This is a genomic window from Citrobacter sp. wls711, assembly GCF_005281055.1.
In the GTDB taxonomy this organism is placed as follows: Bacteria; Pseudomonadota; Gammaproteobacteria; order Enterobacterales; family Enterobacteriaceae; genus Citrobacter; species Citrobacter gillenii.
Genome location: NZ_SZXC01000058.1, coordinates 1 through 57,671 on the forward strand (window position 1 = coordinate 1; position 57,671 = coordinate 57,671).

The following is a 57,671-nucleotide window of genomic DNA, read 5'->3' on the forward strand; positions in this document are numbered from 1 at the left end:
GAGAGTAGGGAACTGCCAGGCATCAAATTGCAGTAAACCGGGATGAAAAATCCGGGTAGTGACAAAGAAATTCGGTGGAGCGGTAGTTCAGTTGGTTAGAATACCTGCCTGTCACGCAGGGGGTCGCGGGTTCGAGTCCCGTCCGTTCCGCCACTTATTAGAAAATTAAGCCTGCTACCTTAGCAGGCTTAATGATAAGAAATATAGGGGCGTAGCTCAGTTGGTAGAGCACCGGTCTCCAAAACCGGGTGTCGCGAGTTCGAGTCTCTCCGCCCCTGCCAGAAACAATCCTTAGCATTTTTGCTAAGGATTTTTTTTACCTGAAAATCACGCCACCTTCATACTGTTTATTTCCTGTTTCCGGCATCCTTGCCAGCGTCCATTTTAATCATCCAGAATATTCGTTTTCAGCAGATCGCAGATAAGCGTATGTTTATCGCTATTTTGCAGCCAGACCGCATATAACGGACGTGAAAGTGTCGTGCTGTCAGAAACTATATGGAGATCGCTTTTTGTTTTCGCCCAACACACGGGAAGCCAACTAAAACCCTTCAGTACAGGAAGTTGCTGTCTTGCTAGCTCAGCAGAACTGGTGGTTAGCACTGGTACTTCGTCGCCGGCAACTAATCCCGCTTCGTGTTGTTGAAAATCAGGTCCCCACTCCAGACGCAGATAATTCAGTTCATCTTTTGTTTGTGATGGAGCGCTGCAATAGAGCGCCAACGTGAAATACCCCAGTAGTTGACTGCTAAATTCGTCCATTTTTGGGGATTCAGTAGTAATCAGCAGATCAAGCTGTCGTTCATGGAGTTGCTTTACTAGCGACTGGCGCTGCGCGATCCTGGCTTCAAACTGCAGGCTGGTTTGCGGCACCTGCGACTGATATAAACGACCCAGCCAGCCATTGAGCATGCATTCCCAAAGGGAAGCGCTGGCACCGATAGAGAACTCATTATGGCGTGAGGTATTTGCGACCTCCTTACGTGCTGCTTGCCACGTATTCATCAGCGTTTCAGCATATGGCAATAATTTTTCACCCGCAGCGGTTAAACGGATATTGTTTCTGTGTCGGGTGAAGAGGTTCACACCCAGTTGATTTTCCAGTTGTCTGATGCGAAAACTGACCGCCGATTGGGTCAAATAGAGCGCTTCAGCTGCCCGGCCAAAGTGGCGCGTTCGGCTAACTTCCAGGAAAGTCTTTAACAATTCCGTATCCACAACTCACTCCATAAAATTATTTGTCGTTATGATTTAAATCTTTTGTTTGACGCTCTGTCAAGCGTAACTAATACTCCGCGCCATAAATAGCTCGGCCAAAGAATTAGGAGCGTGCAGGATGGCGGAAAGCTTTACGACGACTAATCGATATTTCGACAATAAATATTATCCCCGCGGATTCTCCCGTCATGGTGATTTCACCATTAAAGAGGCACAGCTGCTTGAGCGTCACGGTTATGCCTTTAATGAGCTGGATCTGGGCAAGCGTGAGCCGGTAACTGAAGAAGAGAAGTTGTTTGTGGCGGTATGCCGTGGTGAACGTGAGCCGGTTACCGAAGCGGAACGTGTGTGGTCTAAATACATGACGCGTATTAAGCGCCCAAAACGTTTCCACACGCTGTCTGGCGGCAAACCTCAGGTGGAAGGTGCAGAAGATTACACCGAGTCAGAGGATTAATAAAAAAAGGGCGAAAGCCCTTTTTTTATGCCAGTAGTTTCTGTAAATGGATTAACAACCTGTCTATTGCCCGATAGCCAACGGCTTCCTGTAAATGTTGACGGGTGATCTGGTCACATTGCTCAATATCCGCAATTGTGCGAGCGACCTTTATCAAGCGCAGCCATGCGCGGATGGACAATCCAAGATGTGCTAACGTTTCCTCCAGCCAGCGTGCGTCATCCCTGTGTAAGACGCAGAATTGATGTATATCCTGGCTGCCCAGATGCGCATTTAACTTATTTTGCCGCTGATACTGGCGCTCACGCGCGGCCATAACCCGTTTCTTCACCGTCTCACTGTCTTCTCCCTTTGCTGCTCGCTGACTGAGTATACCGGGCGGTGGAAGGGGTATTTCGAGGGACAAATCGAAGCGGTCGAGAAAAGGGCCAGATAAGCGATTGAGGTAACGTAGCGTTTGCTCTGGGGTACAACGGTTGTGGTTTCCCTGATAGTGCCCTGTTGGGCTTGGATTCATTGCTGCTATCAATTGAAAGCGTGCCGGGTAGGTTATTTTTGCCCGGGTGCGTGATAAATGAATCTGTCCGGATTCAATAGGCTCACGCAGGGCATCCAGCGTACGGCGTTCAAACTCGGGCAATTCATCCAGAAATAATATGCCGTTATGTGCCAGAGAAATCTCACCCGGTGCCGGTATCGATCCTCCTCCTACCATTGCGGTTAAGGACGCGCTGTGATGGGGTGAGCGAAAGGGACGTTGCTTCCACTGTTTTTGTATGGTGTCGGAATTGACCAGGCTGAGAATTGCCGCGCTTTCCAGAGCCTCATCATTACTTAACGGTGGTAACAATCCGCGAAGGCGACTGGCAAGCATCGTTTTTCCCGTACCCGGCGGGCCGATGAGCAAGAGATTGTGGCCGCCTGCAGCGGTAATCTCCAGCCCTCGCTTGCCCTGTTCCTGGCCGATGACGTCGCTGAGGTCATCAGATGAGCCTGCAGGTGGCATCTCTACGCAAACAGGCCTTTCTAATTCATGCTTACCTTCGAGAAATGCGCACACGGCTTGCAGGTGATCGGCAATCAGGCAGCCCTCGCCGTGTATTAGCCCCACTTCTGCAGCGTTCTCTTTTGCGACAATAATTCGCCTACCTGCGCGAATTGCTTCAGTTGCGCTGGATATTGCTCCGGGAACGCCACGTAGAGCGCCTGTAAGCGCTAGTTCACCGACTAACTCATAAGTATCGAGATTATGTGTTGTAAGCTGCTCTGATGCAGCCAGAAGCGCAATGGCGATAGGTAAATCATATCTCCCTCCTTCTTTAGGCAGATCTGCCGGGGCAAGGTTGATGGTTATCTTCTTGGCCGGAAATTCATACCCGCTATTAATAATCGCACTGCGAACTCGATCTCGAGCCTCTTTCACGGTGGTTTCGGGTAGTCCAACCATGGTTAAACCGGGCAAGCCATTACTAATATGGACTTCAATAGTAATGGGTGGTGCATTGACGCCTAATGCGGCGCGCGTGTGGACTATCGACAGTGACATAACCCCTCCTGATGCAGGTATTATGTCTTAATAGATGGCGACGATATCTTGCTTGATTGATACTTTTAGATGCTGATTCATGTATTTTTATGCAAGGGCTAATGTTTTACGTAACCTCTGGAACAATGCTCACAAGCGCCGCTCAAAGTGCCGCCTGCAGAGGGAACACATGATCGTGTTTACTGAATAACGTGAAATATTTTCATTTTCTATTTTTTGTATAAAAAACAACGCGATTTATAGAAACCGTTAACCGTGTCAGAAAAATGAATGCAGAAATATCTTGTGCCATAGTGAAACTCTATGGTAACTCTTTAGGTATTCCTTCGAACAAGATGCAAGAAAATACAAAAATGACAGCCCTTCTACGAGTGATTAGCCTGGTCGTGATTAGCGTGGTGGTGATTATTATCCCACCGTGCGGGGCTGCACTTGGACGAGGAAAGGCTTAAAAAACAAGCCTTAACGAACTAAGACCCCCGCACCGAAAGGTTCGGGGGTTTTTTTTGACCTTAAAAACTTAAACGAGGAGCAGAAAGTGAATACTAGCATAAAACTCTGTTTCTCAAGATTTACGGCGGGGATGTAACTATGAATGGGGCACAGTGGGTGGTACATGCGTTGCGTGCACAAGGGGTGAAAACCGTCTTTGGCTATCCCGGTGGCGCAATTATGCCGGTTTACGATGCGTTGTATGACGGCGGCGTAGAACATCTGTTGTGTCGACACGAGCAGGGGGCGGCGATGGCGGCGATTGGCTATGCCCGCTCAACCGGTAAAACCGGTGTCTGTATCGCGACTTCCGGTCCTGGTGCAACCAACCTGATCACCGGCCTGGCAGATGCGCTGTTAGATTCCGTTCCCGTTGTGGCGATCACTGGTCAAGTCTCTTCCCCGTTTATCGGCACCGATGCGTTCCAGGAAGTGGATGTACTCGGCATGTCGCTGTCATGTACCAAACATAGTTTCCTGGTGCAGTCGCTGGAAGAGCTGCCGCGTATCATGGCCGAGGCCTTCGACGTGGCGAACTCTGGTCGTCCGGGTCCGGTTCTGGTTGATATCCCGAAAGACATTCAGTTAGCCAGCGGTACGCTGGAACCCTATTTCACCACCGTCGAAAACGCTGTTGCTTTCCCTCATGCTGAGGTTGAACAAGCCCGCAAGATGTTGGCGAAGGCACAGAAACCCGTACTGTACGTAGGTGGTGGCGTAGGGATGGCGCAGGCAGTTCCAGCGCTGCGTGAGTTTATTGCCGCAACGCATGTGCCGGTGGTTTGTACGTTGAAAGGCCTTGGCACTGTGGATGCAGATTACCCGTACTATCTGGGTATGCTGGGCATGCATGGCACCAAAGCGGCAAACTTTGCGGTGCAGGAGTGCGATTTGCTGATCGCCGTCGGTGCGCGTTTTGATGACCGGGTGACTGGCAAGCTGAACACTTTCGCCCCTAATGCCAGCGTGATCCACATGGATATCGATCCGGCCGAGATGAACAAACTGCGCCTGGCACACGTTGCGCTGCAAGGCGATTTAAATACGCTGTTACCCGCATTACAACAACCGCTGGCCATCAATGAATGGTGCCAGTATGCCGCCGAAATGCGTGCAGAACATGCCTGGCGCTATGATCATCCGGGGGAGGCTATTTACGCTCCGCTGTTGTTAAAACAGCTGTCCGAAAGGAAACATAAGGATAGCGTGGTGACGACGGATGTTGGTCAGCATCAGATGTGGTCAGCACAACACATGACCTACACTCGCCCGGAGAACTTCATCACCTCCAGCGGCCTGGGGACGATGGGCTTTGGCTTACCTGCAGCAGTGGGGGCGCAGGTGGCCCGTCCGAATGATACGGTCATCTGTATCTCCGGTGACGGCTCCTTCATGATGAATGTGCAGGAGCTGGGCACCGTGAAACGCAAGCAGTTGCCGCTGAAAATCGTCTTACTCGACAACCAGCGGTTAGGCATGGTGCGACAATGGCAGCAGCTGTTTTTCCAGGAACGCTATAGCGAAACTACCCTGACCGATAATCCCGATTTCCTTATGTTGGCCGGCGCCTTCGGCATCCCAGGCCAACACATCACCCGTAAAGACCAGGTTGAAGCGGCTCTCGACACCATGCTGAACAGTAATGGGCCATACCTGCTTCATGTCTCAATCGACGAACTTGAGAATGTCTGGCCTCTGGTACCTCCTGGTGCCAGTAACTCAGAAATGCTGGAGAAATCATCATGATGCAACATCAGGTCGCCGTTGAGGCTCGTTTCAATCCGGAAACGTTAGAACGTGTTTTGCGCGTGGTACGCCATCGTGGTTTTCAGGTGTGCTCCATGAATATGAATGCTGCCAGCGATGCGCAGAATATAAATATTGAATTGACCGTTGCCAGCCCACGGTCGGTCGACTTACTGTTTAGTCAGTTAAGTAAACTGGTCGATGTTGCACATGTTGCTATCTGCCAGAGCACAACCACATCACAACAAATTCGCGCCTGAGCGCAAAAGGAAGAGAAATGACGACGAAAAAAGCTGATTTCATTTGGTCTAATGGCGAGATGATTCGTTGGGAAGACGCGAAGGTTCACGTGATGTCCCATGCGCTGCACTACGGTACATCAGTATTTGAAGGTATCCGTTGCTATGATTCTCACAAAGGGCCGGTGGTGTTCCGTCATCGCGAGCACATGCAGCGTCTGCGTGATTCAGCCAAAATTTATCGTTTTCCGGTTTCTCAGAGCGTTGATGAGTTGATGGAAGCTTGCCGTGCGGTGATCCGTAAAAATAACCTGACCAGTGCGTACATCCGCCCGCTGGTGTTTGTTGGCGATGTCGGCATGGGCGTTAACCCACCGGCGGGATACACCACGGATGTGATCATTGCTGCGTTCCCGTGGGGGGCTTACCTGGGTGCTGATGCCCTGGATCAGGGGATCGACGCGATGGTTTCTTCCTGGAACCGTGTCGCACCCAACACCATTCCTACCGCCGCCAAGGCGGGTGGTAACTACCTGTCTTCACTGCTGGTGGGTAGCGAAGCGCGTCGTCATGGTTATCAGGAAGGTATTGCGCTGGATGTGAACGGCTACATCTCCGAAGGCGCGGGTGAAAACCTGTTTGAAGTTAAAGACGGCATTCTGTTTACTCCACCGTTTACCTCTTCCGCGCTGCCGGGCATCACACGTGATGCGATTATCAAACTGGCGAAAGACCTCGATATCGAAGTGCGTGAACAGGTGCTGTCTCGTGAGTCGCTGTACCTGGCCGATGAAGTGTTCATGTCCGGTACGGCGGCAGAAATTACCCCGGTGCGCAGCGTTGACGGTATCCAGGTGGGTGAAGGCCGTTGTGGCCCGGTCACCAAGCGCATTCAGCAGGCCTTCTTTGGCCTCTTCACCGGTGAAACGGAAGATAAATACGGCTGGTTGGATCAGGTTAATCACTAAGTATAAATTTGGGACGGCACGCACCGTCCCATTTAAATAGTCAGACGGGAGTAAATAAAGCATGCCTAAGTATCGTTCCGCCACAACAACACATGGCCGCAATATGGCGGGAGCCCGCGCGCTGTGGCGCGCCACCGGGATGACTGACGATGACTTCGGTAAGCCGATTATCGCCGTCGTAAACTCGTTTACCCAGTTTGTGCCGGGCCACGTGCATCTGCGCGATCTCGGTAAGCTGGTTGCCGAACAGATCGAAGCCTCCGGCGGCGTAGCCAAAGAGTTTAATACTATCGCCGTGGATGACGGTATCGCCATGGGCCACGGGGGCATGCTGTATTCCCTGCCGTCACGTGAGCTGATCGCCGATTCGGTGGAGTACATGGTGAACGCCCACTGCGCCGATGCGATGGTCTGTATCTCTAACTGCGACAAAATTACCCCGGGGATGTTAATGGCTTCCCTGCGCCTGAACATCCCGGTGATCTTTGTGTCCGGCGGCCCGATGGAAGCCGGTAAAACCAAACTCTCAGATCAGATAATCAAACTCGATCTGGTGGATGCGATGATTCAGGGTGCGGACCCGAAAGTCTCTGATTCGCAAAGCGATCAGATTGAGCGCTCCGCCTGTCCGACCTGTGGTTCCTGTTCGGGGATGTTCACCGCTAACTCGATGAACTGTCTGACCGAAGCGCTGGGCCTGTCGCAGCCGGGTAACGGTTCGCTGTTGGCCACCCACGCCGATCGTAAACAGCTGTTCCTCAATGCGGGTTCACGTATCGTTGAGCTGACCAAACGCTATTACGAACAGAATGATGATTCTGCGCTGCCGCGCAATATTGCCAACAAGGCGGCGTTTGAAAATGCCATGACCCTGGATATCGCCATGGGGGGGTCCACGAACACCGTTCTGCACCTGCTGGCGGCTGCACAGGAAGCTGAAATCGACTTCACCATGAGTGATATCGACAAGCTGTCCCGCAAAGTGCCGCAGCTGTGTAAAGTCGCGCCGAGCACCCAGAAATACCATATGGAAGATGTTCACCGCGCGGGCGGTGTGCTGGGGATTTTAGGCGAGTTGGATCGTGCCGAGTTATTGAATCGCGATGTGAAAAACGTGCTGGGGTTGACCCTGCCGCAAACCCTGGATCGCTATGATGTCATGCTGACCCAGGATGAGGCGGTGAAAAACATGTTCCGCGCCGGCCCGGCGGGCGTTCGTACCACCCAGGCGTTCTCGCAGGATTGTCGCTGGGACACGCTGGATGACGATCGCGCTGAAGGCTGTATCCGCTCGCTGGAACACGCTTACAGCAAAGACGGCGGTCTGGCGGTACTGTACGGTAACTTTGCGGAAAACGGCTGTATCGTGAAAACTGCAGGCGTGGATGACAGCATCCTGAAATTCACCGGCCCGGCGAAAGTCTACGAAAGTCAGGATGATGCCGTTGAAGCTATCCTCGGTGGCAAAGTGGTGGCGGGTGATGTGGTGGTGATTCGCTACGAAGGGCCGAAAGGCGGGCCGGGCATGCAGGAAATGCTCTACCCAACCACCTTCCTGAAATCCATGGGGCTGGGTAAAGCCTGTGCCTTGATCACCGACGGTCGTTTCTCCGGTGGGACGTCAGGTCTGTCTATCGGTCACGTGTCTCCGGAAGCGGCGAGCGGCGGTAACATCGCGATTATTGAAGATGGCGACAGGATTGCGATTGATATCCCGAATCGTGGCATTCAGCTGTTGTTGAGCGATGCGGAGATCGCGGCCCGTCGTGAAGCGCAGGATGCTCGCGGTGACAAAGCCTGGACGCCAAAAGATCGCCAGCGTCAGGTCTCCTTCGCGCTGCGTGCCTATGCCAGCCTGGCAACCAGCGCTGACAAAGGCGCGGTGCGCGATAAATCGAAGCTGGGGGGCTAATACTATGGCTGATTCACAACCCCTGTCCGGCTCCCCTGAGGGGGCAGAATATCTCAGGGCGGTGCTGCGTGCGCCGGTCTATGAAGCGGTGCAGGTTACGCCGCTGCAAAAAATGGAAAAACTCTCTTCGCGCCTCGATAACGTGGTCCTGGTGAAGCGCGAAGACCGACAGCCGGTACACAGTTTCAAGCTGCGCGGGGCCTACGCGATGATGGCGGGCCTGACTGAAGCGCAAAAAGCGCAGGGCGTGATCACCGCGTCGGCAGGAAACCATGCTCAGGGCGTGGCCTTCTCCTCTGCGCGCCTTGGGGTGAAGGCGCTGATCGTCATGCCAACGGCTACCGCGGATATCAAAGTCGATGCCGTTCGCAGTTTCGGTGGCGAAGTGCTGCTGCACGGTGCCAATTTTGATGAAGCGAAAGCCAAAGCGATTGAACTGGCACAGCAACAAGGTTTCACCTGGGTTCCGCCATTCGATCACCCGATGGTGATTGCCGGGCAGGGCACACTGGCGCTTGAGCTGCTGCAGCAGGATGCGCATCTCGATCGGATATTTGTTCCGGTTGGCGGCGGCGGTCTGGCGGCGGGTGTGGCGGTGCTGATTAAACAGCTGATGCCACAAATCAAAGTTATTGCCGTGGAAGCCGAAGACTCAGCCTGCCTGAAGGCGGCACTGGATGCGGGCCACCCGGTCGATCTGCCGCGCGTAGGCCTGTTTGCTGAAGGCGTGGCGGTGAAACGCATCGGTGATGAAACCTTCCGCCTGTGTCAGGAATACCTCGACGACATTATCACCGTTGATAGCGATGCAATCTGCGCGGCGATGAAAGACTTGTTCGAAGACGTGCGTGCGGTGGCGGAGCCGTCTGGCGCACTGGCGCTGGCGGGGATGAAAAAATACATCGCCCAGCACAATATTCGTGGTGAACGTCTGGCGCACGTGCTGTCCGGTGCCAACGTCAATTTCCACGGCCTGCGCTATGTGTCTGAACGCTGCGAGCTGGGTGAACAACGTGAAGCGCTGCTGGCGGTGACCATCCCGGAAGAAAAGGGGAGTTTCCTGAAATTCTGCCAGCTGTTGGGTGGACGTTCGGTGACCGAATTTAACTACCGGTTTGCCGATGCGAAAGATGCCTGCATTTTTGTCGGCGTACGCCTGAGCCGCGGTCTGGAAGAGCGCAAAGAAATCCTCCAGTTGCTTAGCGACGGCGGTTACAGCGTGGTGGATCTGTCCGATGATGAAATGGCCAAGCTACACGTGCGCTATATGGTCGGTGGACGCCCCTCGAAACCGCTACAGGAACGCCTTTACAGCTTTGAGTTCCCCGAGTCACCAGGGGCGCTGCTGAAATTCCTGCATACCTTAGGGACCCACTGGAATATCTCGTTGTTCCATTATCGCAGTCACGGCACCGACTATGGTCGCGTGCTGGCGGCGTTTGAATTGGGCGATCATGAGCCGGATTTTGAAACGCGGATCAACGAACTGGGCTACGACTGCCATGATGAGAGTCATAACCCGGCGTTCAGGTTCTTTCTGGCAGGGTAGGCCGGATAAGGCGCTTGTGCCGCCATCCGGCATTAGTGGCCAGGCAGCAAGCTCCAGAATGCCTCAATCAGCGGCTCATGCAGCCGCTTTTTTTGTACGCAAACGCCCAGCTCAAACGGCGTTTTCTCGTCGCTACGTTCTAAAATCATCACGCGGTTACGCACCGGCTCCGGACTGTTTTCCAGCACCACTTCCGGCAGCAGCGCCACGCCGCAGCCCAGCGCCACCATCGAGACCATCGCCTCGTGACCGCCGACCGTGGCGTAAATTGATGGATTACTGATTTTATGACGGCGGAACCACAGCTCAATGCGGCGGCGTACCGGGCCCTGGTCGGCCATGATAAACGGCACAGTGGACCAGTCGGGATCATCGATGGACACCTGATTGCGTACCGGGCACGGCAATGCCGGAGCAATTAACACCACCGCCAGATTTTCCAGCATAGAGAATGCCACCGCACCAGGCAGGGTTTCCGGTTTCCCGGCTATTGCCAGATCCGCTTCTCCGGTGACCACTTTTTCCATCGCATCGGCGGCATCGCCGGTGGTGAGCTTAATCTCGACCGACGGGTGTTCTGCGCGAAAGCGATCAAGGATTGGCGGCAGATGGCTGTAGGCGGCGGTGACCGAACAGAAGATATGCAGCTCGCCCGACAGAGAGGGTCCCTGCTGATCGAGGGTGTGGCGCAGTTGCTGATACTGCAATAACGTCTGCTGGGCAAAAATGCGCAGCTCTTCGCCCGCTTCGGTCAGGGTAACCGTGCGATTATCTCGCACGAACAGCGCCTGGCCAAGATCCTCTTCGAGTCGCTGAATCTGCCGGGAAAGCGTGGAGGGGCTGACGTGCATCGCCCGCGCGCTGCGGCCAAAGTGGCGGCTTTCCGCCAGGTGCAGGAAGGTTTTTAGATCGCGTAAATCCACGGCTCGCACTCCACTATTTTACATTGCATAAATTGCAACGTGACGTTGTGAATATATCAATTTCCGCAATAAATTTCCTGTTGTAATGTGGGTTCATTCTCGCTGAAACGCGAACCGAACAATAAGACACACAACATCACGGAGTACACCATCATGGCTAACTACTTTAATACACTGAACCTGCGCCAGCAGCTGGCACAGCTGGGTAAATGTCGCTTTATGGGCCGCGACGAATTCGCCGATGGCGCGAGCTACCTTCAGGGTAAAAAAGTGGTCATCATCGGCTGTGGCGCTCAGGGTCTGAACCAGGGCCTGAACATGCGTGACTCCGGTCTGGATATCGCCTACGCACTGCGTAAAGAGGCGATTGCTGAGAAGCGCGCTTCATGGCGTAAAGCGACCGAAAACGGCTTTAAAGTCGGTACCTACGAAGAGCTGGTTCCGCAGGCTGACCTGGTGGTTAACCTGACGCCAGACAAACAGCACTCCGACGTGGTGCGTTCCGTACAGCCGCTGATGAAAGACGGCGCGGCGCTGGGCTATTCCCACGGTTTCAACATTGTGGAAGTGGGCGAACAGATCCGTAAAGACATTACCGTCGTGATGGTTGCGCCGAAGTGCCCGGGTACCGAAGTGCGTGAAGAATACAAACGCGGTTTCGGCGTACCGACCCTGATTGCGGTTCACCCGGAAAACGACCCGAAAGGCGAAGGCATGGCAATTGCTAAAGCCTGGGCAGCCGCAACCGGCGGTCACCGTGCGGGTGTGCTGGAATCCTCTTTCGTGGCGGAAGTGAAATCTGACCTGATGGGCGAGCAGACTATCCTGTGTGGTATGCTGCAGGCCGGTTCTCTGCTGTGCTTCGACAAGCTGGTGGAAGAAGGTACTGACCCGGCATATGCTGAAAAACTGATTCAGTTCGGCTGGGAAACCATCACCGAAGCGCTGAAGCAGGGCGGCATCACCCTGATGATGGACCGTCTGTCCAACCCGGCTAAGCTGCGTGCTTACGCGCTGTCAGAACAGCTGAAAGAAATCATGGCGCCGCTGTTCCAGAAACATATGGACGACATCATCTCCGGCGAATTCTCTTCCGGCATGATGGCTGACTGGGCTAACGACGATAAGAAACTGCTGACCTGGCGTGAAGAGACCGGTAAAACCGCGTTCGAAACCGCCGCTCAGTTTGACGGTAAAATCGGCGAGCAGGAGTACTTCGATAAAGGCGTTCTGATGATCGCGATGGTGAAAGCGGGCGTTGAGCTGGCATTCGAAACCATGGTGGATTCCGGCATCATCGAAGAGTCGGCTTACTACGAATCACTGCATGAGCTGCCGCTGATTGCCAACACTATCGCCCGTAAGCGTCTGTATGAAATGAACGTGGTGATCTCCGATACCGCGGAGTACGGTAACTACCTGTTCTCTTACGCTTGCGTACCGCTGCTGAAAGAGTTCATGACCACGCTGCAAACTGGTGACCTGGGCAAAGCCATTGCTGAAGGTGCGGTAGATAACGCTCAGCTGCGTGACGTCAACGACGCTATTCGTAGCCATGCGATTGAAGAAGTTGGTCAGAAACTGCGCGGCTACATGACTGACATGAAGCGTATCGCCGTCGCAGGTTAATTCCCCGTCGTCTTTCAACTTGCTGATGCGTTGGCTACGTTCGTACACCCCAGTCACATAGTTATCTATGTGACTGGAGATGAACTTCCTTGCCGCCTTCCGCTAAGACGAAATGCATAGAAGAATGTCATATTTATAGAATTTAGTAGGCCTGATAAGCGAAGCGCCATCAGGCAAAAAAGCCCGGAGGTTTATACTCCGGGCTTTCTATTAGTTGCGGTACAGCACCTTAATGATGTGGTAACCGAACTGGGTGTGCAGCGGGCCTGTTGGCTCCAGCACCGGGCAGGAGAAGACCACTTTATCAAACGCCGGAACCATCTGGCCCTGACGGAATTCACCCAGGTGACCGCCTTTCTTACCTGACGGGCAGGTGGAGTGTTTCTTCGCCAGCTTCTCGAAGTCGGCACCATTTTTAATTTGCTCCAGAAGATCCAGTGCCAGTTTCTCTTCTTTAACAAGGATATGCAGTGCTGCTGCTGTTTTTGCCATGATCGTGCCTTGAGTGGGGTGGCTGAGGCTGGCTATACTACCATGCTCTAAATCTCCCCTCCCGACTTTCATTGAGTGATCTTTATGCGTTTAAACCCCGGACAACAACAAGCCGTCGAATTCGTCACCGGACCCTGCCTGGTGCTGGCGGGTGCTGGCTCCGGCAAAACCCGCGTGATCACCAACAAAATTGCGCACCTGATCCGCGTTTGCGGCTATCAGGCACGGCATATTGCGGCGGTGACCTTTACCAACAAGGCCGCGCGTGAGATGAAAGAGCGTGTGGCGCAGACGCTGGGCCGTAAAGAGGCGCGCGGGCTGATGATCTCCACCTTCCACACCCTGGGGCTGGACATTATCAAGCGTGAATACGCAGCGCTGGGCATGAAGTCGAACTTTTCATTGTTCGATGACACCGACCAGGTGGCGTTGCTGAAGGAATTGACCGAAGGGCTCATCGAAGACGATAAGTTGATCCTCCAACAGCTGATCTCGACGATCTCCAACTGGAAAAACGATCTGATGACGCCCTCACAGGCGGCAGCCAGCGCCAAAGGCGAGCGCGATCGTATTTTTGCCCACTGCTACGGTTTGTACGACGCGCACATGAAAGCGTGTAACGTCCTCGATTTTGACGATCTGATTTTGCTGCCTACGCTGCTGCTTCAGCGCAATGAAGAGGTCCGTGAACGCTGGCAGAACAAGATTCGTTATCTGCTGGTGGATGAATATCAGGATACCAACACCAGCCAGTACGAGCTGGTAAAACTGCTGGTGGGTAGCCGTGCGCGTTTTACCGTGGTGGGCGATGACGACCAGTCTATCTATTCCTGGCGCGGTGCACGTCCGCAAAACCTGGTGCTGCTGAGCAAAGATTTCCCGGCGTTGCAGGTGGTTAAGCTGGAACAGAACTACCGTTCTTCCGGACGTATCCTGAAAGCGGCAAACATCCTCATTGCCAACAACCCACATGTTTTTGAAAAACGACTTTTTTCCGAGCTGGGTTACGGTGTCGAACTTAAGGTATTAAGCGCCAATAACGAAGAACATGAAGCAGAGCGCGTGACCGGCGAACTGATTGCCCACCACTTTATTAACAAGACGCAGTATAAAGATTACGCGATTCTGTACCGCGGTAATCATCAGTCGCGGGTGTTCGAAAAATTCCTGATGCAGAACCGCATCCCGTACAAAATTTCTGGCGGCACGTCGTTTTTCTCCCGTCCGGAGATTAAAGATCTGCTGGCCTATCTGCGGGTACTGAGTAACCAGGATGATGACAGCGCATTTCTGCGTATTGTGAATACGCCAAAACGTGAAATTGGTCCAGCGACGCTGCAAAAACTGGGCGAGTGGGCGATGACGCGTAATAAAAGCTTGTTCACCGCCAGCTTTGATATGGGGCTTAGCCAGACGCTAACCGGGCGCGGCTATGAGTCGCTGACCCGCTTTACACAGTGGTTGGGTGAAATCCAGCACCTGGCCGAGCGTGACCCGATTGCGGCTGTGCGCGATCTGATCCACGGCATTGACTACGAATCGTGGCTCTATGAAACCTCACCCAGCCCGAAAGCTGCCGAAATGCGTATGAAAAACGTCAATACACTCTTCAGTTGGATGACGGAAATGCTGGAAGGTAGTGATATTGATGAACCGATGACGCTGACCCAGGTTGTTACCCGCTTTACCCTGCGCGACATGATGGAACGTGGCGAGAGTGAAGAAGAGTTGGATCAGGTACAACTCATGACGTTACATGCCTCCAAAGGGCTGGAGTTCCCGTACGTGTTTATGGTGGGCATGGAAGAAGGCTTTTTGCCACATCAGAGCAGCATTGATGAAGATAACATCGATGAAGAACGTCGTCTGGCCTATGTTGGCATCACTCGCGCGCAGAAAGAACTGATTTTTACACTGTGTAAAGAGCGTCGTCAGTACGGTGAACTGGTGCGCCCGGAGCCGAGTCGTTTTCTGCTGGAATTACCGCAGGACGATATTATCTGGGAGCAGGAGCGAAAAGTGGTCAGCGCTGAGGAGCGGATGCAGAAAGGGCAAGCCAGCATCGCGAATATTCGGGCAATGATGGCGAAAGCAAAAGAGAAGTAGGTTTTTGTAGGCCGGATAAGCGTAGGCTATCCGGCAATACTTGAGGGTTAGTGCACTTCTAAAGGCCAATGGACATAGCTTTGCCACTGGCTTTCCTGATCGATAAGCTCTTTTCCCAGCGGATGATGCACCAGCCAGCCTTCAGGCAGCGTTATCGTAAGATGTTCATTCTTTGCTTCGAGATGAATTTCCGGTACTAAATCATCCCGGCGACGGCTGGCAAAAATGATCGCCAGACGGAGCAAACGGCAAAGATGTTCCGCGATACGCGGCGGCACCGCGTTTTGTTGGTGGAGCGAAGAGAGGTCGACCGGGTTGGTTTGGTTGAGTAACAGCGTGGCTAACAGTTTTTTCTGTGCGGGGGTAAATCCCGGAAGATCGAGATTGCGCACCAGATAGGCCGCATGCTGCGGCGCTTGCTTAAAATCGACGCTAAGTCCAATTTCATGCAACTGACAGGCACTAATCAGTAGTTCGCGGCTGATAGCTTCCAAATGCCACTTTTTATCTACTTGATCGAGGAACTTACTTGCCAGGTTAGCGACACGATGCGCCTGATCGGTATCGACCATAAATCGACGCTGAATATTTCTCAACGTGCGACTGCGAATGTCCTGGTCCACGGCCAGATGCAGCATGCCATAGACCAGACCTTCACGTAATGCGCCGCCAGCAAGGGTCATACACTGGATATTGAGCTCAGTGAAAATGGCGATCAGGATGGCCAGTCCGCTGGGGAACACCAGCGCACGTTCCAGCGTTAACCCTTCGATTTCCAGCTCTTCAAGACGTCCGCAATGAATGGCGCGCTGCTTTAACTGCTGAAGTTTTGCCAGCGTAATGCGTTCGTCCATGCCCTGCGCCATCATGATTTCCTGCAGAGCCTGTACGGTGCCAGAGGCCCCGACACACACTTTCCAGCCGTGAAAACGTAGATTGTCAGCGACAGGACGCAAGACTTCACGCGCTGCCTTCTCTGCCTCGTCAAAGTTTTCCTGCGCCAGATTTCGATCGGTAAAGTACCGTTCGAGCCACGTGACGCAGCCCATCGACAGGCTAAACAAGGAGGTGGTTTGTGCACCTGAGCCGGTGACCAGTTCGGTACTGGCTCCGCCGATATCGACGACCAGACGCTGATCGGCACCGCCGGTGGTGTGGGCAACCCCCTGATAAATCAGCCGGGCTTCTTCTTCACCGCTAATAACCTGAACGGCACAGCCGAGGATCTCTTGCGCTTTGGCAATAAAAATGTCGGCATTGGTGGCGATACGCAGTGTTGCCGTGGCAACCACGCGAATTTGTGGCTGAGGAATATCCTGCAGGCGCTCTGCAAACAGGCGTAGACACTGCCAACCGCGCTCCATGGCTTCAGCTGAGAGCGTATTATCACTATTCAGGCCAGCGGCCAGACGCACCTTGCGTTTAATCCGCGTGAGCGTCTGGATGCTTCCCGCTACCTCGCGTACAACCAGCATATGAAAACTATTGGAGCCGAGATCGATTGCTGCATACAACGAGGTAGAATTCATACACTTCATCCTTCAACCTGTATCTGTGTTGGCTGCGTTTTCTCACCGCCTTGATACAGGCTGAATGATTTTGTGTATGGCATAACGTTTCTTAACCTGAACGACGACGATTACGCGGAGCACCACCGGTGCGGCGTGGGCCATTGCCAGGGCGCGTTCGCGTCAGGCGAAGCGGCTTCGGCAAATCGGTCATCAGTGCATCCGGGTTATACTTGCTGACCGGAATCGAATGGCCGATATAGGTCTCGATGGCAGGTAAATTCAACGCGTACTCTTCACAGGCCAGGCTGATGGAGTGTCCGCTTGCGCCTGCACGGCCGGTACGGCCAATACGGTGTACGTAGTCTTCGCAGTCATCCGGCAGGTCATAGTTAAATACATGCGTAACAGCCGGAATATGCAGACCACGCGCGGCAACGTCGGTTGCAACCAGAATGTCGAGATCGCCACGGGTGAACTCTTCCAGAATGCGCAGACGTTTTTTCTGTGCTACGTCACCGGTCAGCAGACCGACGCGATGGCCGTCAGCGGCAAGGCTGCCCCAAATATCTTCGCAACGGTGCTTGGTGTTTGCAAAAACAATGGCGCGATCTGGCCACTCTTCTTCGATCAGCGTTTGCAGTAAACGCATTTTCTCTTCGTTTGAAGGATAGAAGAGCTCTTCTTTGATACGGTGGCCCGTCTTCTGTTCCGGTTCGACTTCTACGTACTCGGCGTTGTTCATTTGTTCGAACGCCAGTTCGCGAACGCGGTAAGAGAGGGTCGCGGAAAACAGCATATTCAGACGCTGGTTGGTTGGCGGCATCCGACGGAACAGCCAGCGGATATCTTTAATAAAGCCCAGATCGTACATGCGATCGGCTTCATCCAGTACCACGACCTGAATGGCACCCAGGTTGATGTGGTTCTGTTTTGCGTAGTCAATGAGACGGCCCGTGGTGCCGATAAGGATATCGACGCCGCTTTCCAGCACTTTCAGCTGTTTGTCGTAACCGTCGCCGCCATAAGCCAGGCCTAATTTCAGACCGGTAGTTTGCGCCAGCGGTTCCGCATCGGCATGGATCTGCACGGCTAACTCACGCGTTGGCGCCATAATTAGCGCACGCGGTTGGTTCACCTTGCGATCGGCAATCGCGGGATGAGAGAGAAGATAATGAAACGTTGACGTCAGAAACGCCATCGTTTTCCCGGTTCCGGTTTGCGCCTGTCCTGCGACATCACGACCTGCCAGCGTTAGCGGGAGGGCCAGTGCCTGAATGGGCGTGCAATTATGAAACCCTTTATTTTCAAGGGCTTCTATCACCTGTGGGTGCAGTGCGAAGTCGGAAAACTTCTGTTCTGTTAAATGTGTTTTGCTCATAGTGTGGTAGAATATCAGCTTACTATTGCTTTACGAAAGCGTATACGGTGAAATAAAGTCAACCTTTAGTTGGTTAATGCTACACCAACACACCAGGCTTTTTCCTGTGGAGTTATTATGAGCGATAAAATTATTCACCTGACAGACGACAGTTTTGACACGGATGTACTCAAAGCGGACGGAGCTATCCTCGTTGATTTCTGGGCAGAGTGGTGCGGTCCGTGCAAAATGATCGCTCCAATTCTGGATGAAATCGCTGACGAGTATCAGGGTAAATTGACGGTTGCGAAACTGAACATTGACCAAAACCCAGGCACCGCACCGAAATATGGTATCCGTGGTATCCCGACCCTGCTGCTGTTTAAAAACGGCGAAGTTGCGGCGACAAAAGTCGGCGCACTGTCCAAAGGTCAGCTAAAAGAGTTCCTCGACGCTAACCTGGCGTAAGATGGAATTATCAAGTTTGGGCGACCTGATTCCTAAATTCTTCGGATGACTGGACGCCCGACTTGAGTCGTGCTAAGTTAGTGTTGACTTCGTATTAAACATACCTTATTAAGTTTGAATCTTGTTTATCCAATGCTTCCCGTTGTTTCTCACGCGAGAAGTGGACAGATTCCTGGCTTGTCGCTCAATCCGTCTTGTCGTTTCAGTTCTGCGTACTTTCCTGTGACCAGACAGCGAACAGACATGAGTCGATGGCCGTAAACAGGCATGGATGACCCTGCCATACCATTCACAACATTAAGTTCGAGATTTACCCCAAGTTTAAGAACTCACACCATTATGAATCTTACCGAATTAAAGAATACGCCGGTTTCTGAGCTGATCACTCTCGGCGAAAATATGGGCCTGGAAAACCTGGCTCGTATGCGCAAGCAGGACATTATTTTTGCCATCCTGAAGCAGCACGCAAAGAGTGGCGAAGATATCTTTGGTGACGGTGTGCTGGAGATATTGCAGGATGGATTTGGTTTCCTTCGTTCTGGAGACAGTTCCTACCTCGCAGGCCCAGACGACATCTACGTATCCCCTAGCCAAATCCGCCGTTTCAACCTCCGCACTGGTGACACCATTTCCGGTAAGATTCGTCCTCCTAAAGAGGGTGAGCGTTACTTTGCATTGTTGAAAGTTAACGAAGTTAACTACGACAAGCCGGAAAACGCGCGTAATAAGATTCTGTTCGAGAACTTAACCCCGCTGCACGCAAACTCACGTCTGCGTATGGAACGTGGTAACGGTTCTACAGAAGACTTAACGGCTCGTGTCCTGGATCTGGCGTCTCCGATCGGTCGCGGCCAACGTGGTCTGATTGTGGCTCCACCGAAAGCCGGTAAAACCATGCTGCTGCAGAACATTGCACAGAGCATCGCGTACAACCACCCAGACTGCGTGTTGATGGTACTGCTGATCGACGAACGTCCGGAAGAAGTGACTGAGATGCAGCGTCTGGTTAAAGGTGAAGTGATTGCTTCCACCTTTGACGAACCCGCATCTCGCCACGTTCAGGTTGCGGAAATGGTTATCGAGAAAGCGAAACGTCTGGTTGAGCACAAGAAAGACGTTATCATCCTGCTTGATTCCATCACCCGTCTGGCGCGTGCCTACAACACTGTGGTACCGGCTTCCGGTAAAGTGTTGACCGGTGGTGTTGATGCCAACGCCCTGCACCGTCCGAAGCGTTTCTTCGGTGCGGCACGTAACGTGGAAGAGGGCGGCAGCCTGACCATCATCGCGACTGCGCTGGTCGATACCGGCTCTAAAATGGATGAAGTTATCTATGAAGAGTTTAAAGGTACCGGCAACATGGAACTGCACCTCTCGCGTAAGATTGCTGAAAAACGCGTCTTCCCGGCTATCGACTACAACCGTTCCGGTACCCGTAAAGAAGAGCTGCTCACCACTCAGGAAGAGCTGCAAAAAATGTGGATCCTGCGCAAAATCATTCATCCGATGGGTGAAATCGACGCGATGGAATTCCTCATTAACAAGCTGGCGATGACCAAGACCAACGACGACTTCTTCGATATGATGAAGCGCTCTTAAGTCGGGCATCCTCTGAAAACGCCACGTTTTACGTGGCGTTTTGCTTTTATGCCTGTAATCTAAGCGACACATAAGCAATAGTGATGTCACTCGCCTTTATTTTGCGCTCGATACATCATTCGCGTTGTGTGGTTAATAATTATACAAAACAGGTATTTCGGAACGGAGTTTCCCTTCTGAATAAAGGTCTTCATGGTTATACTTCCGCTAATAATTTTCTCTGAGAGCATGCATTGTGAATTTACTGACAGTCGGCACTGATCTCATCAGTATTTTTCTATTCACAACACTGTTTCTTTTTTTTGCGCGCAAGGTGGCAAAAAAGGTCGGTTTAGTGGATAAACCCAACTTCCGTAAACGTCATCAGGGACTGATTCCGTTAGTTGGGGGCATTTCGGTTTACGCCGGTATTTGCTTTACATTCATCATCGCCGATTATTACATCCCACACGCTTCTCTCTACCTCGCCTGTGCTGGGGTGCTGGTCTTTGTGGGTGCGCTGGACGACCGTTTTGATATCAGTGTAAAAATTCGCGCCACCATCCAGGCCGCGATTGGTATCATTATGATGGTTGTAGGCAAACTTTATCTTCTTAGTCTTGGGTATATTTTTGGCCCCTGGGAGATGGTACTTGGCCCGTTCGGCTATTTACTGACGCTCTTCGCCGTCTGGGCTGCAATTAATGCCTTCAATATGGTGGACGGTATCGACGGCCTGTTAGGTGGGTTGTCCTGCGTTTCCTTTGCCGCGATGGGCCTGATCCTCTGGTTTGACGGACAAACCAGCCTGGCCATCTGGTGCTTCGCGATGATCGCCGCCATTCTGCCTTATATTCTTCTGAATCTGGGTATTCTTGGGCGCCGGTATAAAGTTTTTATGGGTGATGCGGGCAGTACGCTGATTGGCTTCACTATCATTTGGATCCTGTTGGAAACTACGCAGGGTAAAACCCATCCTATTAGCCCGGTTACTGCGCTGTGGATTATCGCCATTCCTCTGATGGATATGGTGGCTATCATGTATCGTCGTTTGCGAAAAGGCATGAGTCCTTTTTCTGCGGATCGCCAGCACATTCATCATTTGGTGATGCGTGCCGGGTTTACTTCCCGACAGGCCTTTGTTCTGATTACGCTGGCAGCGGCAATTTTGGCATCTATCGGCGTACTGGCTGAATATTTTCGTTTAGTGCCAGAGTGGGTCATGCTGGTACTTTTTTTATTAGCATTCGGCCTCTACGGTTACTGTATCAAGCGTGCCTGGAAAGTCGCGAGATTTATCAAGCGTGTGAAGCGTAGATTGCGAAGAATTCGGAAAAGCAAACCAAACTTAACCAAGTAAATTGAGGATGCGATGACACAGCCATCAACGGGAGATCATGTCGTGAACACTGAGAATGAACTGGACATCCGTGGGTTGTTTCGGACCTTATGGGCAGGGAAGGTGTGGATTGTCGGTATGGCCCTCGTCTTTGCGCTTGCTGCTCTCGCCTATACGTTTTTTGCGCGTCAGGAGTGGAGTGCGACCGCCATTTCCGACCGGCCTACGGTGAATATGTTGGGGGGATATTACTCTCAGCAGCAGTTTTTACGTAACCTTGATATTAAGGCTAGCCTGGCATCCACGGATCAACCGTCGGTGATGGACGAAGCGTATAAAGAATTTGTCATGCAGGTTGCCTCGTGGGATACGCGCCGTGAGTTTTGGCAGCAGACCGATTACTTTAAGCAACGGATGGTCGGCAACAGTAAAGCCGATGCGGCATTGTTGGATGAGCTGATTAATAACATTCAGTTTATGCCTGGTGATGCACAGCGCAGTACCAACGACAGTGTGAAGCTGATTGCGGAAACGGCGCCAGATGCTAACAACCTGCTGCGCCAGTATGTGGCATTTGCCAGCCAGCGCGCGGCACGCCATCTGAACGATGAGTTAAAAGGCGCGTGGGCTGCGCGCACGGTACAGATGAAAGCGCAGGTTAAACGCCAGGAAGAGGTGGCGAAATCACTCTTTTCTCGTCGCGCTCACAACATTGAACAAGCGCTCAAAATAGCCGAGCAACATAATATTTCTCGCACTTCAACCGATGTGCCTGCGGATGAATTACCGGACTCTGAGCTGTTTTTGCTCGGACGTCCTATGCTGCAGGCGCGACTCGAAAACTTGCAGGCCGTTGGTCCAGAGTTCGATCTGGATTATTTCCAAAACAGAGCCATGCTCAATACGCTGAACGTCGGTCCTACTCTGGACCCACGTTTTCAGACCTATCGTTATTTGCGGACGCCGGAAGAACCGGTAAAACGTGATAGCCCGCGCCGTGCCTTCCTGATGATTATGTGGGGCATTGTCGGAGCCTTGATCGGTGCCGGTGTCGCGTTAACCCGTCGCCGCCCGATTTAGCAATACCGTTGCAGTGAGGGGCTGGGCCCTCGCTGCCAATCCGAAGAGAATCGATGTGAAAGTACTGACTGTATTTGGCACGCGACCGGAGGCCATCAAGATGGCACCTCTGGTTCATGCGCTGGCAAAAGATCCTGATTTTGAGGCGAAAGTTTGCGTCACAGCGCAGCATCGGGAGATGCTTGATCAGGTGTTGAACCTCTTTTCCATTGTGCCTGACTACGATCTTAATATTATGCAGCCCGGTCAGGGACTCACCGAAATTACCTGCCGAATCCTTGAGGGGTTAAAACCAATTCTGGCTGAGTTTAAACCGGATGTCGTACTGGTACACGGTGATACGACGACGACCATTGCCACCAGTCTGGCCGCGTTTTATCAGCGTATTCCTGTCGGACATGTTGAGGCCGGGTTGCGAACCGGCGATCTCTATTCTCCGTGGCCGGAAGAGGCAAACCGTACGCTGACCGGGCGTCTGGCGATGTATCATTTTGCACCTACTGAAAACTCTCGGCAGAACCTGTTACGCGAAAACATTGCCGATAACCGCATTTTTGTCACCGGCAATACGGTGATTGATGCGTTGATCTGGGTTCGCGATCGCGTACTGGCGAGCGATGAACTGCGGGCCGAACTGGCCGAGCATTATCCTTTCCTGAGCGCGGATAAAAAGATGATCCTGGTGACCGGTCATCGTCGGGAAAGCTTTGGTCGCGGTTTTGAGCAAATCTGCCATGCGCTGGCAGAAATTGCAGCGGCGAATCAGGATGTGCAGATTGTCTACCCGGTGCACCTGAACCCTAACGTCAGCGAACCGGTTAATCGCATCCTGGGTCACGTTGACAATGTGATTTTGATCGAGCCGCAGGAGTATCTACCGTTTGTCTGGCTGATGAACCACGCCTGGCTGATCCTGACCGATTCTGGCGGTATTCAGGAAGAAGCCCCATCTCTGGGCAAGCCAGTGCTGGTGATGCGCGAAACGACGGAGCGCCCGGAGGCCATTACTGCAGGCACGGTGCGGCTGGTGGGGACAGATCCGCAGCGTATTGTGGAAGAAGTCACGCGCTTGCTGCATGACGAAGATGAATATCAGACCATGAGCCGAGCCCATAATCCGTATGGCGATGGGCAAGCGTGTGGTCGCATTTTAGACGCGTTAAAAAACAATCGGATATCGCTATGAGTTTTACGACCATTTCTGTCATTGGGCTGGGTTATATCGGGCTGCCAACCGCAGCTGCTTTTGCTTCCCGTCAAAAACACGTGATTGGCGTAGATGTTAATCAGCATGCGGTGGACACCATTAACCGTGGTGAGATCCATATCGTTGAACCCGACCTCGGTGCGGTGGTGAAAACTGCTGTAGAAGAGGGGTATCTTCGGGCGACCACCAAACCCACGGAAGCGGATGCGTATTTAATCGCTGTGCCTACCCCGTTCAAAGGGGAGCATGAGCCCGATATGGTGTACGTCGAAGCGGCGGCGAAGTCAGTGGCGCCGGTGCTTAAAAAAGGCGCGCTGGTGATCCTCGAGTCAACGTCACCCGTCGGGGCGACCGAGCAGATGGCCGCATGGCTTGCCGAGATGCGGCCCGACCTGACGTTCCCGCAACAGGCGGGGGAACAGGCAGACGTTAATATTGCCTATTGTCCAGAGCGCGTGCTGCCGGGCCAGGTGATGGTCGAGCTGATTAAAAACGATCGCGTGATTGGCGGGATGACGCCCGTCTGTTCCGCGCGCGCCAGCGAGCTGTACAACATCTTCCTTGAAGGTGAATGTGTGGTGACTAACGCCCGCACGGCGGAAATGTGTAAACTTACTGAAAATAGCTTCCGCGACGTGAATATCGCCTTTGCCAATGAACTGTCGCTGATTTGCGCCGAACAGGAGATTAACGTCTGGGAACTGATTCGCCTGGCGAACCGACACCCGCGCGTCAATATCCTGCAACCTGGCCCCGGCGTTGGCGGTCACTGTATTGCAGTCGATCCATGGTTTATTGTGGCGCAGAACCCGCAGCAGGCGAAATTGATCTGCACCGCCCGTGAAGTCAATGATGGCAAACCTCACTGGGTTGTTGATCGGGTAAAAGCCGCCGTAGCGGATTGTCTGGCGAAGACGAACAAACGCGCCAGCGAGGTGAAAATTGCCTGTTTTGGCCTGGCATTTAAACCGAATATTGACGATTTACGTGAAAGCCCGGCGATGGGTATCGCGCTGAGTATTGCCCAGTGGCACGGCGGTGAAACGCTGGTGGTGGAACCGAATGTTCATCAACTGCCAAAAAAACTGGATGGCCTGTGTACGTTGGTGAAACTGGACGACGCACTGGCAAGCGCTGATGTGCTGGTGATGCTGGTCGACCATAATGAATTTAAAGCGATTAAAGGCGATGCGGTACACCAGCAGTACGTGGTTGATACCAAAGGAGTCTGGCGATAATGAAACGAATTCTGGTCACCGGTGGCGCCGGATTTATCGGCTCCGCGGTTGTACGGCATATCATTAACGAGACGCAGGATGCCGTGGTGGTGGTCGATAAACTGACCTATGCCGGCAACCTGATGTCGCTAACGCCGGTCGCACAGAATGACCGTTTTGCCTTTGAGAAAGTTGATATCTGCGATCGGGCTGCGCTTGACGGTGTCTTTCAACAGTATCAGCCAGACTGCGTCATGCACCTGGCGGCGGAAAGCCACGTTGATCGTTCCATTGATGGTCCGGCTGCATTTATCGAAACCAATATTGTGGGTACCTACACCCTGCTGGAAGCAGCGCGCGCTTACTGGAACGTATTAACCGATAAGAAAAAATCGGCGTTTCGTTTCCATCATATTTCGACCGATGAAGTGTATGGCGATCTCCATTCTACGGATGATTTTTTCACTGAAACCACGCCGTATGCACCAAGCAGTCCTTATTCCGCATCGAAAGCCAGTAGCGACCATCTGGTCCGTGCCTGGCTACGTACGTACGGTTTACCTACGCTGATTACCAACTGCTCCAACAACTACGGCCCGTACCACTTCCCGGAAAAGCTGATCCCACTGACGATTCTTAACGCGCTGGCGGGCAAACCGCTGCCGGTATACGGCAACGGGCAGCAGATCCGCGACTGGCTGTATGTGGAGGATCATGCCCGCGCGTTGTATTGCGTAGCGACCACCGGGGCCGTGGGGGAAACCTATAACATCGGCGGGCACAACGAGCGTAAGAATCTGGACGTAGTCGAGACGATTTGCTTTCTGCTGGAAGAACTGGCCCCCAACAAGCCACAGGGCCTTGCGCAGTACCGCTCACTGATCACCTTTGTTGACGATCGTCCTGGTCACGATCAACGTTACGCCATTGATGCGTCGAAGATTGCACGTGAACTTGGCTGGATGCCGCAGGAAACGTTTGAGAGCGGCATGCGCAAAACCGTGCAATGGTATCTGGCGAATGAGGCGTGGTGGAAGCCCGTGCAGGACGGCAGCTACCAGGGTGAACGTTTAGGTCTGAAGGGTTAATTTCCGGAGGAGGTACGCATGAAAGGTATCATTTTGGCGGGAGGGTCGGGTTCTCGCCTGTACCCCATTACGCGTGGCGTATCGAAACAGCTATTACCGATTTACGACAAGCCGATGATTTACTACCCGCTATCGGTGCTGATGTTGGCGGGGATCCGTGAAATCCTGATTATCACCACGCCGGAAGATAAAGGCTATTTCCAGCGTTTGCTGGGCGATGGCTCTGAGTTTGGCATCGAGTTGCACTATGCCGAGCAGCCCAGCCCGGACGGACTGGCGCAGGCGTTTATCATCGGGGAAACGTTCCTTAACGGTGAGCCTTCCTGTCTGGTTTTAGGTGACAACATCTTCTTTGGGCAGGGATTTAGTCCAAAACTGCGCCACGTTGCTGCCCGAACGGAAGGGGCGACGGTATTTGGCTATCAGGTTATGGATCCTGAGCGTTTCGGCGTGGTGGAGTTTGACGACAATTTCCGCGCCGTCTCGCTGGAAGAGAAGCCGAAAGAACCGAAATCTAACTGGGCGGTGACGGGACTCTATTTCTACGACAGTAAGGTGGTGGAGTACGCAAAACGCGTGAAGCCTTCCGAGCGTGGAGAGCTGGAGATAACCTCCATCAACCAGATGTATCTTGACGCGGGTAACCTGACGGTGGAACTGCTCGGCCGTGGCTTTGCCTGGCTGGATACCGGTACACATGACAGCCTGATTGAAGCGAGTATGTTCGTACAGACGGTTGAGAAACGTCAGGGCTTTAAAATTGCCTGCCTGGAAGAAATCGCCTGGCGCAACGGCTGGCTGGATGATGAAGGCGTGAAGCGTGCCGCCAGTTCTCTGGCTAAAACCGGTTATGGTCAATATCTGCTGGAGCTACTCCGTGCTCGTCCGCGCCAGTATTGAGCCGCTGAATTGGGAGAATACGTTCTTTGGCGTGAAGAGCGCCATTGTACGTGTTGACCCGCATGCGCCGGTTCTGACTGCGGATTCGTTGCAGCCCTGGGAGCGGGTACAGGCGAAAATTCCTGCGGCGAACGCCCAGGAGTTAGATGCATTGCAGCAACTGGGTTTCTCACTGGTCGAAGGGGAAGTGGATTTAGCGCTGTCGGTCACGGGCGTTTATGACAATCCCAGCGCGCAGGTCGCACAAACTGCAGATATCCCGGCGTTACGCCAGCTGGCGGGGCAGGCGTTCGCGCAAAGCCGTTTTCGTGCGCCGTGGTATGCGCCCGATGCCAGCGCGCGTTTCTACGCGCAGTGGATTGAAAATGCCGTACTGGGCACGTTCGACCATCAGTGTCTCGTTTTTCGCACACAGGCTGGCGATATTCGTGGCTATGTCTCACTGCGTGAACTGAATGAGACCGATGCGCGTATTGGCCTACTGGCCGGTCGCGGTGCGGGCGCAGAACTGATGCAGGCTGCGCTGTGCTGGGCGCAGGCTCACGGTAAAACAACATTGTGCGTGGCGACCCAGATGGGCAATATCGCCGCGCTTAAACGTTACATACAGAGCGGTGCCAATGTAGAAAGCACCGCGTACTGGTTATACAGGTGACAACATGATCCCATTTAACGCACCGCCGGTGGTGGGCACCGAGCTTGAATACATGCAGTCTGCGATGAGCAGCGGAAAACTGTGCGGTGACGGCGGCTTTACCCGTCGTTGCCAGCAGTGGCTGGAGCAACATTTTGGCAGCGCGAAAGTGCTGCTGACACCCTCCTGTACCGCCTCGCTTGAGATGGCGGCATTGCTGCTTGATATCCAGGCTGGCGATGAAGTGATCATGCCGAGCTACACCTTTGTCTCCACCGCCAACGCCTTCGTGCTGCGTGGGGCCAAAGTCGTCTTTGTCGATATCCGTCCGGATACCATGAACATTGACGAAACGCTGATTGAAGCGGCGATCACCGACAAAACCCGCGCTATCGTACCGGTGCATTACGCGGGCGTTGCCTGCGAAATGGACACCATTATGGCACTGGCGGCTAAGTACAACCTGTTCGTGGTGGAAGATGCCGCTCAGGGCGTGATGTCGACCTACAAAGGCCGCGCGCTGGGAACGATTGGTCATATTGGCTGCTTTAGCTTCCACGAAACCAAAAATTATACCGCGGGTGGCGAAGGTGGAGCCACGCTGATTAATGATAAAAAATTAATCGAACGTGCTGAGATCATCCGCGAAAAAGGGACCAACCGTAGCCAGTTCTTCCGCGGCCAGGTGGATAAATACACCTGGCGAGATATTGGTTCCAGCTATTTGATGTCCGATCTGCAGGCCGCCTATCTGTGGGCACAACTGGAAGCGGCGGATCGTATCAACCAGCAGCGCCTGGCGCTGTGGCAGAATTATTATGATGCGCTGGAACCGCTGGCACGCGCCGGGCGTATTGAACTGCCTTCCATACCGCAGGATTGTGTGCAAAATGCCCATATGTTTTACATCAAGCTGCGCGATATCGACGATCGCAGTGCGCTGATCAACTTCCTGAAAGAAGCCGAAATCATGGCGGTATTCCATTATATCCCGCTGCACGATTGCCCGGCTGGCGATAAATTTGGTGAGTTTGCCGGAGTTGATCGTTACACCACTCAGGAGAGCGAACGTCTGCTGCGCCTGCCGCTGTTTTACAATCTGTCGCCGGTCAACCAGCGCACAGTGATTACGACCTTACTGAACTACTTCGCCTGATATGTCGCTTGCTAAAGCGTCCCTGTGGACGGCAGCCAGTACGCTGGTAAAAATTGGTGCGGGCCTGCTGGTGGTGAAACTGCTGGCGGTTTCATTTGGCCCGGCCGGTGTGGGGCAGGCGGGTAACTTCCGCCAGATGGTTACCGTGCTCGGTGTACTGGCGGGGGCCGGAATATTCAACGGCGTCACGAAGTACGTCGCACAGCATCATGACGATCCGGCGCAGTTACGTCGTGTGGTCGGTACCTCTTCGGCGATGGTGCTGGGATTCTCCACGCTGATGGCTGCCCTTTTTCTGCTGGCAGCAGCGCCGATCAGCCAGGGTTTATTTGGTCATACGCATTATCAAGGGTTAGTGCGGCTGGTTGCACTGGTACAGATGGGCATAGCCTGGGCGAACCTGCTGCTGGCGCTGATGAAAGGTTTTCGCGATGCTGCCGGTAATGCGCTATCGCTGATTGTCGGTAGCCTGGTGGGCGTGGTGGCCTATTATGGTTGCTATCGTCTCGGGGGTTACGAAGGTGCGTTGTTAGGGCTGGCGCTGGTGCCTGCGCTGGTAGTGATCCCCGCTGCTGCGATGTTGATTAAGCGTGGAACTATCCCACTGCGCTACCTGAAACCCTGCTGGGATAACGGTCTGGCCGGGCAGTTAAGCAAGTTCACGCTGATGGCGTTGATCACCTCCGTGACGCTGCCGGTGGCGTACGTAATGATGCGAAACCTGCTGGCAGCCCATTACAGCTGGGATGACGTGGGGATCTGGCAGGGGGTGAGCAGTATTTCCGATGCGTATCTGCAATTTATCACCGCCTCATTCAGCGTTTACTTGCTGCCGACGCTGTCGCGCTTAACTGAAAAGCATGACATTTCGCGCGAGGTCGTAAAGTCGCTGAAGTTTGTGCTACCGGCGGTTGCTGCCGCGAGTTTCACCGTCTGGCTGCTGCGTGATTTTGCTATCTGGCTGCTGTTTTCGGCTAAATTTACCGCGATGCGCGATCTGTTTGCCTGGCAGCTGGTGGGCGATGTCCTGAAAGTAGGGGCTTACGTTTTTGGTTATTTGGTGATCGCGAAAGCGTCGCTACGGTTTTATATTTTGGCTGAAATTAGCCAGTTCACGTTATTGACGGCATTTGCCCACTGGTTGATCCCTGCGCATGGCGCTCTGGGAGCAGCCCAGGCATATATGGCAACCTATGTGGTCTATTTTTCTCTCTGTTGCGGCGTATTTTTACTCTGGCGTAGGCGGGCATGACAGTACTGATTCACGTTCTGGGATCGGATATCCCTCACCATAACCAAACCGTATTGCGGTTTTTCAACGACTCGCTGGCTGCGACGAGCGAGCACGCGCGCGTGTTTATGGTTGCCGGTCAGGATGCGGGATTCAGCGAAAGCTGCCCGGCGTTATCGCTGCGTTTCTATAGCGGGAAAAAGGCGCTGGCAGAGGCGGTTATTAAGAAAGCGAAAGCGGATCGTCAACAGCGTTTCTTCTTTCACGGTCAGTTCAATACCAGTTTATGGCTGGCACTGCTGAGTGGGGGAATTAAACCCGAGCAGTTTTACTGGCACATCTGGGGCGCCGATCTGTATGAAGTCTCCAGTGGACTGAAATTCCGCCTGTTTTATCCGCTTCGTCGGCTGGCGCAAAACCGCGTGGGCTGCGTGTTTGCCACGCGGGGTGATTTGCGCTATTTCGCTGGGCTGCATCCGCGCGTGCGCGGTGAGCTGCTGTATTTCCCGACGCGCATGGATCCATCGCTCAATACGATGAGCGACGGGCGTGAACGCAGCGGGAAAATGACCATTCTGGTGGGAAACTCCGGCGACCGCAGCAATGAACATATTGCCGCGCTGCGCGCCGTGCATCAGCAGTTTGGCGATACGGTGAACATGATTGTGCCTATGGGTTACCCTGCCAATAATGCGGCGTATATCGATGAGGTTCGTCAGGCTGGGCTGGCATTATTTCGTGCGGAAAACCTGCACATTCTCAGCGAAAAGCTGGAATTTGAGGCTTATCTGGCGTTACTGCGTCAGTGCGATTTGGGCTACTTTATTTTTGCCCGTCAGCAGGGGATTGGCACCTTGTGTCTGTTGATCCAGGCCGGTATTCCGTGTGTGCTTAACCGCGAAAACCCCTTCTGGCAGGATATGGCAGAGCAAAACTTGCCGGTATTGTTTACCACCGATGAACTCAATGAAGGTATTGTGCGCGAAGCGCAGCGTCAGCTGGCCTCGGTCGATAAGAGCGCCATTACCTTCTTTAGCCCGAATTACCTACAGCCGTGGCATAACGCGCTGAAAATTGCTTCCGGAGAAACGGTATGAGCCTGATGCAATTCAGCGGTCTGCTGGTGGTGTGGCTGCTCTCCACACTGTTTATCGCCACGTTGACCTGGTTTGAGTTCCGACGGGTACGCTTTAACTTCAATGTGTTCTTCTCATTACTGTTTTTATTGACGTTTTTCTTTGGCTTCCCGCTGACCAGCGTGCTGGTCTTCCGCTTCGACGTGGCGGTGGCCCCGCCGGAAATTCTGCTGCAGGCGCTGCTGTCAGCCGCCTGTTTCTATGCTGTCTATTACGTGACCTATAAAACCCGTTTACGCAGGCGAACGGCGGAAAGACCGCGTAAGCCACTGTTTACTATCAACCGCGTTGAGGCTCATCTGACGTGGATAATATTGATGGCGATTGCGCTAGTGAGCGTGGGCATATTCTTTATGCACAACGGCTTCCTGCTGTTCAGACTGCAGTCCTACAGCCAGATCTTCTCCAGTGAAGTTTCCGGTGTGGCGTTGAAGCGCTTCTTCTACTTCTTCATCCCAGCGATGCTGGTGGTGTACTTCCTGCGTCAGGACAGTAAAGCGTGGCTGTTTTTTCTGGTAAGCACCGTCGCGTTTGGCTTGCTGACCTATATGATTGTCGGCGGCACGCGCGCCAATATCATCATCGCCTTTGCCATCTTCCTGTTTATCGGCATTATTCGCGGCTGGATTTCGCTGTGGATGCTGGCGGCCGCTGGCGTGCTGGGCATTGTGGGGATGTTCTGGCTGGCGCTGAAGCGCTACGGCATGAACGTCAGCGGAGACGAAGCGTTCTATACTTTCCTGTATCTGACGCGCGACACCTTCTCGCCGTGGGAAAACCTGGCACTGTTGCTGCAGAATTACCACAATATTGAGTTCCAGGGTCTGGCGCCGATCGTGCGTGACTTCTATGTGTTTATCCCCAGTTGGCTGTGGCCTGGGCGACCGAGCATCGTACTCAATTCGGCGAACTACTTTACCTGGGAAGTGTTGAACAACCACTCGGGGCTGGCTATCTCGCCAACATTGATTGGCTCGCTGGTGGTGATGGGCGGGGCGTTGTTTATCCCGTTAGGCGCGATTGTGGTTGGGCTTATCATCAAATGGTTCGACTGGCTGTACGAGTTAGGTAACCGGGAAACAAACCGCTACAAGTCGGCGATTTTGCACAGTTTCTGTTTCGGTGCCATTTTCAATATGATCGTGTTAGCACGTGAAGGACTGGATTCGTTTGTCTCGCGAGTGGTCTTTTTCCTCGTGATTTTTGGTGTCTGTTTGCTGGTGGCAAAACTGTTGTTCTGGCTGTTTGACAGTGCCGGACTGATTCATAAACGCATAAAATCGCTGCCCCGGACACAGGTTGAAGGATAGTAATGACTGATAACACCACTGCGCCGTTGTATTCACTGCGCGGATTACAACTGATTGGCTGGCGGGATATGCAGCATGCGCTGAATTACCTGTTTGCAGAAGGGCATCTCAGGCAGGGGACGCTGGTGGCGATCAATGCTGAGAAGTTGCTGACAGCGGAAGATAACCCTGAGGTACGCGCGCTGATCGATGCCGCTGAGTTCAAATACGCCGATGGGATCAGCGTCGTGCGTTCCGTGCGAAAAAAATTTCCACAGGCCCAGGTTTCACGTGTGGCCGGTGCCGATCTGTGGGAGGCCTTAATGGCACGAGCAGGCCGGGAAGGAACGCCGGTCTTCCTGATTGGCGGCAAGCCGGAGGTGCTGGCGCAGACGGAAGCAAAACTGCGTACACAATGGAACGTGAACATTGTGGGCAGCCAGGACGGCTATTTTACGCCGCAGCAGCGTCAGGCGCTGTTCGAGCGGATTCACGCCAGCGGTGCGCAGATTGTTACCGTAGCGATGGGGTCACCGAAACAAGAAATCTTTATGCGTGATTGCCGCCAGGTTCATCCCGATGCGCTGTATATGGGCGTGGGTGGCACCTACGACGTCTTTACCGGCCATGTAAAGCGTGCGCCTAAAGTCTGGCAAAACCTCGGGCTGGAGTGGCTGTACCGCTTGCTGTCGCAGCCGAGCCGTATCACGCGTCAACTTCGCTTATTACGTTATCTGCGCTGGCACTATACCGGCAATCTCTGATCTCCTCCCTTCTTTGGTATGTAGCGCATTCTGCTGAGTGCGCTACTTATTCACAACATAATCGCTGCTTTCTCAAACAATCTATTCATTTTTTGAATGCTTTAATTGCCATTTAAGTGATTTTAGGAAACCATTCGCAACAATCATGATAGTGCCGTGGTGTTTTGGGTGCCAACCGTCAAGCGGTCGGCGCCGTATGGCCTGTTATGGCAAAAAAAACGATGTACCCATAACGATAACCGGTCATACCGGAAAGCATACAAACACAACAAGAGGATTTATGGCAGAAAGTAAACCTGAGCTACAGCGTGGGCTGGAGGCTCGTCATATCGAATTAATTGCCCTTGGGGGCACTATTGGCGTTGGATTGTTTATGGGCGCCGCCAGCACCCTCAAATGGGCGGGGCCATCAGTTCTGTTGGCCTATATCGTCGCCGGGCTATTTGTCTTTTTCATTATGCGTTCCATGGGCGAGATGCTGTTTCTGGAGCCGGTTGCCGGTTCATTCGCGGTGTATGCCCACCGTTACATGAGCCCCTTCTTTGGTTATCTCACTGCCTGGTCGTACTGGTTTATGTGGATGGCGGTGGGGATCTCGGAGATTACCGCCATTGGCGTCTACGTGCAGTTCTGGTTCCCGGACATGGTGCAGTGGATTCCCGCATTGATCGCGGTAGGGTTAGTGGCGTTGGCAAACCTGGCGGCGGTTCGGCTGTACGGTGAAATTGAGTTCTGGTTTGCCATGATCAAAGTGACCACCATCATTGTGATGATCGTCATTGGGGTCGGCGTTATCTTCTTTGGCTTTGGTAATGGCGGTCAGGCGATTGGTTTCGGCAATTTGACCGAGCACGGCGGCTTTTTTGCCGGTGGCTGGAAAGGCTTCCTGACCGCGTTATGTATCGTGGTGGCCTCCTACCAGGGGGTGGAGCTGATCGGCATCACGGCGGGTGAAGCCAAAAATCCGCAGGTCACATTGCGTAGCGCGGTAGGGAAAGTGTTGTGGCGTATCCTGATTTTCTACGTCGGCGCGATATTTGTGATCGTCACTATCTTCCCGTGGAATGAGATTGGCAGCAACGGCAGCCCGTTCGTTCTCACGTTTGCCAAAATTGGAATTACCGCTGCGGCCGGGATTATCAACTTCGTGGTCCTGACCGCCGCGCTGTCTGGCTGCAACAGCGGGATGTATAGCTGTGGTCGTATGCTGTACGCGCTGGCGAAGAACCGTCAACTACCTGCCGTTGTTGGAAAAGTCTCTCGTCATGGCGTGCCAGTTGCTGGCGTAGCGATTTCTATCGCTATCTTGCTGATTGGCTCATGCCTGAATTACGTTATTCCGAATCCGCAGCGTGTCTTTGTGTATGTCTATAGCGCCAGTGTGTTGCCGGGGATGGTACCGTGGTTTGTTATCCTGATTAGCCAGCTGCGTTTTCGTCAGGCACACAAAGAGGCGATTGCCAGCCATCCTTTCCGCTCCATTCTGTTCCCGTGGGCGAATTATTTGACGATGGCGTTCCTGATTTGCGTATTGATCGGCATGTATTTTAATGAAGATACCCGAATGTCGCTGTTTGTGGGTATGGGCTTCATACTGGCTGTGACGCTCATTTATAAGGTTTTTGGCCTGAATCGGCATGGGGAAAGCCAAAAGCTGGAGGAATAAGCGACAAAACGCACATTCCGTGACCAAACGATAATTTATTTTAAAAAAGCACTAGACAGCAGACCGAGACCTCCGTAATATCCAGCCCCGCAACGGCGCTAAGCGCCCGTAGCTCAGCTGGATAGAGCGCTGCCCTCCGGAGGCAGAGGTCTCAGGTTCGAATCCTGTCGGGCGCACCATTTAGTAGGGTGCCAGAGCTGCGGTGGTTTTAATACCGCGTAAAAGATTTGCAGTGGTGGCTATAGCTCAGTTGGTAGAGCCCTGGATTGTGATTCCAGTTGTCGTGGGTTCGAATCCCATTAGCCACCCCATTAATTTAAAGTTGTGAAATGCGAAGGTGGCGGAATTGGTAGACGCGCTAGCTTCAGGTGTTAGTGTCCTTAGGATGTGGGGGTTCGAGTCCCCCCCCTCGCACCACGACTTAAAGAATTGAACTAAAAATTCAAAAAGCAGTAAAACGGCGAGTAGCGCAGCTTGGTAGCGCAACTGGTTTGGGACCAGTGGGTCGGAGGTTCGAATCCTCTCTCGCCGACCAATTTTGAACCCCGCTTCGGCGGGGTTTTTTGTTTTCTGATTTTCTCTTCTTTCAGGCACTTACACAAAGAAAGACCTGTGTGATATCGCTGCCATGTCCCGAATTACCTGATGTCTTAAAAAGTCCGAATAACTAGTTTTTGCAGTGCAATCATGGCATGCCTTGTGCAATAATATGCGTGTAGATGCTCATTCCATCTCTTATGTTCGCCATCTGGCCTCATAAACTCAGGAATGACGCAGAGCCGTTTACGGTGCTTATCGTCCACTGACAGATGTCGCGTTAGCCTCATCAAACACCATGGACATAACGTTGAGTGAAGCACCCATTATGTTGTCATACAGACCTGTTTAACGCCTGCTCCGAAAGGAGCGGGCGTTTTTTTATGCATATTCGTCTGAAATGATTTTGTGTATACGATTGAAAAATATGTAGGCCCGGTAAGCGAAGCGCCACCGGGCAAGAGGGAATTACTGCGAAGGATTGTTGTTCTGTAGGGTTAGCATCAGGCCATCACGACGCATGGTGGCGGCTTCTTCCGGTTGATGCAGTCTGTCCAGCGCGTCGGCCAGCCAGGCGTAGTCGTAGGCATCCGGACGCTGTTTAAGGGCCGCACGGAAGGCGATCGTTGCCTCCTGCCATTCACCGTGCTTCATCAACGACTGACCAAGCGTACTCCACAGAAGCGGGCGATCGCCCACGGCTTTAATCTGCTGGCGCAGCACTTTTTCTATCTGCTCAGGGTTGTTGGTTTTCAGACGCGGGATAGGCAGTACCAGGCGGTCGTCATACTGGCGTTTCAGACCCTCAATGATGATTTGCTGTGCCGTATCATGATCGTCGCACTCAATCAGATGCTCAGCCATGGCGACCTGCAGGGCAACCTGATGACGGGTTTTACGGTTCTGGTTTTTCCACCATGCGCGTAGACCCTCACTACCCTGATCGGCGCGAACCTGATCCATCAGGCCCACCCAGGCTTGTTGTTCCAGCATGGCACGGTGTTCTTCATCACCCACGCGTGCTTTGGCCATAGAAGGAATGATATCCAGTAAGGAACTCCATGCGCCGGTGCGAATGTAAGCCTGCTCAGCCAGACGCAGAACTTCCGGGTGACGCGGCGTCACTTCCAGCAGCTTGTCGACGCTGTGGCGCGCGGCGTGGTCCTCATTGCGGGCCAACTGTAGGCGAACACGGGTGATGTCCACCGGGATTGTATCGTTGCCAGCCAGTTCAGCTGCACGTTCAAGGTGCTGATTAGCGCGCGCTTCATCACCACGCTGCTGAGCCGCTTCTGCTGCCAGAAGATAATTGACTACCGGCTGTTCCGCGTGATCGGCATTTTTCGACATCAGTTTTTCAACCTGCTGATAGTCGCCTTCTGCCAGCTTGAGCAGAGCCTGCTCGGTCTGCTTACGTGCACGGCGGCGCTTGCGACCCACAAACCAGCCGCGCGTATGCGCACCGGTGCGGAAAATACGGCGCAGCAGCCATTCAATCGCAAACAGAATGACCATGGCGACGATCAGGATGATCACCAGACCCGTCACGCTGGTTTCAATGTTGTAGTTGTCTGTTTGGATCAGCACGTATCCCTGATGACCGGCGATCATTGGGCCGACGACGATCCCGGCGATCAGCAGCACAAAGAGCAATAATACTTTTAGCATCATTATTCTCCCTGCGGCGCGGTTGCCGACGTGTCAGCCTGAGGTGCAGGTGCAGGTGCAGGTGCAGGTGCAGGTGCAGGTGCAGGTGCAGTTTCAGCCTCGGCTGGAGAGGTTGTTGGCTGTGCCAGTAAATTACGCACGCGGGTTTGCATGAGCTTCTCGAGAATGGCCTGGCTCTGCAACGTGTCCGGCACGTTCATACTGATGCTTTGCTGGCTCAGTTGATCCACTTCATCAAGAAACGCTTTGGTGGTTGCATCGTCGGTGTCGTAATAGGCGCGTACCCAGGTGGAGACATTCTCCAGCGCCTGGCGATAGGTTTCTTCCTGATGACGTGGCACGGCTTGTGCGGCGACTAACAGGCGAGAACGGATATTTTCACGCAGGTAAACGTCCTGATTTGGTGCCAGTAGCGGAACGGCAGTTTCATCGCGACGGCGAATGGTAATAAAGCTGTCCATAAAGTTCTGCCAGCTTTTTTGCAGATTGACGCGCCATTCGCTAATAGAGCTGGAAAGCTCACTGCTGTCGGAATCCATCGGTGAATCGTCGGTGTTGTTGTCCGCCAGGCGTAGGTTATCAATCTGGTTGGAGAGCTGATTTACCTTGAGGATAATGCCGTCGTAGTCGACCTGTGACACCGCAGACAGGCTGGCGATATCATCGGTGATGGCGCGACGGGCGGTAATCAAACTGGGATCGTTCATGTCTGCCAGGCTGGCATCGGCGCTTTTCAGCAGCGCTGCCGCAGACGTAACGTCCTGATCGCTCCATAATTTACGTCCGGCCATTTTCACCAGGAAATCAGCCTGTGCCAGCAGCCAGGTTTTTGCATCACTGCCGGAGATGGTGGCGACCTTCTGCTGGACTTCATCAAGCTGTTTGACCAGCGCGGCCTGCTGGCGACTGGCTTCATCCAGCTGCGTGGCCTGCTGTTTAATAATGCCTTCCAGCTCGCTCTTCTGACTTTCCTGCGCTTTTTGTAGCGCGATGAGCTGAGTCGCCAGCGCATCGCTGGTTGCGGTCTGTGTTGTTGCCTGCTGTTTCCCCCAGCCATACAAACCCACGCCCGCCGCCAGTGCAATCGCAATTGCCACTGCGCTCAGGATCAGTGCGGTGTTGTTGTGGTTCTTTTTTTCTGCTTTGACTGGCTGTGGCGTTGTTTCCACGGCCTCCCTGGTCTCTTCAACCACGGCGGAGGATTTTTCTTGTTCCGTCATTATGGCATCCCATTATGAGAGTTATTGTAATGCGCGCAGTAGCGCATCGTTGTCGGCGTTATCAGCGACCTTAATATCTTGCCAGCCCAGTTCCCGGGCGAGGTGCGCCAGACGCTCACTGACGACCAGCAGCCGACAGCGTAGTAACCAGTGCTCACGATACCACTGCGGAATAAGAGACCAGAGCTGTTGCAGCATCTCTCCGCTGGTGACAACCACCGTCGTCACACCGCGTGAATGCCAGCGCATCGCCTCTTCTGCACCATCGTAATGTTTTGCACTGCGTTGATAACATTCACAAAAATCAACATCTGCACCACGAGCTGTTAAGGTTTCGCCTATCAGCTCACGACCGCCGTTGCCGCGTAAAATAAGCGCGCGTTTTCCCGCAATATTTTGTAATTCAGGTAATTGTAGCAAGACTTCGCTGATTTCCCGATCCAGCGGATAGTGAATATTGCATCCGCTCACGGTATGCAATGCCAGCGCTGTTGTGCGACCGATAGCAAAATAGCGCGGGAGAGTGGGCCAGTTTGCCCCCTGCTGCGAAAGCTCGGCATCGGCAAAGGTGACGGCATGCTGCGAGAGAGCAAAGACCAGATCGTTTTCCGTGAGCGCCGACAGTCGGGAGGCTAGCGTTGCCAGTTCCCGACCGGGCGAAAACTCGATAAGCGGAAAACTCCAGGCCACCTGCCCCAGTGTGCGCAGACGGCTCACTAACTCTTCCCCTGCGGGAGACGGGCGGGTGACCAGAATACTCATGCCGGTGCTTCTCCGTTATAAACGTCAGCCAGAATGGAGCGCGCACCGTTCTCTAACAGTTCTTCCGCCAGGGAAATGCCCATTTGTTCGGCATCCTGCGGTGCACCACGACGCTCTCCACACACCATCTGCGACCCGTCAGGTGCACCGACCAGCGCACGTAGCCAAAGCTCACCGTTGATGAGTTCTGCATAGCTGCCAATAGGCACCTGACAGCCCCCTTCCAGGCGGGTGTTCATGGCGCGTTCCGCTTTGACGCGCAAAGCGGTTTCTTCATGGTTGAGCGGGGCCAGCAGCGCCTGGGTACGTAGATCGTCAAGTCGACATTCTATGCCCACAGCACCTTGCCCGACAGCTGGCAGAGAGACCTCTGGCGGCAGCGCGGTCCGGACGCGTGACTCAAGCCCTAAACGTTTTAGCCCGGCGACGGCAAGAATAATGGCGTCATAGTCGCCGTTATCCAGTTTGCTCAGACGTGTGCCCACGTTGCCACGCAATGAGCGGATAACAAGATCCGGGCGCTGCTTCGCCAATTGGCACTGGCGACGTAGGCTCGACGTCCCAACGATGCTGCCTTCCGGGAGGTCATCCAGTGAGTTAAATTTATTTGAGACAAACGCATCGCGTGGATCTTCGCGTTCACAGATAGTGACCAGCCCAAGCCCTTCAGGGAACTCGACCGGCACATCCTTCATGGAATGCACGGCGATATCGGCGCGTTTTTCTAACAGCGCGACTTCCAGCTCTTTGACAAATAAACCTTTCCCCCCGACTTTCGCCAGCGGGGTATCCAGGATCACGTCGCCACGGGTCACCATAGGGACCAGTTCAACGACCAGACCGGGGTGATTTGCCATTAAAGCGTCTTTGACATAATGTGCCTGCCAGAGCGCAAGGGGGCTTTGGCGTGTGGCAATTCTCAAAACATTGTCTAACATGCTTGTTACCGTCATTATCAATCATTAACCATCCTAACATCCTTATCAAAGGGATGTCAGCGTTACGCTCAAACGTAGTGAGACGAAAAGGCGCTGCATCATCACTGGCAGTGATTAATGACGAGATACCTCCCGACCGTATGAAGGAATTTACACGCAACGAACGGTGCTACACTTGTATGTAGCGCATCTTTCTTTACGGTCAATGAGCAAGGTGTTAAATTGATCACGTTTTAGACCATTTTTTCGGCTGTACTCCCTAAAAAAGTGCGGAGAAAAAAAGGTAACGGTTATTTTTGACATACGGTTTATCCGAATTGCTGAAGAGTGTTGGTAAGCGCATGCGCTGCAGCAGTCGACACCATGACGGATAGCAAAATCAGGCGATACGTCTTGTACCTCTATATTGAGACTCTGAAACAGAGACTGGATGCCATAAATCAACTGCGTGTCGATCGCGCGCTTGCTGCCATGGGCCCTGCTTTCCAGCAGGTATACAGTCTGCTGCCGACATTATTGCACTACCACCATCCGCTGATGCCGGGTTACCTCGATGGTAACGTTCCCAAAGGCATATGCTTTTACACGCCTGATGAAACCCAACGTCACTACCTGAATGAGCTGGAGCTGTACCGCGGCATGTCGCCGCAGGACCCCCCGAAGGGTGAGCTGCCGATTACCGGCGTTTACTCGATGGGCAGCACCTCTTCAGTCGGGCAAAGCTGTTCCTCTGACCTGGATATCTGGGTCTGCCATCAATCCTGGCTGGATAGCGAAGAGCGCCAGTTGCTGCAGCGTAAATGCAGCTTGCTGGAAAGCTGGGCCGCCTCGCTGGGCGTGGAAGTCAGTTTCTTCCTGATTGATGAAAACCGTTTCCGTCACAATGAAAGCGGCAGTCTGGGTGGTGAAGACTGTGGCTCAACGCAGCACATCCTGTTGCTTGATGAATTTTATCGCACCGCCGTGCGCCTCGCGGGCAAACGTATTCTATGGAATATGGTGCCGGGCGACGAAGAAGAGCATTACGACGATTACGTTATGACGCTCTACGCACAGGGGGTATTAACGCCAAACGAATGGCTGGATCTGGGTGGGCTCAGCTCGCTTTCCGCCGAAGAGTACTTTGGCGCTAGCCTTTGGCAGTTGTACAAGAGTATCGACTCCCCGTACAAAGCGGTGCTGAAAACGCTGCTGTTGGAAGCGTACTCCTGGGAATACCCCAATCCGCGCCTGTTGGCGAAAGACATTAAACAGCGCCTGCACGACGGCGAGATCGTCTCTTTTGGTCTCGATCCGTACTGCATGATGCTGGAGCGCGTGACCGAGTACCTCACGGCAATCGAAGATCCGACGCGCCTCGATTTAGTTCGTCGATGTTTCTACTTAAAAGTGTGCGAGAAACTGAGCCGCGAGCGCGCCTGTGTGGGCTGGCGTCGTGAAGTGCTAAGTCAGTTAGTGAAAGAGTGGGGCTGGGACGACGCCCGTCTGACCATGCTGGATAACCGCGCCAACTGGAAGATTGACCAGGTTCGTGAAGCGCACAACGAACTGCTCGATGCGATGATGCAGAGCTACCGTAACCTGATCCGCTTCGCGCGTCGTAACAACCTCAGCGTCAGCGCCAGCCCGCAGGACATTGGCGTGCTGACCCGTAAGCTGTACGCTGCGTTTGAGGCCCTGCCGGGCAAAGTGACGCTGGTGAACCCGCAGATCTCACCGGACCTCTCGGAACCGTATCTGACCTTTATCCATGTGCCGCCGGGTCGTGCTAACCGTTCAGGTTGGTATCTCTACAACCGTGCGCCCAACATGGATTCGATCATCAGCCATCAGCCGCTGGAATATAACCGCTACCTGAACAAACTGGTGGCGTGGGCGTGGTTTAACGGTCTGCTGACATCACGTACGCATTTGTTTATTAAGGGCAACGGCATTGTCGATCTGCCGAAGCTGCAGGAGATGGTCGCTGACGTATCGCACCACTTCCCGCTGCGCTTGCCGGCACCTACGCCGAAAGCGCTGTACAGCCCGTGTGAGATTCGCCATCTGGCGATTATCGTCAACCTTGAATACGACCCGACGGCGGCATTCCGCAATCAGGTGGTGCATTTTGATTTCCGTAAGCTGGACGTCTTCAGCTTTGGCGAAGAACAAAATTGCCTGGTCGGTAGCGTAGACCTGCTGTACCGCAACTCGTGGAACGAAGTACGTACGCTGCACTTCAACGGCGAGCAGGCGATGATTGAAGCGTTAAAAACGATTCTCGGCAAAATGCATCAAGATGCGGCACCGCCGGACAGCGTCGAGGTCTTCTGTTATAGCCAGCATTTACGTGGCCTGATCCGTACACGCGTCCAGCAACTGGTGTCCGAGTGCATTGAGCTGCGCCTTTCCAGTACACGCCATGAAACCGGTCGCTTCAAAGCGCTGCGCGTTGCCGGGCAGACGTGGGGACTGTTCTTTGAGCGTTTGAATGTGTCGGTACAGAAACTGGAAAACGCCATTGAATTCTACGGCGCAATTTCACACAACAAGCTGCACGGTCTTTCCGTTCAGGTTGAGACCAATCACGTGAAATTGCCGTCGGTAGTGGATGGTTTTGCCAGTGAAGGGATCATCCAGTTCTTTTTCGAAGAAACGGGTGATGAACAGGGCTTTAATATCTACATTCTGGACGAGAGTAATCGGGTCGAGGTGTATCACCATTGCGAAGGCAGCAAAGAAGAGCTGGTTCGCGATGTTAGCCGCTTCTACTCCTCGTCGCACGATCGCTTTACCTACGGCTCCAGCTTCATTAACTTTAATCTGCCGCAGTTCTATCAGATTGTGAAAACCGATGGCCGCGCGCAGGTTATCCCGTTCCGTACCCAGCCGATTAACCCGGTCCCGCCGGCTAATCAGGATAATGACACGCCGATGTTGCAGCAGTATTTTTCGTGATTATGGTGCCGGATGGCGGTGTAAAAACCTTATCCGGCCTACAATTGACGCGAAACGGGTAGGCCGGATAAGCAAAGCGCATCCGGCACAAGACCTCAACGGAAGCTCACGGCTTCTCCCGCCTGTTGCGTTGCCGCCTGCTCCAGCAGATCCCAGAAGCGTTCACCGCTACGGTCGCAAATCCATTCGTCACCTTTCAAGTTAAAATGGTAGCCACCCTGTTTGGTCGCCAGCCACACCTGATGCAGCGGCTCCTGACGGTTAATAATAATCTTGCTGCCGTTTTCAAAGCTGATGGTCAGCACGCCGCCGTTGATCTCGCAGTCGATATCGCTGTCGCCGTCCCAGTCGTCCAGACGCTCTTCAATGGTCATCCACAGGGTGTCGGCAAGGCGGTGAAATTCACTGTCGTTCATTGGTGTTTTTCCGTTTTTTCATGATGGCGAGAGTATAACCTGAAAGAATTCACGTTGCAGTTTTAGCCAAACTCTTGCTTTTACGTCTTCTCCTGCGATGATAGAAAACAGAAAGTATGAACTTTACGGGCAATCCATAATGAAAAACGTGTTTCAGGCACTCGCTGTACTTCTTACTCTGTTCAGCCTGACGGGCTGTGGTCTGAAAGGTCCACTCTATTTCCCGCCAGCAGATAAAACCGCGTCGCCACCGACGAAGCCAGTTGAAACGCAATCGCAGTCCACAGTGCCCGATCGAAACGATCGAGCAACGGGAGATGGGCCTTCCCAGGTAAACTACTAAAGCGAAGTCTCTGTACCCGCGTGAACGGAGTGAACGATGCAATTCTCTAAAATGCATGGCCTTGGCAACGATTTTATGGTCGTCGACGCGGTAACGCAGAATGTTTTTTTTTCACCTGAGCTGATCCGCCGCCTGGCCGACAGGCATCTTGGTGTGGGATTTGATCAGCTGCTGGTGGTTGAGCCTCCGTATGATCCGGAGCTGGATTTCCATTACCGTATCTTTAATGCTGATGGTAGCGAAGTGTCGCAGTGCGGTAACGGTGCCCGTTGTTTTGCGCGTTTTGTACGCCTGAAAGGGCTGACCAATAAACGTGATATCCGCGTCAGTACGGCGAATGGCCGCATGGTATTAACTGTGACGGACGATGAGCTGGTGCGGGTCAATATGGGCGAGCCCAATTTTGAACCCTCGCAGGTGCCTTTTCGCGCCAATAAAGCAGAGAAGACCTATATTATGCGGGCGGCCGAGCAGACAGTATTGTGCGGCGTGGTATCAATGGGGAATCCACACTGCGTCATTCAGGTTGATGATGTGGATACGGCCACGGTGGAAACGCTGGGACCGGTTCTGGAAAGCCATGAACGCTTTCCTGAGCGCGCCAATATTGGATTTATGCAAGTGGTGAAACGCGAGCACATCCGGCTGCGCGTCTATGAACGTGGGGCGGGTGAAACGCAGGCCTGTGGCAGCGGAGCGTGTGCTGCTGTCGCTGTCGGTATTCAGCAGGGCCTGCTGGCAGAAGAAGTGCGCGTGGAACTACCGGGCGGTCACCTTGATATCGCCTGGAAAGGCCCGGGTCATCCGTTGTATATGACTGGCCCGGCGGCACATGTCTACGACGGATTTATTCATCTATGAAGCAACCAGGGGAAGAACTACAGGAAACGCTCATGGAACTTGACGATCGGGCGGTCGTCGAATATCTACAACGTCACCCTGAGTTTTTTATCCGTAATGCGCAAGCGGTTGAAGCGATGCGCGTCCCGCACCCGGTGCGGGGTACGATCTCTTTAGTTGAATGGCATATGGCTCGAGCGCGTAATCACATCAACGTGCTTGAAGAGAACATGACGCTATTGATGGAACAGGCTAACGCCAACGAAAGTCTGTTTTATCGCCTGTTAAATCTGCAAGGACGGCTGGCGGCGGCCAGCAGCCTCGACGATATGCTGATACGATTTCATCGCTGGGCACGTGAGCTGGGGCTGGCTGGCGCGACGGTTCGTCTGTTCCCGGATCGCTGGCGGCTTGGCGCCCCTTCAAAATTTACCCATCTGGCATTAAGTCGTCAGGCCTTCGAGCCGCTGCGTATTCAGCGTCTCGGGCAGTCACAGCACTATCTGGGTCCGCTCAATGGCCCGGAACTGCTGGTGATGATGCCGGAGGCGAAAGCGATTGGTTCGGTAGCCATGTCGATGTTGGGGCAAGATGGTTCCCTTGGCGTCATGCTGTTCAGCAGCCGTGATGTTAATCATTACCAGCAAGGGCAAGGCACGCAGCTATTGCAGGAAATCTCGCTGATGTTGCCGGAACTGCTGGAGCGCTGGATTGAACGCGTATGACCGACTCACCGCTTTCTCAGGACGTTGCACGCTTCTTACGCTATCTGGGCGTGGAGCGTCAGCTTAGTCCCATCACGTTACTCAATTATCGGCGTCAGCTGGATGCCATCATCGCGATAGCCGAAGAAACCGGCCTGCAAAGCTGGCAACAATGTGATGCTGCAAGGGTGCGCAGTGTTGCTGTGCGCAGTCGCCGCAACGGTCTGGGACCGGCGAGCCTGGCATTGCGCCTCTCTGCCTTACGCAGTTTCTTCGACTGGCTGGTGAATCAGGGTGAGCTGAAAGCCAACCCGGCAAAAGGTATTTCTGCGCCGAAGGCACCGCGGCATCTGCCGAAAAATATTGATGTGGATGACGTTAACCGACTGCTGGATATCGATCTCAACGATCCCCTCGCCGTGCGCGATCGGGCGATGCTGGAGGTGATGTACGGCGCCGGACTGCGTTTGTCGGAACTGGTTGGCCTGGATTGTAAGCATCTCGATCTCGACACCGGTGAAGTGTGGGTGATGGGTAAAGGCAGCAAAGAGCGCCGCCTGCCAATTGGCCGCAATGCGGTGGCTTGGATTGAACACTGGCTGGATCTGCGCGGGCTTTTCGGCAGTGACGAAGACGCGCTTTTTCTGTCAAAACTGGGCAAACGTATCTCCGCGCGTAACGTGCAGAAACGTTTTGCCGAATGGGGTATCAAGCAGGGGCTGAATAGTCATGTGCATCCCCATAAACTGCGCCACTCGTTTGCGACGCATATGCTGGAGTCGAGCGGCGACCTGCGCGGGGTACAAGAGCTGTTGGGACACGCCAACCTCTCTACCACGCAAATCTATACCCATCTTGATTTTCAACACCTGGCTTCAGTGTACGATGCGGCGCATCCGCGCGCCAAACGGGGGAAATAATGCGTTTTTACCGGCCTTTGGGGCGTATTTCTGCGCTCACCTTTGACCTTGATGACACCCTTTACGATAACCGTCCCGTTATCACGCGCACCGAGCAGGAAGCGCTCGCGTTTGTGCAAAATTATCACCCGGCGCTGAGCTCCTTACAAAATACCGACCTGCAGCGCCTGCGCCAGGCTGTGCGCGACGCCGAGCCGGATATTTACCATGACGTCACCCAATGGCGTCATCGTGCCGTAGAGCGCGCTATGCTGGAGGCTGGCCTGTCGGCGGCAGAGGCGAAAATGGGGGCGAACGCGGCGATGATGAACTTCGCCAAATGGCGCAGCCGCATCGACGTCCCGCAATCTACGCATGACACGCTGAAGGTACTGGCCCGCAAGTGGCCGCTGGTGGCGATCACCAACGGTAACGCGCAGCCGGAGCTGTTTGGTCTGGGCGAATATTTTGAGTTTGTGCTGCGTGCCGGCCCCGATGGGCGATCAAAACCGTTCAGCGACATGTATTTGCTGGCGGCGGAAAAACTGAATATGCCCATGGGTGAGATCCTGCACGTCGGTGACGACCTGACGACAGATGTCGCCGGGGCCATCCGCTGTGGCATGCAGGCCTGTTGGATCAAGCCGGAAAATGCCGACCTGATGCAAACCGCTGACAGCCGTTTACTGCCGCATATCGAAATTTCACAGTTGGCATCTCTGACCTCGCTGATATAATCACCAGCAGAACTCTGTATATATACCCAGCTTTTTGGCGGATGGCGCTACGCTTATCCGCCTTACCTACTTTTACGCGGCGGTGCCAATGGACGTTTCTTACCTGCTCGATAGCCTCAATGACGAACAGCGCCAGGCTGTGGCCGCGCCACGCAGCAACATGCTGGTTCTGGCAGGCGCGGGGAGTGGTAAAACGCGCGTGCTGGTACACCGCATCGCCTGGTTACTGACGGTTGAGAACAACTCGCCATACTCGATTATGGCGGTGACCTTTACCAACAAAGCGGCGGCAGAAATGCGCCACCGTATTGGTCAGATTATGGGAACCAGCCAGGGCGGTATGTGGGTCGGTACCTTCCACGGTCTGGCGCACCGCCTGCTGCGTGCGCACCATATGGATGCCAACCTACCGCAGGATTTCCAGATCCTCGACAGCGAAGACCAGTTGCGCCTGCTGAAGCGTCTGATCAAAGCGATGAACCTCGATGAGAAGCAGTGGCCAGCGCGCCAGGCAATGTGGTTTATCAACAGTCAGAAAGACGAAGGGCTGCGCCCGCATCATCTTCAAAGCTACGGTAATCCGGTCGAGCAAACCTGGCAGAAGGTTTACCAGGCCTACCAGGAAGCGTGCGATCGCGCCGGGCTGGTGGATTTCGCCGAGCTGCTGCTGCGCGCGCATGAACTGTGGCTCAACAAACCGCACATTCTGCAGCACTACCGCGAACGTTTTACCAACATCCTGGTGGACGAATTCCAGGATACGAACAATATCCAGTACGCCTGGATCCGCCTGCTGGCGGGTGACACCGGCAAGGTGATGATCGTCGGCGATGATGATCAGTCAATCTACGGTTGGCGCGGGGCGCAGGTGGAAAACATCCAGCGCTTCCTCAACGACTTCCCTGGTGCCGAAACTATTCGTCTGGAGCAGAACTACCGCTCGACCAACAATATCCTTAGCGCGGCTAACGCCCTGATTGAAAACAATAACGGGCGTTTGGGCAAAAAGCTGTGGACCGAGGGCGTCGACGGTGAGCCGATCTCACTCTATTGCGCGTTCAACGAACTCGATGAAGCGCGTTTTGTGGTTAACCGCATCAAAGCCTGGCAGGACAATGGCGGTCAGTTGACACAGTGCGCCATTCTTTATCGCAGCAACGCCCAGTCGCGCGTGCTGGAAGAGGCGCTGTTGCAGGCCAGCATGCCGTACCGTATTTACGGTGGAATGCGCTTCTTCGAGCGTCAGGAAATCAAAGACGCGCTCTCTTACCTGCGCCTGATAGCCAATCGTAACGATGACGCCGCGTTCGAGCGTGTGGTGAATACCCCTACGCGCGGTATCGGCGATCGTACGCTGGACGTGGTGCGGCAGACCTCGCGCGACCGGCAGCTGACAATGTGGCAGGCGTGTCGTGAACTGCTGCAGGAAAAAGCCCTGGCCGGGCGTGCCGCCAGCGCACTACAGCGCTTTATGGAACTTATCGACGCACTGGCGCAGGAAACCGCCGATATGCCGCTGCACGTGCAGACCGACCGGGTAATAAAAGACTCCGGCCTGCGCATGATGTACGAGCAGGAAAAAGGTGAGAAGGGCCAGACGCGTATCGAAAACTTAGAGGAACTGGTGACGGCAACGCGCCAGTTCAGCTACAACGAAGAAGACGAAGACTTGATGCCGCTACAGGCGTTCCTCTCCCACGCGGCGCTGGAAGCGGGCGAAGGGCAGGCGGATACCTGGCAGGATGCGGTCCAGCTAATGACCTTGCACTCGGCCAAAGGTCTGGAGTTCCCGCAGGTGTTTATCGTCGGGATGGAAGAGGGCATGTTCCCCAGCCAGATGTCACTCGATGAAGGCGGGCGCCTCGAAGAGGAACGCCGCCTGGCCTATGTGGGTGTTACCCGTGCGATGCAGAAACTGACGTTGACCTACGCCGAAACGCGTCGCCTGTACGGCAAAGAGGTTTACCACCGTCCATCCCGGTTTATTGGTGAATTACCAGAGACCTGCGTGGAAGAGGTTCGCCTGCGCGCCACGGTCAGCCGTCCGGTAAGTCATCAACGGATGGGTACGCCGATGGCGGAGAACGACACCGGCTATAAGCTCGGTCAGCGTGTGCGTCACGCCAAGTTTGGCGAGGGCACCATCGTCAACCTGGAAGGCAGCGGTGAACACAGTCGTTTGCAGGTCGCGTTCCAGGGGCAGGGGATCAAATGGCTGGTTGCCGCCTACGCCAGACTAGAAACCGTTTGATCGCCTGATGGCGCTTAATATTATGATTTGTAGGCCGGATAAGGCGAAGCCACCATCCGGCAATCTTTCGGTTAATATTCTGAAATCATAGATAAATCCCCCCGTTCTGCTAACCTTGCAGCATGAGGGGAAATTATTACTTTTTCGCCATCTGTTGCGTGTTGACGTCAAAATTTTGCTGGCGTAACATGCGCGCACGATTACGCTAAGAGGACATTCGCCTTGGACACACCCAGTAGATACTGGCTCATTATCCTGTCATCCAGGATCAACTCCTAAGGCTATCCCTTTTTGCTGATAGCCTTCGCGGTTGTCAGCGACCTTCTGTTTTTTCTCGTCGCGCCGAGTCAGGCTGTTTAATGGTCTGAAACCCAATTTGTTTCTGTGTGCCCACCGAACTGTCCGATAATTTTTTGCATTGGGAGTCCCGGTCATGCTGAGCGCATTTCAACTGGAAAACAATCGTTTAATACGTCTTGAGGCGGATGAAATTGATCATCTCGCCAGTTCGGTTTGGGTCGATTTAGTCGAGCCGGATGACGATGAACGAAACCGTGTGCAAAAGGACCTGGGCCAGAACCTGGCTACGCGCCCTGAACTGGAAGACATCGAAGCATCCGCACGTTTTTTTGAAGACGAAGACGGCCTGCACATCCACTCCTTCTTCTTCTATGAAGATGCCGACGATCATGCGGGCAACTCAACCGTGGCATTCACCATTCGCGAAGGTCGTCTGTTTACCCTGCGCGAGCGCGAACTGCCGGCGTTTCGCCTGTACCGTATGCGTGCGCGCAGCCAGTCGATGGTCGACGGCAACGCTTACGAGTTGCTGCTCGATTTGTTCGAAACGAAAATTGAACAGCTGGCGGATGAAATAGAGAATATCTACAGCGATCTGGAAAAACTCAGCCGCGTGATTATGGAAGGGCGTCAGGGCGATGAATATGACGAAGCGCTCTCCACGCTGGCGGAACTGGAAGATATCGGCTGGAAAGTTCGTCTGTGTCTGATGGATACCCAGCGCGCATTAAACTTCCTGGTGCGTAAGGCGCGACTGCCGGGCGGTCAACTGGAGCAGGCGCGCGAGATCCTGCGCGATATCGAATCCCTGCTGCCGCACAATGAATCCCTGTTCCAGAAGGTTAACTTCCTGATGCAGGCGGCGATGGGCTTTATCAACATCGAACAGAACCGCATCATCAAGATCTTCTCGGTGGTCTCCGTGGTGTTCCTGCCGCCGACGCTGGTGGCATCCAGCTACGGCATGAACTTTGAGTTCATGCCGGAACTGCACTGGAGCTTCGGTTATCCCGGAGCGATTGTCTTTATGATGCTCGCGGGCCTGGCGCCGTATTTGTACTTTAAGCGCAAGAACTGGCTGTAGCAGAGAATTATTAACGCTCCCGTAGGCCTGATAAGCGCAGCGCCATCAGGCAGAAAGATGCCGGATGGCGACGAAACCGTCTTATCCGGCCTACAAAATCAGTGCCATCAGGCGCAATCACAGCCCCCTTCGCGTTCTGCGTAGGGTATAAATCGCATCCATCACGAATATCGCCAGCGCGACCCAGATAAAGGCGAACGTCACCATCTTATCTGCGCCCGGTACTTCACCGTAGAATGTTACCGCCAGCAGGAACATCAGCGTCGGCCCGATATACTGGAAAAAGCCCAGTGTGGACAGACGCAGACGGGTCGCTGCACCGGTAAAGCACAGCAGTGGAATGGTGGTCACGACCCCTGCTGCAATCAGCAACAGATTGAGCGACATGGGGTTCTGTCCCATATGGCTGGTTGGGCTGTCGGCAATACCAAACAGATAGATTGCCGCAATCGGTAACAGCCACAAGGTTTCGATCAGCATGCCGGTTTGCGCCTCGACGGCGATCTTCTTACGCACCAGGCCATAAAAAGCAAAGCTGAAGGCCAGTCCCAGCGCAATGATTGGCAGTGATCCAAACGTCCACAACTGTACCAGCACGCCGCAGGCGGCGAGCAGCACGGCCAGCCACTGCATGCGGCGAAAGCGCTCACCGAGGAAAATCATGCCCAATACAATATTCACCAGGGGGTTAATAAAGTAGCCGAGGCTGGCTTCCAGCATATGGTGGTTGTTGACCGCCCAAATGAATAGCAGCCAGTTTCCGCCGATGAGCACCGCGGAAAGCGCCAGCAGGAATACCTTCTTTGGCGTTTGCAGCAGCGTTTTGACCCCTGACCATTGGCGGCTGATGCTCATCAACACCACCATAAAGAAAAATGACCAAATCACACGGTGCGTCAGGATCTCGTCTGCGGGGACGTAGTAAATCAACTTGAAATATGCGGGTGCAATGCCCCAAATAAAATAGGCAGCAAGAGCGAGTAATACGCCCTGCCGCGTTTGCTTAGCATCCATCGGGAAAACTCATTTCAGAAATGTAACGGCAGTTTACCTTGTTTCAGGCGCTTACCCCACCATATACGTTGCGGTGGCGCTGGCGATATAAAGCTGCTCTTCGTTATGCAGCTCCACGCGTGCAACGGCAACTTTATTGCCTGCCCGCAGCAAACTGCTGGTAGCCGTGAAGCGATTCCCCCTGCCCGGGCGCAGATAATCGACGCGGAGATCGATGGTTCCCATGCGCGACATCCGCTGGCGCAGCTCGTCCTCGCTGATGGTTTCATGACGGGTCAGCGTACTGCCCACGCACACCAGTCCGGCTGCTACGTCCAACGCTGAGGCAATCACGCCGCCATGCAGGATGCTTTGCGCCCAGTTGCCGACCATCATCGGTTGGTTATTAAAGGCCAATTGGGCAAACTCTTTTTCGTAACGTTCCAGCTCCAGCCCCAGCGCCCGGTTAAACGGCATATGATAGACAAACATTTCGCCCACTAATTTCAGTGCTTGCTCAGCAGTCAGTACGGCAGACATACAATCCCTAACTCTCGATGGTTAATGAGGTGTTGATATTATGCTTCTTAATTGTTGTTTTCTACTTTGGGACTGGATAACTAACGAAGAGCGCACTAAGTATGTAAAATGCTATCAATAAAATCTTACAATTCATCAATATTTTAGTTCAGGAGAACATGACCGATGCGGGCGATTCTGGGATGGTTACTACCAGCAGTTATGCTGCCGTTGACCGTGTATGCGCAGGAAGCGACAGTGAAAGAGATTCATGATGCACCCGCTGTGCGCGGCAGTATTATTGCCAACATGCTGCAAGAGCATGACAATCCTTTCACGCTTTACCCTTATGACACCAACTACCTCATCTACACCAATACCAGCGACATGAATAAAGAGGCCATCAGCAGCTATAGCTGGTCTGAAAATGCGCGTAAAGATGAGGTGAAGTTTCAGCTGAGCCTGGCGTTTCCGCTGTGGCGCGGGATTTTAGGCCCGAACTCCGTGCTTGGTGGTTCCTATACCCAGAAATCCTGGTGGCAGCTTTCTAATAGCGAAGAATCGGCACCGTTTCGCGAAACTAACTACGAACCACAACTGTTCCTCGGTTTCGCCACCGATTACCGCGTTGCCGGCTGGACGCTACGTGATGTGGAAATGGGATACAACCACGACTCTAACGGTCGTTCCGAACCGACCTCGCGCAGCTGGAACCGCCTGTATACCCGCCTGATGGCAGAAAACGGTAACTGGCTGGTAGAAGTGAAGCCGTGGTACGTCATCGGCAGCACTGACGATAACCCTGATATCACTAAATATATGGGCTACTATCAGCTCAAACTGGGTTACCACCTCGGTGACGCCGTGTTAAGCGCGAAAGGTCAGTACAACTGGAATACCGGCTACGGCGGCGCTGAGTTGGGTGTCAGCTACCCCATCACCAAACATGTTCGTCTTTATACCCAGGTCTATAGTGGTTATGGCGAGTCGCTGATTGACTATAACTTTAATCAGACGCGCGTTGGCGTGGGCGTAATGCTCAACGATATCTTCTGATCGGCATTGAGAGTATTTTAATCATTGCAGTTTCTCTCTCAGGCGCTGAAAATAGCGCCTGTTTTTATTTAAGGTTAACGGGGTTAATGTGGCGCAGGCGGAAGTGTTGAATCTGGAAATGGGCGCTAAACAGGTTTTGCAGGAAACCTTTGGCTACCAACAGTTTCGCCCTGGTCAGGAAGAAATCATCGATACCGTGCTCTCTGGCCGCGACTGCCTGGTCGTTATGCCAACCGGTGGTGGTAAATCCCTTTGTTATCAAATTCCCGCATTATTGCTGAATGGCCTCACCGTGGTTGTCTCGCCGCTGATTTCCCTGATGAAAGACCAGGTCGATCAGCTGCTGGCAAACGGTGTGGCGGCGGCATGCCTGAACTCCACCCAGAGCCGTGAACAGCAGCAAGAGGTGATGGCAGGCTGCCGTAGCGGGCAAATCCGCCTGCTGTACATTGCGCCCGAGCGCCTGATGCTGGATAACTTCCTTGATAATCTGGCGCACTGGAATCCGGTACTGCTGGCGGTAGATGAAGCGCACTGTATTTCCCAGTGGGGGCATGATTTCCGCCCGGAATATGCCGCGCTGGGTCAGCTGCGTCAGCGTTTCCCTGCGCTGCCGTTTGTGGCGCTCACGGCCACCGCCGATGACACCACCCGGCTGGATATTGTGCGTCTGCTCGGGCTTAACGATCCCCTCATTCAGATCAGCAGCTTTGACCGTCCCAATATCCGCTACATGCTGATGGAGAAGTTTAAGCCGCTCGATCAGCTGATGCGCTACGTGCAGGAACAACGCGGAAAGTCCGGCATTATTTACTGTAACAGCCGCGCGAAGGTTGAAGACACCGCGGCGCGTCTGCAAAGCCGCGGGATCAGCGCCGGAGCCTATCATGCCGGGTTGGACAACAGCGTGCGCGCCGACGTGCAGGAGAAATTCCAGCGCGACGACCTGCAAATCGTTGTCGCGACCGTGGCGTTTGGCATGGGAATTAACAAACCCAACGTGCGCTTCGTGGTGCATTTTGATATCCCGCGTAATATCGAGTCCTACTATCAGGAAACCGGGCGTGCCGGGCGAGATGGCCTGCCCGCAGAAGCGATGCTGTTTTACGATCCGGCCGATATGGCGTGGCTCCGCCGTTGTCTCGAAGAGAAACCCGCCGGACAACTGCTGGATATCGAGCGTCACAAGCTCAACGCGATGGGGGCCTTTGCCGAGGCGCAAACCTGTCGCCGTCTGGTGCTATTGAACTATTTTGGCGAAGGGCGTCAGGAGCCGTGCGGCAACTGCGATATTTGTCTCGATCCGCCAAAACAGTACGACGGCTTAATGGATGCGCGTAAAGCGCTGTCGACGATCTACCGCGTTAACCAACGTTTTGGTATGGGCTATGTCGTCGAGGTTCTGCGCGGGGCAAATAACCAGCGCATTCGTGAGATGGCGCATGACAAGCTGCCGGTCTATGGTATTGGTCGTGAGCAGAGCCATGAACACTGGGTGAGCGTCATTCGTCAGCTGATTCACCTCGGGCTGGTGACGCAGAATATTGCCCAGCATTCCGCATTACAACTCACCGAAGCTGCGCGCCCGATCCTGCGTGGCGTTGTGCCGCTACAGCTTGCCGTGCCGCGTATTGTGGCGCTTAAACCGCGCGCAATGCAGAAATCCTTTGGCGGTAACTACGATCGTAAGCTGTTTGCCAAACTGCGTAAGCTGCGTAAAGCCATTGCCGATGAAGAGAATATCCCGCCGTATGTGGTCTTTAACGACGCCACGCTGATTGAAATGGCCGAGCAAATGCCGGTGTCACCGAGCGAAATGCTGAGCGTCAACGGCGTGGGAATGCGTAAACTTGAGCGTTTTGGCAAAGAGTTTATGGCACTTATCCGCGCACATGTTGATGGTGACGACGAAGAGTAGTCAGCCAGGCAAAAAAGTGCCAGGATGGTGACTCTCTGAACTATTCCCCCGCGAGTCATTTTTATGTTAACGCTATTTTTTACCGTTGCGTTGGTACACATCGTAGCGCTGATGAGTCCTGGCCCCGATTTTTTCTTTGTTTCGCAAACGGCCGTTAGCCGCTCGCGCAAAGAGGCGATGATGGGTGTGCTGGGTATTACCTGCGGCGTCATGGTCTGGGCGGGCGTGGCACTGCTCGGTCTGCATCTGATCATCGAAAAAATGGCCTGGCTGCACACTATTATTATGGTCGGCGGTGGTCTGTATCTGTGCTGGATGGGGTATCAGATGCTGCGCGGCGCGTTTAAAAAACAGGACGTTGCGGCACCCGCGCCGCAGGTTGAGCTGGCGCAGAGCGGACGCAGTTTTTTAAAAGGTCTGCTGACCAACCTGGCGAATCCCAAAGCCATTATCTATTTTGGCTCCGTCTTTTCGCTGTTTGTCGGCGACAACGTCGGTACCGCTGCCCGTTGGGGTATTTTCGCGCTGATTATCGTCGAGACGCTGGCGTGGTTTACCGTGGTTGCCAGCCTGTTTGCACTGCCGAAAATGCGTCGTGGCTATCAGCGTCTGGCGAAGTGGATTGACGGCTTTGCCGGCGCGTTATTCGCGGGCTTCGGCATTCATCTGATTATTTCGCGTTAACTTACCAGTAGGCCGGATAAGCGGTAGCGTCATCCGGCACTGATCTCAGGCATGCCGTGCTGACGCCAGCAGGGCACCTATCAGCATAAACAGCGAACCAAACACTTTGTTCAGCGCCTTCATTTGCTTTGGCCCTTTAATCCAGCCCGCAATGCGGGTAGCCAGCGTCGCATAACCGATCATCACAATAATATCGACCACGATGGTGGTCACGCCCAGCACCACGTACTGCATCAACTGCGGCTCCTGCGGCATGATGAACTGCGGGAACAGGGCGGCGAGAAATACAATGCTCTTTGGGTTGGTCAGGTTGACGAAGACGGCGCGCTTGAACAGGCGACTGCGTGATTGCGTATTGGCGATGGTGTTCAGGTCGATGGCTCCCGCCGCGCGCCATTGCTGAATGCCCAACCAGATAAGATAGGCTGCCCCCGCCCACTTTAGTACCTCAAAGGCGATCACTGACCGTGAGAATAGCGTTCCTAGCCCAACACCGACCAGCACGATATGAATGCCAAGCCCGGTCTGCAAACCGGCAATCGACGCCGCTGCTCCCCGATAACCATGGCTGATGGCGGTTGTCATGGTGTTGATCGCCCCTGAACCTGGCGACAAGCTCAAAACAATGGACGTCAGCAGGTAGGCGAACCACCATTCAAAGGTCATGAGAAACTCCCGACTTGTCTATTTTTATGCCACAATACGCTACTGCCGATGCGTTGTAACAGGCTCGGCAAAAAAAACGATTTTACTTGGTCAACGAGGCTGGATACCCGATGTTTCAGCAGCAAAAAGACTGGGAAACAAGAGAAAACGCGTTTGCCGCTTTTTCCATGGGGCCACTGACAGATTTCTGGCGTCAGCGGGAGGAAGCGGAATTCACTGGCGTAGATAATGTTCCCGTACGCTTTGTTCGCTTTCGTGCAGAAAAAAACGATCGCGTCATCGTCGTTTGTCCCGGGCGCATAGAAAGCTACGTAAAATACGCTGAACTGGCGTATGACCTGTTTTATTCTGGTTTTGACGTCCTCATTATCGACCATCGTGGCCAGGGGCGTTCCGGGCGGATGCTCTCGGATCCGCACCGTGGACATGTGGATAACTTTAATGACTATGTCGACGATTTGACCGCCTTCTGGCAGCAGGAAGTGCAGCCAGGTCCATGGAGAAAACGCTATATACTGGCGCATTCCATGGGAGGCGCTATTGCCACGCTGTTCCTACAGCGCCACCCTAATCAGTGTGATGCTATTGCCCTCAGCGCCCCGATGTTCGGGATCGTGATGCGCTTTCCCGACTGGATGGTGCGCCATATTCTTGACTGGGCTGAAGGGTATCCGCGCATTCGCGAAGGCTATGCGATGGGGACCGGTCGCTGGCGGGCGTTGCCGTTTGGGATGAATGCGCTCACCCATAGCCGACAGCGCTATCGGCGTAATCTGCGCTTCTATGCTGATGATCCGCAGTTGCGCGTAGGCGGTCCGACCTATCATTGGGTGCGTGAAGGCATTCTGGCGGGTGAGCAGGTGTTGGCCGGGGCCGGAGATGATGCGACCCCGACGTTGCTTATTCAGGCTGAAGAAGAGCGTGTGGTGGATAACCGCATGCACTATCGTTTTTGTGAACTCCGCGCTGCAGCGGGCCATCCTGTAGAAGGAGGTCAACCGCTGGTCATAAAAGGCGCCTACCATGAGATCCTTTTTGAAAAGGACGCAATGCGCTCAGTCGCGCTCAACGCCATTGTTGAATTTTTCGACAGGCATAACTCATCCAGCGGACACCGCTTTGCTTAGAGGTTTAATTTTTTATGTATCAGGTAGTTGCATCTGATTTAGACGGTACGCTGCTTTCCCCCGACCATACCCTGTCCCCGTATGCCAAAGAGACGCTGAAACTGCTGACGGCTCGTGGCGTGAATTTTGTGTTCGCGACCGGCCGTCATCATATTGATGTAGGGCAAATTC

General features: G+C 53.7%; 53 protein-coding genes and 6 tRNA genes (1 of these 59 running past the window's edge). 45 read left to right on the top strand and 14 right to left on the bottom strand.

The window, feature by feature from the left end:
• Nucleotides 1-76 precede the first annotated feature (76 nt).
• Together FDW98_RS17355 and FDW98_RS17360 are read left to right on the top strand one after the other, a co-directional pair.
• Nucleotides 77-153 (top strand) — tRNA-Asp (locus tag FDW98_RS17355).
• 52 nt (nt 154-205) lie between these two features.
• A tRNA-Trp gene (locus FDW98_RS17360) sits at nt 206-281 on the top strand.
• A gap of 103 nt (nt 282-384) precedes the next feature.
• Here the strand turns inward: FDW98_RS17360 and hdfR are convergent.
• The gene (gene hdfR, locus FDW98_RS17365) at nt 385-1,218 is read right to left on the bottom strand and encodes an HTH-type transcriptional regulator HdfR (RefSeq protein ID WP_096758962.1); all 834 of its coding nucleotides are present in this window, start codon (nt 1,216-1,218) and stop codon (nt 385-387) included.
• A 118-nt stretch (nt 1,219-1,336) separates the two neighbouring features.
• Between hdfR and maoP the strand changes: the two genes are divergently transcribed.
• On the top strand, nt 1,337-1,675 hold the full coding sequence (maoP, locus tag FDW98_RS17370) for a macrodomain Ori organization protein MaoP (protein ID WP_096758961.1): 339 nt from the start codon (nt 1,337-1,339) through the stop codon (nt 1,673-1,675).
• Nucleotides 1,676-1,700: 25 nt separating this feature from the next.
• On the opposite strand, the gene FDW98_RS17375 is transcribed toward maoP, so the two are convergent.
• Nucleotides 1,701-3,221, bottom strand: coding sequence for a YifB family Mg chelatase-like AAA ATPase (locus FDW98_RS17375; RefSeq protein WP_096758960.1), 1,521 nt, complete (start codon nt 3,219-3,221; stop codon nt 1,701-1,703).
• 353 nt (nt 3,222-3,574) lie between these two features.
• Between FDW98_RS17375 and ilvL the strand changes: the two genes are divergently transcribed.
• The 6 genes from ilvL to ilvA all read left to right on the top strand — a co-directional run bounded on the left by ilvL (nt 3,575) and on the right by ilvA (nt 10,127).
• Complete coding sequence (gene ilvL / locus FDW98_RS17380; RefSeq protein ID WP_001311244.1) at nt 3,575-3,673, top strand: ilv operon leader peptide; 99 nt, start codon at nt 3,575-3,577, stop codon at nt 3,671-3,673.
• A 139-nt stretch (nt 3,674-3,812) separates the two neighbouring features.
• Nucleotides 3,813-5,459 (top strand): acetolactate synthase 2 catalytic subunit, encoded by a 1,647-nt coding sequence (gene ilvG / locus FDW98_RS17385; RefSeq protein WP_096758959.1) that lies wholly within the window; start codon nt 3,813-3,815, stop codon nt 5,457-5,459.
• Nucleotides 5,456-5,719: an acetolactate synthase 2 small subunit gene (gene ilvM, locus FDW98_RS17390; protein WP_096758958.1), complete on the top strand. Its 264-nt coding sequence runs from the start codon at nt 5,456-5,458 to the stop codon at nt 5,717-5,719. The genes ilvG and ilvM overlap by 4 nt, the downstream gene beginning before the upstream one ends.
• Nucleotides 5,720-5,736: 17 nt before the next feature.
• Entirely contained in the window at nt 5,737-6,666 is a 930-nt protein-coding gene (locus tag FDW98_RS17395; protein ID WP_096758957.1) for a branched-chain amino acid transaminase, read from the top strand.
• Nucleotides 6,667-6,727: 61 nt separating this feature from the next.
• Nucleotides 6,728-8,578, top strand: a complete 1,851-nt coding sequence (ilvD, locus tag FDW98_RS17400; protein ID WP_096758956.1) for a dihydroxy-acid dehydratase — start codon at nt 6,728-6,730, stop codon at nt 8,576-8,578.
• Between the two features lie 4 nt (nt 8,579-8,582).
• Nucleotides 8,583-10,127, top strand: coding sequence for a threonine ammonia-lyase, biosynthetic (ilvA, locus tag FDW98_RS17405; protein WP_096758955.1), 1,545 nt, complete (start codon nt 8,583-8,585; stop codon nt 10,125-10,127).
• Nucleotides 10,128-10,159: 32 nt separating this feature from the next.
• On the opposite strand, the gene ilvY is transcribed toward ilvA, so the two are convergent.
• Entirely contained in the window at nt 10,160-11,050 is an 891-nt protein-coding gene (gene ilvY, locus FDW98_RS17410) for an HTH-type transcriptional activator IlvY (protein WP_096758954.1), read from the bottom strand.
• A gap of 153 nt (nt 11,051-11,203) precedes the next feature.
• Here ilvY and ilvC point away from each other — a divergent pair, with 153 nt between their 5' ends.
• Nucleotides 11,204-12,679 (top strand): ketol-acid reductoisomerase, encoded by a 1,476-nt coding sequence (gene ilvC, locus FDW98_RS17415; protein WP_096758953.1) that lies wholly within the window; start codon nt 11,204-11,206, stop codon nt 12,677-12,679.
• Nucleotides 12,680-12,889: 210 nt separating this feature from the next.
• On the opposite strand, the gene ppiC is transcribed toward ilvC, so the two are convergent.
• Entirely contained in the window at nt 12,890-13,171 is a 282-nt protein-coding gene (gene ppiC, locus FDW98_RS17420; RefSeq protein ID WP_015960967.1) for a peptidylprolyl isomerase PpiC, read from the bottom strand.
• 84 nt (nt 13,172-13,255) lie between these two features.
• On the opposite strand from ppiC, the gene rep reads away from it, so the two are divergent.
• The gene (rep, locus tag FDW98_RS17425; protein ID WP_096758952.1) at nt 13,256-15,277 is read left to right on the top strand and encodes a DNA helicase Rep; all 2,022 of its coding nucleotides are present in this window, start codon (nt 13,256-13,258) and stop codon (nt 15,275-15,277) included.
• Nucleotides 15,278-15,324: 47 nt separating this feature from the next.
• Here rep and gppA read toward each other — a convergent pair whose 3' ends face one another.
• Together gppA and rhlB are read right to left on the bottom strand one after the other, a co-directional pair.
• A complete protein-coding gene (gppA, locus tag FDW98_RS17430) occupies nt 15,325-16,806 on the bottom strand; it encodes a guanosine-5'-triphosphate,3'-diphosphate diphosphatase (RefSeq protein ID WP_096758951.1) in 1,482 nt (493 codons plus the stop codon).
• Between the two features lie 91 nt (nt 16,807-16,897).
• Nucleotides 16,898-18,166, bottom strand: coding sequence for an ATP-dependent RNA helicase RhlB (rhlB, locus tag FDW98_RS17435; RefSeq protein ID WP_096758950.1), 1,269 nt, complete (start codon nt 18,164-18,166; stop codon nt 16,898-16,900).
• 117 nt (nt 18,167-18,283) lie between these two features.
• Here rhlB and trxA point away from each other — a divergent pair, with 117 nt between their 5' ends.
• From trxA to FDW98_RS17535, 20 genes are all read left to right on the top strand, one after another.
• Nucleotides 18,284-18,613, top strand: a complete 330-nt coding sequence (trxA, locus tag FDW98_RS17440; RefSeq protein ID WP_001280776.1) for a thioredoxin TrxA — start codon at nt 18,284-18,286, stop codon at nt 18,611-18,613.
• Between the two features lie 132 nt (nt 18,614-18,745).
• On the top strand, nt 18,746-18,874 hold the full coding sequence (locus tag FDW98_RS17445; protein ID WP_096758949.1) for a rho operon leader peptide: 129 nt from the start codon (nt 18,746-18,748) through the stop codon (nt 18,872-18,874).
• 78 nt (nt 18,875-18,952) lie between these two features.
• Nucleotides 18,953-20,212, top strand: a complete 1,260-nt coding sequence (gene rho, locus FDW98_RS17450; protein WP_096758948.1) for a transcription termination factor Rho — start codon at nt 18,953-18,955, stop codon at nt 20,210-20,212.
• 235 nt (nt 20,213-20,447) lie between these two features.
• Nucleotides 20,448-21,551: a UDP-N-acetylglucosamine--undecaprenyl-phosphate N-acetylglucosaminephosphotransferase gene (wecA, locus tag FDW98_RS17455; RefSeq protein WP_096758947.1), complete on the top strand. Its 1,104-nt coding sequence runs from the start codon at nt 20,448-20,450 to the stop codon at nt 21,549-21,551.
• Between the two features lie 12 nt (nt 21,552-21,563).
• Nucleotides 21,564-22,610, top strand: coding sequence for an ECA polysaccharide chain length modulation protein (gene wzzE, locus FDW98_RS17460; protein WP_096758946.1), 1,047 nt, complete (start codon nt 21,564-21,566; stop codon nt 22,608-22,610).
• Nucleotides 22,611-22,665: 55 nt separating this feature from the next.
• Nucleotides 22,666-23,796: a non-hydrolyzing UDP-N-acetylglucosamine 2-epimerase gene (gene wecB / locus FDW98_RS17465; protein WP_096758945.1), complete on the top strand. Its 1,131-nt coding sequence runs from the start codon at nt 22,666-22,668 to the stop codon at nt 23,794-23,796.
• Entirely contained in the window at nt 23,793-25,055 is a 1,263-nt protein-coding gene (gene wecC, locus FDW98_RS17470) for a UDP-N-acetyl-D-mannosamine dehydrogenase (RefSeq protein WP_137398894.1), read from the top strand. Before wecB ends, wecC begins: the two co-directional genes overlap by 4 nt.
• The gene (rffG, locus tag FDW98_RS17475; protein ID WP_096758943.1) at nt 25,055-26,122 is read left to right on the top strand and encodes a dTDP-glucose 4,6-dehydratase; all 1,068 of its coding nucleotides are present in this window, start codon (nt 25,055-25,057) and stop codon (nt 26,120-26,122) included. The genes wecC and rffG overlap by 1 nt, the downstream gene beginning before the upstream one ends.
• An 18-nt stretch (nt 26,123-26,140) precedes the next feature.
• A complete protein-coding gene (gene rfbA / locus FDW98_RS17480; RefSeq protein WP_096758942.1) occupies nt 26,141-27,022 on the top strand; it encodes a glucose-1-phosphate thymidylyltransferase RfbA in 882 nt (293 codons plus the stop codon).
• Nucleotides 27,000-27,677: a dTDP-4-amino-4,6-dideoxy-D-galactose acyltransferase gene (gene rffC / locus FDW98_RS17485; protein ID WP_096758941.1), complete on the top strand. Its 678-nt coding sequence runs from the start codon at nt 27,000-27,002 to the stop codon at nt 27,675-27,677. The genes rfbA and rffC overlap by 23 nt, the downstream gene beginning before the upstream one ends.
• A 4-nt stretch (nt 27,678-27,681) precedes the next feature.
• Nucleotides 27,682-28,812 (top strand): dTDP-4-amino-4,6-dideoxygalactose transaminase, encoded by a 1,131-nt coding sequence (rffA, locus tag FDW98_RS17490; protein WP_096758940.1) that lies wholly within the window; start codon nt 27,682-27,684, stop codon nt 28,810-28,812.
• 1 nt (nt 28,813) lies between these two features.
• The gene (wzxE, locus tag FDW98_RS17495; protein WP_096758939.1) at nt 28,814-30,064 is read left to right on the top strand and encodes a lipid III flippase WzxE; all 1,251 of its coding nucleotides are present in this window, start codon (nt 28,814-28,816) and stop codon (nt 30,062-30,064) included.
• Nucleotides 30,061-31,140 carry a TDP-N-acetylfucosamine:lipid II N-acetylfucosaminyltransferase gene (locus FDW98_RS17500; protein WP_096758938.1) on the top strand — a complete coding sequence of 360 codons (1,080 nt, stop codon included), beginning with the start codon at nt 30,061-30,063 and terminating at the stop codon, nt 31,138-31,140. The genes wzxE and FDW98_RS17500 overlap by 4 nt, the downstream gene beginning before the upstream one ends.
• Nucleotides 31,137-32,489 carry an ECA oligosaccharide polymerase gene (gene wzyE, locus FDW98_RS17505; RefSeq protein ID WP_096758937.1) on the top strand — a complete coding sequence of 451 codons (1,353 nt, stop codon included), beginning with the start codon at nt 31,137-31,139 and terminating at the stop codon, nt 32,487-32,489. The genes FDW98_RS17500 and wzyE overlap by 4 nt, the downstream gene beginning before the upstream one ends.
• 2 nt (nt 32,490-32,491) lie before the next feature.
• The gene (gene wecG / locus FDW98_RS17510; protein ID WP_096758936.1) at nt 32,492-33,232 is read left to right on the top strand and encodes a lipopolysaccharide N-acetylmannosaminouronosyltransferase; all 741 of its coding nucleotides are present in this window, start codon (nt 32,492-32,494) and stop codon (nt 33,230-33,232) included.
• Nucleotides 33,233-33,512: 280 nt separating this feature from the next.
• Nucleotides 33,513-34,898 (top strand): amino acid permease, encoded by a 1,386-nt coding sequence (locus FDW98_RS17515; RefSeq protein ID WP_096758935.1) that lies wholly within the window; start codon nt 33,513-33,515, stop codon nt 34,896-34,898.
• Between the two features lie 102 nt (nt 34,899-35,000).
• A tRNA-Arg gene (locus tag FDW98_RS17520) sits at nt 35,001-35,077 on the top strand.
• 56 nt (nt 35,078-35,133) lie between these two features.
• Nucleotides 35,134-35,209, top strand: a tRNA-His gene (locus tag FDW98_RS17525).
• 20 nt (nt 35,210-35,229) lie between these two features.
• A tRNA-Leu gene (locus tag FDW98_RS17530) sits at nt 35,230-35,315 on the top strand.
• Between the two features lie 41 nt (nt 35,316-35,356).
• Nucleotides 35,357-35,433 (top strand) — tRNA-Pro (locus FDW98_RS17535).
• A gap of 470 nt (nt 35,434-35,903) precedes the next feature.
• On the opposite strand, the gene hemY is transcribed toward FDW98_RS17535, so the two are convergent.
• From hemY to hemC, 4 genes are read right to left on the bottom strand one after another with little or no spacing between them, the layout of a single operon-like run.
• A complete protein-coding gene (gene hemY / locus FDW98_RS17540; protein WP_096759491.1) occupies nt 35,904-37,103 on the bottom strand; it encodes a protoheme IX biogenesis protein HemY in 1,200 nt (399 codons plus the stop codon).
• A gap of 2 nt (nt 37,104-37,105) precedes the next feature.
• Nucleotides 37,106-38,323 carry a uroporphyrinogen-III C-methyltransferase gene (hemX, locus tag FDW98_RS17545; protein ID WP_137398895.1) on the bottom strand — a complete coding sequence of 406 codons (1,218 nt, stop codon included), beginning with the start codon at nt 38,321-38,323 and terminating at the stop codon, nt 37,106-37,108.
• 21 nt (nt 38,324-38,344) lie between these two features.
• Nucleotides 38,345-39,085 (bottom strand): uroporphyrinogen-III synthase, encoded by a 741-nt coding sequence (gene hemD / locus FDW98_RS17550; RefSeq protein ID WP_096758933.1) that lies wholly within the window; start codon nt 39,083-39,085, stop codon nt 38,345-38,347.
• The gene (hemC, locus tag FDW98_RS17555) at nt 39,082-40,023 is read right to left on the bottom strand and encodes a hydroxymethylbilane synthase (protein ID WP_137398896.1); all 942 of its coding nucleotides are present in this window, start codon (nt 40,021-40,023) and stop codon (nt 39,082-39,084) included. The genes hemD and hemC overlap by 4 nt, the downstream gene beginning before the upstream one ends.
• A gap of 393 nt (nt 40,024-40,416) precedes the next feature.
• Between hemC and cyaA the strand changes: the two genes are divergently transcribed.
• A complete protein-coding gene (gene cyaA, locus FDW98_RS17560) occupies nt 40,417-42,963 on the top strand; it encodes a class I adenylate cyclase (protein ID WP_096758931.1) in 2,547 nt (848 codons plus the stop codon).
• 95 nt (nt 42,964-43,058) lie between these two features.
• Here the strand turns inward: cyaA and cyaY are convergent, their stop codons facing one another.
• Entirely contained in the window at nt 43,059-43,379 is a 321-nt protein-coding gene (cyaY, locus tag FDW98_RS17565; protein ID WP_096758930.1) for an iron donor protein CyaY, read from the bottom strand.
• A gap of 139 nt (nt 43,380-43,518) precedes the next feature.
• On the opposite strand from cyaY, the gene FDW98_RS17570 reads away from it, so the two are divergent.
• The 8 genes from FDW98_RS17570 to corA all read left to right on the top strand — a co-directional run bounded on the left by FDW98_RS17570 (nt 43,519) and on the right by corA (nt 50,537).
• The gene (locus tag FDW98_RS17570) at nt 43,519-43,722 is read left to right on the top strand and encodes a lipoprotein (RefSeq protein WP_096758929.1); all 204 of its coding nucleotides are present in this window, start codon (nt 43,519-43,521) and stop codon (nt 43,720-43,722) included.
• Between the two features lie 36 nt (nt 43,723-43,758).
• Nucleotides 43,759-44,583, top strand: coding sequence for a diaminopimelate epimerase (gene dapF / locus FDW98_RS17575; protein WP_096758928.1), 825 nt, complete (start codon nt 43,759-43,761; stop codon nt 44,581-44,583).
• The gene (locus FDW98_RS17580; protein ID WP_096758927.1) at nt 44,580-45,287 is read left to right on the top strand and encodes a DUF484 domain-containing protein; all 708 of its coding nucleotides are present in this window, start codon (nt 44,580-44,582) and stop codon (nt 45,285-45,287) included. Before dapF ends, FDW98_RS17580 begins: the two co-directional genes overlap by 4 nt.
• On the top strand, nt 45,284-46,186 hold the full coding sequence (xerC, locus tag FDW98_RS17585; protein ID WP_096758926.1) for a tyrosine recombinase XerC: 903 nt from the start codon (nt 45,284-45,286) through the stop codon (nt 46,184-46,186). The genes FDW98_RS17580 and xerC overlap by 4 nt, the downstream gene beginning before the upstream one ends.
• Nucleotides 46,186-46,902, top strand: coding sequence for a 5-amino-6-(5-phospho-D-ribitylamino)uracil phosphatase YigB (gene yigB, locus FDW98_RS17590; protein ID WP_096758925.1), 717 nt, complete (start codon nt 46,186-46,188; stop codon nt 46,900-46,902). The genes xerC and yigB overlap by 1 nt, the downstream gene beginning before the upstream one ends.
• 88 nt (nt 46,903-46,990) lie before the next feature.
• Complete coding sequence (gene uvrD / locus FDW98_RS17595) at nt 46,991-49,153, top strand: DNA helicase II (RefSeq protein WP_096758924.1); 2,163 nt, start codon at nt 46,991-46,993, stop codon at nt 49,151-49,153.
• A 222-nt stretch (nt 49,154-49,375) separates the two neighbouring features.
• Nucleotides 49,376-49,432 carry a YsgD/CorL family protein gene (gene ysgD / locus FDW98_RS23525; protein ID WP_212723238.1) on the top strand — a complete coding sequence of 19 codons (57 nt, stop codon included), beginning with the start codon at nt 49,376-49,378 and terminating at the stop codon, nt 49,430-49,432.
• A 154-nt stretch (nt 49,433-49,586) separates the two neighbouring features.
• The gene (corA, locus tag FDW98_RS17600; protein WP_096758923.1) at nt 49,587-50,537 is read left to right on the top strand and encodes a magnesium/cobalt transporter CorA; all 951 of its coding nucleotides are present in this window, start codon (nt 49,587-49,589) and stop codon (nt 50,535-50,537) included.
• A 117-nt stretch (nt 50,538-50,654) separates the two neighbouring features.
• On the opposite strand, the gene rarD is transcribed toward corA, so the two are convergent.
• Both rarD and yigI read right to left on the bottom strand, forming a co-directional pair.
• Nucleotides 50,655-51,551: an EamA family transporter RarD gene (gene rarD, locus FDW98_RS17605; protein ID WP_096758922.1), complete on the bottom strand. Its 897-nt coding sequence runs from the start codon at nt 51,549-51,551 to the stop codon at nt 50,655-50,657.
• A 51-nt stretch (nt 51,552-51,602) separates the two neighbouring features.
• Complete coding sequence (yigI, locus tag FDW98_RS17610) at nt 51,603-52,070, bottom strand: acyl-CoA thioesterase YigI (protein WP_005133301.1); 468 nt, start codon at nt 52,068-52,070, stop codon at nt 51,603-51,605.
• 165 nt (nt 52,071-52,235) lie between these two features.
• Between yigI and pldA the strand changes: the two genes are divergently transcribed.
• The 3 genes from pldA to rhtC all read left to right on the top strand — a co-directional run bounded on the left by pldA (nt 52,236) and on the right by rhtC (nt 55,707).
• Nucleotides 52,236-53,105, top strand: a complete 870-nt coding sequence (pldA, locus tag FDW98_RS17615; RefSeq protein ID WP_096758921.1) for a phospholipase A — start codon at nt 52,236-52,238, stop codon at nt 53,103-53,105.
• Between the two features lie 88 nt (nt 53,106-53,193).
• Complete coding sequence (gene recQ, locus FDW98_RS17620) at nt 53,194-55,023, top strand: ATP-dependent DNA helicase RecQ (RefSeq protein WP_096758920.1); 1,830 nt, start codon at nt 53,194-53,196, stop codon at nt 55,021-55,023.
• A 63-nt stretch (nt 55,024-55,086) separates the two neighbouring features.
• The gene (gene rhtC, locus FDW98_RS17625; protein WP_096758919.1) at nt 55,087-55,707 is read left to right on the top strand and encodes a threonine export protein RhtC; all 621 of its coding nucleotides are present in this window, start codon (nt 55,087-55,089) and stop codon (nt 55,705-55,707) included.
• 45 nt (nt 55,708-55,752) lie between these two features.
• On the opposite strand, the gene rhtB is transcribed toward rhtC, so the two are convergent.
• Nucleotides 55,753-56,373, bottom strand: a complete 621-nt coding sequence (gene rhtB, locus FDW98_RS17630) for a homoserine/homoserine lactone efflux protein (RefSeq protein WP_096758918.1) — start codon at nt 56,371-56,373, stop codon at nt 55,753-55,755.
• 110 nt (nt 56,374-56,483) lie between these two features.
• Here rhtB and pldB point away from each other — a divergent pair, with 110 nt between their 5' ends.
• Nucleotides 56,484-57,500 carry a lysophospholipase L2 gene (gene pldB / locus FDW98_RS17635; protein WP_096758917.1) on the top strand — a complete coding sequence of 339 codons (1,017 nt, stop codon included), beginning with the start codon at nt 56,484-56,486 and terminating at the stop codon, nt 57,498-57,500.
• A gap of 14 nt (nt 57,501-57,514) precedes the next feature.
• A protein-coding gene (yigL, locus tag FDW98_RS17640; protein WP_096758916.1) for a sugar/pyridoxal phosphate phosphatase YigL crosses the window boundary here: on the top strand, nt 57,515-57,671 show its start. Its footprint extends 644 nt past the window's final position; the window shows 157 of its 801 coding nt (coding positions 1-157); it begins with the start codon at nt 57,515-57,517; the stop codon falls past the right edge of the window.

Coding starts and splice junctions, on each gene's coding strand:
- rhlB (WP_096758950.1), bottom strand. CDS start 18,166: ATGAGCAAAACACATTTAACAGAACAGAAGTTTTCCGACTTCGCACTG.
- rhtB (WP_096758918.1), bottom strand. CDS start 56,373: ATGACCTTTGAATGGTGGTTCGCCTACCTGCTGACGTCCATTGTTTTG.
- ilvA (WP_096758955.1), top strand. CDS start 8,583: ATGGCTGATTCACAACCCCTGTCCGGCTCCCCTGAGGGGGCAGAATAT.
- ilvM (WP_096758958.1), top strand. CDS start 5,456: ATGATGCAACATCAGGTCGCCGTTGAGGCTCGTTTCAATCCGGAAACG.
- maoP (WP_096758961.1), top strand. CDS start 1,337: ATGGCGGAAAGCTTTACGACGACTAATCGATATTTCGACAATAAATAT.
- rarD (WP_096758922.1), bottom strand. CDS start 51,551: ATGGATGCTAAGCAAACGCGGCAGGGCGTATTACTCGCTCTTGCTGCC.
- rhtC (WP_096758919.1), top strand. CDS start 55,087: ATGTTAACGCTATTTTTTACCGTTGCGTTGGTACACATCGTAGCGCTG.
- wzzE (WP_096758946.1), top strand. CDS start 21,564: ATGACACAGCCATCAACGGGAGATCATGTCGTGAACACTGAGAATGAA.
- ilvL (WP_001311244.1), top strand. CDS start 3,575: ATGACAGCCCTTCTACGAGTGATTAGCCTGGTCGTGATTAGCGTGGTG.
- ppiC (WP_015960967.1), bottom strand. CDS start 13,171: ATGGCAAAAACAGCAGCAGCACTGCATATCCTTGTTAAAGAAGAGAAA.
- dapF (WP_096758928.1), top strand. CDS start 43,759: ATGCAATTCTCTAAAATGCATGGCCTTGGCAACGATTTTATGGTCGTC.
- FDW98_RS17375 (WP_096758960.1), bottom strand. CDS start 3,221: ATGTCACTGTCGATAGTCCACACGCGCGCCGCATTAGGCGTCAATGCA.
- wecG (WP_096758936.1), top strand. CDS start 32,492: ATGACTGATAACACCACTGCGCCGTTGTATTCACTGCGCGGATTACAA.
- rfbA (WP_096758942.1), top strand. CDS start 26,141: ATGAAAGGTATCATTTTGGCGGGAGGGTCGGGTTCTCGCCTGTACCCC.
- FDW98_RS17500 (WP_096758938.1), top strand. CDS start 30,061: ATGACAGTACTGATTCACGTTCTGGGATCGGATATCCCTCACCATAAC.
- yigI (WP_005133301.1), bottom strand. CDS start 52,070: ATGTCTGCCGTACTGACTGCTGAGCAAGCACTGAAATTAGTGGGCGAA.
- rep (WP_096758952.1), top strand. CDS start 13,256: ATGCGTTTAAACCCCGGACAACAACAAGCCGTCGAATTCGTCACCGGA.
- rho (WP_096758948.1), top strand. CDS start 18,953: ATGAATCTTACCGAATTAAAGAATACGCCGGTTTCTGAGCTGATCACT.
- FDW98_RS17570 (WP_096758929.1), top strand. CDS start 43,519: ATGAAAAACGTGTTTCAGGCACTCGCTGTACTTCTTACTCTGTTCAGC.
- ilvC (WP_096758953.1), top strand. CDS start 11,204: ATGGCTAACTACTTTAATACACTGAACCTGCGCCAGCAGCTGGCACAG.
- cyaY (WP_096758930.1), bottom strand. CDS start 43,379: ATGAACGACAGTGAATTTCACCGCCTTGCCGACACCCTGTGGATGACC.
- wzyE (WP_096758937.1), top strand. CDS start 31,137: ATGAGCCTGATGCAATTCAGCGGTCTGCTGGTGGTGTGGCTGCTCTCC.
- hemC (WP_137398896.1), bottom strand. CDS start 40,023: ATGTTAGACAATGTTTTGAGAATTGCCACACGCCAAAGCCCCCTTGCG.
- rffA (WP_096758940.1), top strand. CDS start 27,682: ATGATCCCATTTAACGCACCGCCGGTGGTGGGCACCGAGCTTGAATAC.
- trxA (WP_001280776.1), top strand. CDS start 18,284: ATGAGCGATAAAATTATTCACCTGACAGACGACAGTTTTGACACGGAT.
- xerC (WP_096758926.1), top strand. CDS start 45,284: ATGACCGACTCACCGCTTTCTCAGGACGTTGCACGCTTCTTACGCTAT.
- FDW98_RS17395 (WP_096758957.1), top strand. CDS start 5,737: ATGACGACGAAAAAAGCTGATTTCATTTGGTCTAATGGCGAGATGATT.
- gppA (WP_096758951.1), bottom strand. CDS start 16,806: ATGAATTCTACCTCGTTGTATGCAGCAATCGATCTCGGCTCCAATAGT.
- wzxE (WP_096758939.1), top strand. CDS start 28,814: ATGTCGCTTGCTAAAGCGTCCCTGTGGACGGCAGCCAGTACGCTGGTA.
- hemD (WP_096758933.1), bottom strand. CDS start 39,085: ATGAGTATTCTGGTCACCCGCCCGTCTCCCGCAGGGGAAGAGTTAGTG.
- ilvG (WP_096758959.1), top strand. CDS start 3,813: ATGAATGGGGCACAGTGGGTGGTACATGCGTTGCGTGCACAAGGGGTG.
- corA (WP_096758923.1), top strand. CDS start 49,587: ATGCTGAGCGCATTTCAACTGGAAAACAATCGTTTAATACGTCTTGAG.
- FDW98_RS17515 (WP_096758935.1), top strand. CDS start 33,513: ATGGCAGAAAGTAAACCTGAGCTACAGCGTGGGCTGGAGGCTCGTCAT.
- pldB (WP_096758917.1), top strand. CDS start 56,484: ATGTTTCAGCAGCAAAAAGACTGGGAAACAAGAGAAAACGCGTTTGCC.
- uvrD (WP_096758924.1), top strand. CDS start 46,991: ATGGACGTTTCTTACCTGCTCGATAGCCTCAATGACGAACAGCGCCAG.
- hemX (WP_137398895.1), bottom strand. CDS start 38,323: ATGACGGAACAAGAAAAATCCTCCGCCGTGGTTGAAGAGACCAGGGAG.
- pldA (WP_096758921.1), top strand. CDS start 52,236: ATGCGGGCGATTCTGGGATGGTTACTACCAGCAGTTATGCTGCCGTTG.
- FDW98_RS17445 (WP_096758949.1), top strand. CDS start 18,746: ATGCTTCCCGTTGTTTCTCACGCGAGAAGTGGACAGATTCCTGGCTTG.
- rffG (WP_096758943.1), top strand. CDS start 25,055: ATGAAACGAATTCTGGTCACCGGTGGCGCCGGATTTATCGGCTCCGCG.
- yigB (WP_096758925.1), top strand. CDS start 46,186: ATGCGTTTTTACCGGCCTTTGGGGCGTATTTCTGCGCTCACCTTTGAC.
- ilvD (WP_096758956.1), top strand. CDS start 6,728: ATGCCTAAGTATCGTTCCGCCACAACAACACATGGCCGCAATATGGCG.
- hemY (WP_096759491.1), bottom strand. CDS start 37,103: ATGCTAAAAGTATTATTGCTCTTTGTGCTGCTGATCGCCGGGATCGTC.
- wecC (WP_137398894.1), top strand. CDS start 23,793: ATGAGTTTTACGACCATTTCTGTCATTGGGCTGGGTTATATCGGGCTG.
- FDW98_RS17580 (WP_096758927.1), top strand. CDS start 44,580: ATGAAGCAACCAGGGGAAGAACTACAGGAAACGCTCATGGAACTTGAC.